The 57671-nt window shown below is 70.7% G+C and carries 38 protein-coding genes; 12 read left to right on the top strand and 26 right to left on the bottom strand.

Annotated features, from left to right (window positions below):
* Positions 1-47 precede the first annotated feature (47 nt).
* Together D7X96_RS17425 and D7X96_RS17420 are read left to right on the top strand one after the other, a co-directional pair.
* Positions 48-359, top strand: a complete 312-nt coding sequence (locus tag D7X96_RS17425) for a hypothetical protein (protein WP_120547898.1) — start codon at positions 48-50, stop codon at positions 357-359.
* Positions 360-418: 59 nt separating this feature from the next.
* Positions 419-1225 carry a ParA family protein gene (locus tag D7X96_RS17420; protein ID WP_121723801.1) on the top strand — a complete coding sequence of 269 codons (807 nt, stop codon included), beginning with the start codon at positions 419-421 and terminating at the stop codon, positions 1223-1225.
* A 54-nt stretch (positions 1226-1279) separates the two neighbouring features.
* On the opposite strand, the gene D7X96_RS17415 is transcribed toward D7X96_RS17420, so the two are convergent.
* The gene (locus D7X96_RS17415; RefSeq protein WP_120547900.1) at positions 1280-1960 is read right to left on the bottom strand and encodes a polyhydroxyalkanoate synthesis regulator DNA-binding domain-containing protein; all 681 of its coding nucleotides are present in this window, start codon (positions 1958-1960) and stop codon (positions 1280-1282) included.
* A gap of 168 nt (positions 1961-2128) precedes the next feature.
* Between D7X96_RS17415 and D7X96_RS17410 the strand changes: the two genes are divergently transcribed.
* Together D7X96_RS17410 and D7X96_RS17405 are read left to right on the top strand one after the other, a co-directional pair.
* Positions 2129-4246 (top strand): zinc-ribbon domain-containing protein, encoded by a 2118-nt coding sequence (locus D7X96_RS17410; RefSeq protein ID WP_121770239.1) that lies wholly within the window; start codon positions 2129-2131, stop codon positions 4244-4246.
* A 7-nt stretch (positions 4247-4253) separates the two neighbouring features.
* On the top strand, positions 4254-5045 hold the full coding sequence (locus D7X96_RS17405) for a hypothetical protein (RefSeq protein ID WP_120547902.1): 792 nt from the start codon (positions 4254-4256) through the stop codon (positions 5043-5045).
* Here the strand turns inward: D7X96_RS17405 and D7X96_RS17400 are convergent.
* Positions 5042-5263, bottom strand: a complete 222-nt coding sequence (locus D7X96_RS17400; protein WP_120547903.1) for a twin-arginine translocase TatA/TatE family subunit — start codon at positions 5261-5263, stop codon at positions 5042-5044. The genes D7X96_RS17405 and D7X96_RS17400 overlap by 4 nt on opposite strands.
* A 75-nt stretch (positions 5264-5338) precedes the next feature.
* Between D7X96_RS17400 and D7X96_RS17395 the strand changes: the two genes are divergently transcribed.
* Positions 5339-6055, top strand: coding sequence for a glycerophosphodiester phosphodiesterase (locus tag D7X96_RS17395; RefSeq protein ID WP_121770238.1), 717 nt, complete (start codon positions 5339-5341; stop codon positions 6053-6055).
* Here D7X96_RS17395 and D7X96_RS17390 read toward each other — a convergent pair whose 3' ends face one another.
* The 3 genes from D7X96_RS17390 to D7X96_RS17380 all read right to left on the bottom strand — a co-directional run bounded on the left by D7X96_RS17390 (position 6056) and on the right by D7X96_RS17380 (position 11406).
* Positions 6056-6964, bottom strand: coding sequence for a hypothetical protein (locus tag D7X96_RS17390; protein WP_120547905.1), 909 nt, complete (start codon positions 6962-6964; stop codon positions 6056-6058). It lies immediately after the preceding gene.
* A 175-nt stretch (positions 6965-7139) separates the two neighbouring features.
* On the bottom strand, positions 7140-10385 hold the full coding sequence (locus D7X96_RS17385; protein ID WP_121723806.1) for an MXAN_5808 family serine peptidase: 3246 nt from the start codon (positions 10383-10385) through the stop codon (positions 7140-7142).
* A 217-nt stretch (positions 10386-10602) separates the two neighbouring features.
* On the bottom strand, positions 10603-11406 hold the full coding sequence (locus D7X96_RS17380; RefSeq protein WP_120547907.1) for an EI24 domain-containing protein: 804 nt from the start codon (positions 11404-11406) through the stop codon (positions 10603-10605).
* Positions 11407-11465: 59 nt separating this feature from the next.
* On the opposite strand from D7X96_RS17380, the gene D7X96_RS17375 reads away from it, so the two are divergent.
* Positions 11466-12815 (top strand): glutamate--cysteine ligase, encoded by a 1350-nt coding sequence (locus D7X96_RS17375; protein WP_121770237.1) that lies wholly within the window; start codon positions 11466-11468, stop codon positions 12813-12815.
* 51 nt (positions 12816-12866) lie between these two features.
* Here D7X96_RS17375 and D7X96_RS17370 read toward each other — a convergent pair whose 3' ends face one another.
* From D7X96_RS17370 to D7X96_RS17335, 7 genes are all read right to left on the bottom strand, one after another.
* Positions 12867-13490 carry an outer membrane protein gene (locus D7X96_RS17370; RefSeq protein WP_120547909.1) on the bottom strand — a complete coding sequence of 208 codons (624 nt, stop codon included), beginning with the start codon at positions 13488-13490 and terminating at the stop codon, positions 12867-12869.
* Between the two features lie 105 nt (positions 13491-13595).
* On the bottom strand, positions 13596-17918 hold the full coding sequence (locus D7X96_RS40455) for a TIGR02266 family protein (protein WP_244219620.1): 4323 nt from the start codon (positions 17916-17918) through the stop codon (positions 13596-13598).
* Positions 17915-18583 carry a DUF4352 domain-containing protein gene (locus tag D7X96_RS17355; RefSeq protein ID WP_120547910.1) on the bottom strand — a complete coding sequence of 223 codons (669 nt, stop codon included), beginning with the start codon at positions 18581-18583 and terminating at the stop codon, positions 17915-17917. The genes D7X96_RS40455 and D7X96_RS17355 overlap by 4 nt, the downstream gene beginning before the upstream one ends.
* A complete protein-coding gene (alaS, locus tag D7X96_RS17350) occupies positions 18580-21273 on the bottom strand; it encodes an alanine--tRNA ligase (protein WP_121770236.1) in 2694 nt (897 codons plus the stop codon). The genes D7X96_RS17355 and alaS overlap by 4 nt, the downstream gene beginning before the upstream one ends.
* Before the next feature lie 156 nt (positions 21274-21429).
* Complete coding sequence (locus D7X96_RS17345; RefSeq protein WP_120547911.1) at positions 21430-22110, bottom strand: RNA ligase family protein; 681 nt, start codon at positions 22108-22110, stop codon at positions 21430-21432.
* Positions 22110-22634: a hypothetical protein gene (locus D7X96_RS17340; protein WP_208647328.1), complete on the bottom strand. Its 525-nt coding sequence runs from the start codon at positions 22632-22634 to the stop codon at positions 22110-22112. The genes D7X96_RS17345 and D7X96_RS17340 overlap by 1 nt, the downstream gene beginning before the upstream one ends.
* On the bottom strand, positions 22631-23983 hold the full coding sequence (locus D7X96_RS17335) for an AAA family ATPase (protein WP_121770235.1): 1353 nt from the start codon (positions 23981-23983) through the stop codon (positions 22631-22633). Before D7X96_RS17335 ends, D7X96_RS17340 begins: the two co-directional genes overlap by 4 nt.
* A 236-nt stretch (positions 23984-24219) precedes the next feature.
* Between D7X96_RS17335 and D7X96_RS17330 the strand changes: the two genes are divergently transcribed.
* Together D7X96_RS17330 and D7X96_RS17325 are read left to right on the top strand one after the other, a co-directional pair.
* The gene (locus D7X96_RS17330) at positions 24220-24849 is read left to right on the top strand and encodes a hypothetical protein (protein ID WP_121770234.1); all 630 of its coding nucleotides are present in this window, start codon (positions 24220-24222) and stop codon (positions 24847-24849) included.
* A 152-nt stretch (positions 24850-25001) separates the two neighbouring features.
* A complete protein-coding gene (locus D7X96_RS17325; protein WP_121770233.1) occupies positions 25002-25397 on the top strand; it encodes a hypothetical protein in 396 nt (131 codons plus the stop codon).
* Here D7X96_RS17325 and D7X96_RS17320 read toward each other — a convergent pair.
* Positions 25369-26739, bottom strand: coding sequence for an MEDS domain-containing protein (locus D7X96_RS17320; RefSeq protein ID WP_158626592.1), 1371 nt, complete (start codon positions 26737-26739; stop codon positions 25369-25371). The two genes, D7X96_RS17325 and D7X96_RS17320, sit on opposite strands and share 29 nt — an antisense overlap.
* A 250-nt stretch (positions 26740-26989) precedes the next feature.
* On the opposite strand from D7X96_RS17320, the gene D7X96_RS17315 reads away from it, so the two are divergent.
* The gene (locus tag D7X96_RS17315) at positions 26990-28048 is read left to right on the top strand and encodes an esterase/lipase family protein (RefSeq protein ID WP_120547914.1); all 1059 of its coding nucleotides are present in this window, start codon (positions 26990-26992) and stop codon (positions 28046-28048) included.
* Positions 28049-28528: 480 nt separating this feature from the next.
* On the opposite strand, the gene D7X96_RS42035 is transcribed toward D7X96_RS17315, so the two are convergent.
* Positions 28529-28801 (bottom strand): hypothetical protein, encoded by a 273-nt coding sequence (locus D7X96_RS42035; protein WP_502260782.1) that lies wholly within the window; start codon positions 28799-28801, stop codon positions 28529-28531.
* Positions 28802-29145: 344 nt separating this feature from the next.
* Between D7X96_RS42035 and D7X96_RS39590 the strand changes: the two genes are divergently transcribed.
* Positions 29146-29946, top strand: a complete 801-nt coding sequence (locus D7X96_RS39590; RefSeq protein ID WP_147468334.1) for a hypothetical protein — start codon at positions 29146-29148, stop codon at positions 29944-29946.
* Here D7X96_RS39590 and D7X96_RS17305 read toward each other — a convergent pair.
* The 9 genes from D7X96_RS17305 to D7X96_RS17260 all read right to left on the bottom strand — a co-directional run bounded on the left by D7X96_RS17305 (position 29933) and on the right by D7X96_RS17260 (position 51452).
* Positions 29933-30370, bottom strand: coding sequence for a serine O-acetyltransferase (locus tag D7X96_RS17305; protein WP_121770230.1), 438 nt, complete (start codon positions 30368-30370; stop codon positions 29933-29935). The two genes, D7X96_RS39590 and D7X96_RS17305, sit on opposite strands and share 14 nt — an antisense overlap.
* A complete protein-coding gene (locus D7X96_RS17300) occupies positions 30352-31545 on the bottom strand; it encodes a GNAT family N-acetyltransferase (protein ID WP_208647327.1) in 1194 nt (397 codons plus the stop codon). Before D7X96_RS17300 ends, D7X96_RS17305 begins: the two co-directional genes overlap by 19 nt.
* 35 nt (positions 31546-31580) lie before the next feature.
* Positions 31581-36191 carry a hypothetical protein gene (locus tag D7X96_RS17295; RefSeq protein WP_147468333.1) on the bottom strand — a complete coding sequence of 1537 codons (4611 nt, stop codon included), beginning with the start codon at positions 36189-36191 and terminating at the stop codon, positions 31581-31583.
* Positions 36192-36243: 52 nt separating this feature from the next.
* Entirely contained in the window at positions 36244-41238 is a 4995-nt protein-coding gene (locus D7X96_RS17290; protein ID WP_147468332.1) for a hypothetical protein, read from the bottom strand.
* Between the two features lie 6 nt (positions 41239-41244).
* A complete protein-coding gene (locus D7X96_RS17285) occupies positions 41245-42261 on the bottom strand; it encodes a hypothetical protein (protein WP_147468331.1) in 1017 nt (338 codons plus the stop codon).
* A gap of 35 nt (positions 42262-42296) precedes the next feature.
* On the bottom strand, positions 42297-44933 hold the full coding sequence (locus D7X96_RS39995; RefSeq protein WP_158626591.1) for a hypothetical protein: 2637 nt from the start codon (positions 44931-44933) through the stop codon (positions 42297-42299).
* A complete protein-coding gene (locus D7X96_RS41485) occupies positions 44930-48115 on the bottom strand; it encodes a poly-gamma-glutamate biosynthesis protein PgsC/CapC (RefSeq protein ID WP_121722180.1) in 3186 nt (1061 codons plus the stop codon). Before D7X96_RS41485 ends, D7X96_RS39995 begins: the two co-directional genes overlap by 4 nt.
* A 220-nt stretch (positions 48116-48335) precedes the next feature.
* On the bottom strand, positions 48336-49487 hold the full coding sequence (locus D7X96_RS17265) for a hypothetical protein (RefSeq protein WP_120547920.1): 1152 nt from the start codon (positions 49485-49487) through the stop codon (positions 48336-48338).
* Between the two features lie 198 nt (positions 49488-49685).
* Entirely contained in the window at positions 49686-51452 is a 1767-nt protein-coding gene (locus D7X96_RS17260; protein ID WP_120547921.1) for a S53 family peptidase, read from the bottom strand.
* Positions 51453-51623: 171 nt separating this feature from the next.
* Between D7X96_RS17260 and D7X96_RS17255 the strand changes: the two genes are divergently transcribed.
* Both D7X96_RS17255 and D7X96_RS17250 read left to right on the top strand, forming a co-directional pair.
* Positions 51624-52373 (top strand): HEAT repeat domain-containing protein, encoded by a 750-nt coding sequence (locus D7X96_RS17255; RefSeq protein ID WP_120547922.1) that lies wholly within the window; start codon positions 51624-51626, stop codon positions 52371-52373.
* Positions 52370-53107, top strand: coding sequence for a HAMP domain-containing protein (locus D7X96_RS17250; RefSeq protein WP_120547923.1), 738 nt, complete (start codon positions 52370-52372; stop codon positions 53105-53107). The genes D7X96_RS17255 and D7X96_RS17250 overlap by 4 nt, the downstream gene beginning before the upstream one ends.
* Before the next feature lie 19 nt (positions 53108-53126).
* Here the strand turns inward: D7X96_RS17250 and D7X96_RS17245 are convergent, their stop codons facing one another.
* From D7X96_RS17245 to D7X96_RS17235, 3 genes are all read right to left on the bottom strand, one after another.
* A complete protein-coding gene (locus tag D7X96_RS17245) occupies positions 53127-56057 on the bottom strand; it encodes a helicase C-terminal domain-containing protein (protein WP_121770226.1) in 2931 nt (976 codons plus the stop codon).
* Between the two features lie 57 nt (positions 56058-56114).
* On the bottom strand, positions 56115-56537 hold the full coding sequence (locus D7X96_RS17240; protein ID WP_120547925.1) for a cupredoxin domain-containing protein: 423 nt from the start codon (positions 56535-56537) through the stop codon (positions 56115-56117).
* A gap of 94 nt (positions 56538-56631) precedes the next feature.
* Positions 56632-57498, bottom strand: coding sequence for a hypothetical protein (locus D7X96_RS17235; RefSeq protein WP_279637396.1), 867 nt, complete (start codon positions 57496-57498; stop codon positions 56632-56634).
* Positions 57499-57671: the final 173 nt, after the last annotated feature.

Raw genomic sequence — 57671 nt, 5'->3', positions numbered from 1 at the left:
GCCAAGGTGCCTTTGCCGGGGGGCCGGACCTGAACGGTTCCAAGACCATGCTCAAGAACAACCCGGTGATGAAGAAGCTCGTGGAGACGGGCGAGGAGCGCGTGGGCAAGCTCGCGCAGCAGCTGCTCTCCAACGAGAAGTTCGTGGCGGCGGTGCAGACGCTGGTGTCCCGCTCGCTCGCGGCGAAGGGGACGCTGGACGCGGCGCTGCGCACGGCGCTGTCCGCCATGAACCTGCCGTCCACCGCGGACCTGGAGCAGCTGCGCTCCAAGGTGGACGACCTGGAGAGGCTGCTCTCGTCCGTCGAAAGCAAGGTGGACACGCTGGTGTCGAGCGCGTCCTCCAAGAAGAAGGGGTAGGGCGCGTCTTTCGCTTCCGTCTTTCGCTTCCGTCTTTCGCTTTCCTTGAGGAGGGAGCCATGCGGCGCATCGCGTTCATCAACGAGAAGGGCGGCACCTGCAAGACGACGCTCGCGGTGAACACCGCCGCGTGGCTCGCGCTGGAGCAGCGCCGCCGCGTGCTGCTGGTGGACCTGGACACGCAGGGCCACGCGGGCAAGTCCCTGGGCGTGGACGTGCGCACGCTGCCCCGGAACGTCTTCCACCTGCTCACCGACGCGGAGGTGTCCCTGTCCTCCGTGGTGCGACAGACGGGCGTGAGCGGGCTGGACGTGGTGCCCGCGTACAAGGAGATGGCGGAGTTCCCGGTGGTGGTGGCGCAGGACCCGCGCCGCGCGCACCGGCTGGCGGACCGCATGCGGGAGGCGGAGGCCGCGGGCTACGACCTGGTGCTGTTCGACGCGCCTCCGTCCATGGGGCTCACCACGCGCAACATCCTGGTGGCGGCGTCAGAGGTGGTGGTGCCGGTGGCGCTGACGTACCTGGCGCTGGACGGGTGCGCGGAGCTGGCGGAGACGGTGCGCCAGGTGGGCGAGGCGGAGGGGCGCCCGGATTTGCGCGTCACCAAGGTGGTGCCCACGCTGTACCGCAAGACGGCGCTGGCCACGGCCATCCTGGAGCGCCTGCGCGCGTACTTCCCCGACGCGCTCGCCGCCACGCCGCTGGGCTACAGCGTCAAGGTGGACGAGGCGCAGAGCCACGGGAAGACCATCTGGGAGTACGCACCCCAGAGCCCGGGGGCGCGGATGCTCGCGGCCATCGCGGCGGAGATCGACGGCGGGGCCCCTGCCGCGAAGCGGAAGCGGGCCCGGTCGAAGGTGGCCTGAAGCGCCAGGCGCCCGCTTCCTCACGGGCGCCGCGACGTCCAGGCCTGGGGGACTTCAGGACGCGCTGGTGTCCTTCTTGTCGCCCTTCTCCACGGCGTCGAGCTTCTTCTCCAGCTCCTCCAGCCGCTGCATGAGGGCCTGCATGTCGCGGCCCAGCGCGGGGAGGTTGCCGGTGAGGTTCTCCACGACCTGCTTCACGCGCTCGTCGATGCGGCGCTGGAAGTCCTCGAAGGCGCGCTGGCTGGCCTTGAGGAGCTCCGCCGGGTTGAGGCCCGCGGCGTTGCCCTCGGCCTGCGGCGCGGGCGTGGTGGTGGCGGCGGCTTCCGGAGCGGCGGCCTCCTGCGGGCTGCCGTCCTCGCGGCGCAGCAGCTTGTCCAGCCGCTGCTCGGCCTCCTCGCGGATGGAGGCGACGCGCGGCGAGACCTCCTTCTGGATGAACCCGGAGATGGACTCGCCGGGGTGGCGGATGATCTCCCGCAGCACCGACAGCGGCATCTGGTTCTTCTTCTTCTCCTCCTCGAAGATGATCTGCGCGAGGGTGACGGAGGTCAGGTCTTCCTTCGTGCGGTTGTCGACAATCCGCACCTCGGTGCCCTCCTTGATCATCGCGGCGATTTCATCGAGCGTGACGTACCGGCTCTCCACGGTGTCGTAGAGTTTCCGGTTCGTGTAGCGCTTGATGATCTTCGGCTCCTTGGAGTTGCTGGGAGCGTTTGCTTGCTCGGCCTCGCTCATGTCTGTCGTCTCCGACCCCGGCTGCGCCTTGGCATTTACTGGTTTACTTCTCGATTTCCAAAGGGGCGAACCTCGTATCAAAGGGGTTGGAAGCGAGCAAGTTACCCGGGTCCGACTCGCCGCCGTTGACGGGTGGGCCTATGCTTCGAGTCCCCCCGACCCGACCCCATGATCGTCCAGTGCGAACAGTGCCAGACGCGGTTCAAGATCCCCGACGAGAAGGTGACGGAAAAAGGGGTCAAGGTCCGCTGCACCAAATGCCAGAACACCTTTCGGGTCGCGCGTGAGCCCGCGCCGGCCCTGAGCGCCCCTCCGCCCGCTGGCCCTCCGGCCGGGCAGCCGGACCCGTTCCATGCGTTCGGAGAGGCCCCGGAGCCCACCGGAGAGGTCACCCGGCCCGGCCCCGCGTACTACGCGCCCGGCGCTCCCGCGGTGAAGTCCCAGGTCAACGCCTGGGGTGACGTGGACTTGGACATCGACGTGGATGCCTCGCCGGGCGCCGGCGCGCCGATGATGCCGTTCGACCCGCCCACGCCGTCCCCGGGCGTCGCGTCCCGGCGGCCCACGGCTCCGCTGGCGTCCCCCACGAACCTGGCGGGTCTGGACCTGGAGGATCCGTTCGCGGACTTCATGGCGGACGCCCCCGCACCGGGCGCTCCCGTGGCGGCTCCCCGGCCTGCCGTGGCGCCGCCTGCTCCGCCGGCTCCCCGTCCGGCGCCGCCGGGGGCCTTCGCGCCTCCCGCCGCCCGGGCCGCTCCTCCCGGGGCGTTCGCGGCGGGGCCCGGTGGCGCGCCCCGTCCGGCCGCCGTGGCTCCGGAGGCCGCAGTGGCGTCCAGGGGACCCGTTCCTCCCGGAGCGGTGGCTCCTCCGGCGCCTGGGGCCTTTCCGGCACGTGCTGCCATGCCTCCCGCCGCTCCGCCTGGAAGCGCGGGCCCGGCTCCGGTGCGTGCCGCCATGCCTCCCGCTCCGGCCGCTCCCTCGAGCGCGGCCCCGGCGCGTGCGGCCATGCCCCCGGCTCCTGCCACTCCGCCTGGAGGCGCGGCTCCGGGTCGTGCCGCCATGCCCGGGGCTCCCGGCGCCGCGCCGGGTATGGGCGCGGCTCCGGCGCGCACGGCTCCTCCTCCGGGACCTCGTGCCCCCGTGGCCTCACCGGGCCTTTCCGCCGCTGGTTCGACGGACCTCGCTCCGGATCCGCTCTTCGACTTCCCCATCGACGCGCCCGCGGCTCCGGACGCGGCGTCCCTTCGCCATGCCGCGAACGTCGCCGCGGCCCCCGCGCCGGGCGGTGCCTCTGCGGTGGGGCCGGTGACGCCCGCGCCGGGCTTCGCGTCCGAGGATCCGTTCGCCTCCATCGACATGGCCGCCGCTCCGCCCCAGGACCTGGCCGGTCCGCCCCCGGAGGACCTGGGGGCCGCCGCCGAGCCCATGGGCGACCTGTTCGACTTCTCCGGCGCGGGGGCTTCCGGCGAGGAGGGGATGACCGCCTCGGACACCGGCCGCGCCGCGCTCCTGGGCGACGTGACCGCGGAAGCAGGCGCCGAGGATGCCGGCGGCATCTCGCTGCTGAGCGACGTGCCGGCGTACGACGACGGCGATCCGTTCAAGATCACCACGCCCCGCCGCGAGGTGGTGGACCTGGCCCCTCTGCGCTCCGGGCCGGCCGTCACCGTGGCCAAGCCCTCCGCCCGCATCGAGGACGTGGGCATGCCCCAGCGCCGGCTGCCCGGCCGCGCGCGGAAGTTGACGGGGCTGGTCCTCAACCTCGCCATCGCCACCGTGCTGGTGGTGGCCCTGGGCGCGCTCGGCGCCGTGTACCTGCGCGAGGGCAGGGTGGACCCGTCCACGCTGTCCCCGGACCGCCTGCGCACGCTGGTGCTGCCCGCGTCCCGCCCGTTCGTCGCGAGCGACGTGTCCAACGGCCTCTACGAGACGCGCGATGGCCGCATGCTCTTCGTCGTGCGCGGCGAGGCGGAGAACCGCACCGGCGCCGCCGCGGCCGTGCGCGTGCGCGCCGCCCTGTTCGACGGCGACCAGCGGGTGCGCTCCACGGAAGGGCTCGCGGGCGCGCTGGCCACGCCGGAGGAGTTGCACGCCGTCACCACGCGCGAGGCCGCCACCGCGCTCCGCCAGCGCATGGACGCGGCGTCCCTGCCGGTGCCGCCGGGCGGCAAGGTGCCCTTCCTGGTGATGTTCCAGGAGTTCCCCGCGGACCTGAGCGGCTTCCGGCTGGAGGTGACGCTGGAGCCCGTTCCCTCCGAACCCACCGCGGACCGCACGGGAGGCTGAAGCCGCCATGCCGACGCTGGACGAGGCCCGGGTGCTCGCGCGCCACCTGCACGCCCTGGGCGGAGGCGCCACCGTGCGCCGCAAGGCCGCCGCGCGCGAATTGGCCCGCCGCGAGCCGTTCGACACGAACGAGCTCATTGGCCACCTGCTGACGCTGTCCCGCGCCGGACAGGCCCCCGCCACCTGCGTGCTGTCGGACTTCCTGGCCGCGCTGGATCAGGAGGCCGAGCACATCCCCCACGTGGAGGCGCTCCGGCGCATGGCCCACGTGCAGTCGCTGGAGGCGGTGGCGGACCTGTTCGCCCAGGGCCCCGCGCGCAAGGAGCTGGACGCGGACGCCGCCGCCCGCGCGGACGCGCAGGCCGCCAGCCAGTCGCTGGGCCACCTGAAGCAGCAGGCCCGCCTCACGCGCGACCCGGACGTGCTGTCGCGCCTGGCCACCGTCAGCAACCCGGCCGTGCTGCGCAACGTGCTGATCAACCCGCGCCTCACCGAGGACCTGGTGGTGCGCATCGCCGCTCGCAGGCCCGCGCGTCCGGAGCCGCTGGTGGAAATCTGGAAGTCGCCGCGCTGGTCCGTGCGCCACAAGGTGCGCCGCGCGCTGGCCTTCAACCCGTACCTGCCGCCGGAGGTGGGCGCGAAGCTGGTGCCGCTGCTCACCACCGCGGACCTGCGCGAGCTGGTGGACGACGCGGGGCTCCTGCCCGCGCTGAGGCAACAGGCCGCGCGGCTGCTGCTCGCGCCAGCGCCCGGAAGCCCGCCCGGACCGCTGGTGCTCCCGACCGGGGAGGAGTTCTAGGAGCGGTGGTCCTTGGAGCCTTCGGTGAAGTCCGCGTCGGTGCTGCCCCGGCGCGAGTGGGGCAGGTGCTTCACGTCCACCAGGTCCTCACCCTTTGAGGCCTTGCGGAACGAGTAGACGAACTTGCCCACCGCGTTGCCCAACTGCCCCATCCGGGCGGCCGAGAAGACCACCAGCAGGATGAAGCCGAGGATGATGAACTCGCCGAGGCCCAGCATGCGTTCGACACTGCAATAAACCCACCCGCGAGGCAAGTCGCGCCCGCGCCGGTTCCAGCGCACACTGTCGCGCCCATGCTCCTGCTCGCTCACCGTGGTGCCAGCGCCGACGCCCCCGAGAACACCCTGGAGGCCTTCGCGGAGGCCGTGCGCCAGGGCGCTGACGGCGTGGAGCTGGACGCCATGGTGTGCGGCTCCGGAGAGGTCGTCGTCTGCCACGACGAGCGCCTGGACCGCCTGGCGGGGCAGCCCTGGGAGGTGCGCACCACGCCCTGGTGGAAGCTCTCCCGCGCGGACGTGGGCTCGCCCCTGGGCTTCGCTCCGGCGCGCATCCCGCTGCTGGCGGAGGTGCTGGACGCGCTGCCTGCGCACTTCCTGGTCAACATCGAGCTGAAGTGCGACCGCTTCGACGACGGCGGCCTGGCGGCGGGCGTGGCGCGGCTGGTGCGCGAGCGGCAGCTGGCGGGCCGCGTGGTGGTGTCCAGCTTCAACCCGCTGTGCCTCTTCCGCCTGGCGGCGGTGGCGCCCACGCTGCGCCGGGGCTTCCTCATCGACCCGGACAAGCCCTGGGCGCTGCAGGCGTACGCGCTGAGCCCGCTGGTGTCGTCGCACTCGGTGCACCCCTTCCACGAGGCGTGCACGCAGGAGCGCGTGGCCGCGTGGCGGGAGGCGGGCCTGAGCGTGGCGGCGTGGACGGTGGACGACCCCCGGCGCGCCCGCGAGCTGCGCGAGGTGGGGGTGTCCTACCTCATCACCAACCGCCCGGGCCTCGTGCGCGAGGCCCTGCGCTGACTAGAAGTCCAGGCCCAGCGTGGTGTTGAAGGCGAAGACGGAGGGCAGGTCGCGGTTGCCGGCGCCCTCCTGGTCGAAGCTGCCCAGGTTGGTGAGCGAAATCTCCGCGCCCAGCTGCAGCACGCCGCCAATGAAGCGCGCGCCCGCGTAGAAGCGCGGGGTGAGGTTGTCGCCCGCGTTCACGCGCGAGTACGGCGCGGCGTTGGTCAGCGCGTCGCGTGAGTCGTTGCCCTGCGAGTCCGCCACGGTGCGGCTGGGGTCGAAGTCCAGCGTGCGCGTGGTGGCGCTGACGAAGTTCAGGTCCAGGCCGCCGTAGGGCGTCAGCGTCACCATGCCGCCCAGCGGGAACTGCTTGCCCACGCCGATGTCCAGGCCCGTGGTCGTCAGGTCCAGGTTGTGCGCGCCGAAGAGCTTCGTCACGTGCAGGCGCAGGCCCACGTCCGGCAGGTACGTGAAGCCCTCGTTGACGGCCCACTTCAGCTCGCCCGTGGCCGTCACCATGCTGCTCTTCTCAATCCAGCCCACGCGCCCGCCCAGCTCCAGCGAGAAGGGCAGGCCCTTGCGCACGTGCAGCGACGGCACCAGCACGGAGCCCGGCTGCTCCGCTTCCGTGGGCAGCTGCACGTCCTCCGGCAGCGACACCACGGACAACTCCGCGTTGAACGCGAAGCCCGAGTGGCCCGTGGTGCGCGGCGGCATCAGGTTCGCGGACGTCATCACCGCGCCGAACGTGCGCGCGAAGGCGCGGAAGTCCGCGCTGGCTTCGGCGAACTGCGTGTCGCTGATGACCGACGAGGAGCCACGGCGCTCGACGCCGAAGCGGGAAATCTTCAGGTCGTTGTCGTCCGCATGGGCCGCGGCCCCGGACAGCGCCGTCGCGAGCACCAGCCACCGACTGAACGTCCGCATGGGGGAATCACGCCTCCGGGACGCATGCCGGCCAAGCGGGCGCCCACCTGTCGCGGACCCTAAACCCGCCCTCGGTGAAGCGTCAACAAAACGGGCGGCCCTCCTCCAGGAAACGCCTGGAAGCGAGCCGCCCGTGGGTCAGGCGCTCCGGGGAGGGCCCCGGGGTTTCATTTCACTACTGGCGCGGCTTCACCGGCGTGGTGGCCGCGGCGGCGGGCGTCGTCACCTTCTGGGCCACCTCCGCCGGGCGGCGGCGGATGACCAGGGTGCGGCGGCTGGCGAACTCGCTGCTCTCACGGGCCACCACCAGCACGTTGTTGTTGCCCTCCTTGAGTGCGAAGTCGGAGGTGAACTTCAGCGTGTTGGGCTCACCGCCCTTGGGGTCCACGGCCTTGAAGTAGACCTTCTGGTCGTTGACCAGCACGTAGACGTCCAACAGGCCGTTGGGGTCCTTCACCGCGCCGGAGAGGGTGAACTTGTCGCCGTTCACCACCACGCCGCCGTGGGACGGGTCCACGTCCAGCTTGATCTCCGGAGGCTGGTGCGTCGTCGTGTACGCCACCGTCTTGGGCGCCGCGGCCTTGCCGGTCTTCACTTCCTTCGCGTCCTGGGTGCGGACGAAGGCGAAGCGGTCCTTCTCCAGCGCGACCTTGTAGAAGCCCTTGGTGGTGGCCTCCAGGGCCAGCGTGGCGCCCTGCGGCAGCTTTGCCACCGGCCGCGCGTCCGCGGTGGGGGCGGCGAACAGCTCCGCCTTGTCGTTGAGCTTCACCAGGCCCTTCTTCGCCTCCAGCGGGGCCACGGGGCCGTCCTTCACCGGCAGCTGGAGTTTCTCCAGGACGAACTCCTCCAGGGGCTCATCCAGGATGGCCAGCTTCAGCGGGAAGGTGTCGCCCTTGAAGCCCTTCTTCAGGGACACCTGGAAGCGCGCCGTCTTCGTCTCACCGGGCTTGATCTCCCCCAGTTTGAAGCGGCCCTTCTCGATGAAGATGTTCGCGTCGCCGCCGTTCTTGATCTGCGCGAACGAGTCCAGCGCCGGGCCCACGCCCGTGTTGGTGACGTCCATCACCACCGTGACGTCCTCGCCGCGCTGCACGACGCCGTCGCCGTTGCAGTCCGCGCAGTCATCCACCACCTGCCAGTTGAAGGCGAAGGTGGGGCGGGGCAGCTCCACGAAGGACAGCTCGGAGACGAGCGTGTCGCGCAGGGCGCCGTTGTCGTCGAACAGCTTCACCTTCACGTCGTCGCGGCGGCTGGTGAGGTCCTTGGGCAGGCGCACCTGCACCTTCCAGGACTTCTTCTCACCCGGGGCCAGCGCGCCGAAGAGGAACTCGCGGCGGTCGAGGAACGCGTTGTCGCTCTCCGTCCAGCCACGCACGCGCTTGAGCGGCTCGGTGCCCTTGTTCTCCACGTTGATGACCATGTCCAGCTGCTCGCCGGCCACAATCTTCGTGTCCGCGCCCGGGGAGAAGCTGGCGTCCAGCTGCACGTTCTTCGGCGTGGGGCCGGGGCTCCAGTCCAGGCCCAGCGCGGCGATGGCGCCGTTGATGCGCTGCTCCTCCTCGCTGCGCTTCTGCTCCACGAAGGCCTTGCCCTTGGCGAGCTGCTCGGCGCGCTTCACGGCCGGGACCTTCAGGACGAAGTCGCGGGCGAACTGGACCTCGAAGTCCTCCTTGATCTCCTCCTGGGACTCCGCGTCCAGCTGGTCGTCCAGGTCCTCGCCCTGGCCGGCCACGTCCACGTCCAGCAGCGGATCATTCTGGCCGTGCTCCTTCTTGGCGTCCTTGCCCGGCTTGGCGGCGACCTTCTCCTTGGGCTCTTCCTTCTTGGCGGCGGCCTGGGCGGCCTTCTCGTCCACCTTCAGGTACTTGAGGCTGGTGCCCGGCTTCTCGCGGTCCAGCACCTCCTCGCGCTTCTTGGCGATGGTGGCGGACTCCGGGTTGCCGAAGTGCTGATCCAGGTCCGCCTCGCCCATGGACTTGCGCGGCGCGAACACGTCCACCCGGTCCGCGGTGACGCGCGTGGGCACCAGCTGGATGTCCGGAACGATGCCCACTTCCTGGATGGAGATGTCACCCGGGGTGAGGTACTTCGCGATGGTCAGCTTGAGCGCGCTGTCGTCCGGGAAGTCGTAGAGCACCTGCACGCTGCCCTTGCCGAACGTCTGGCGCCCGATGATGACCGCGCGGTCCAGGTTCTTGAGCGCGCCCGCCACGATTTCAGAGGCGGAGGCGCTGCCCGCGTTCACCAGCACCGCGATGGGGTAGTTCTCCTCGCCGTCGGAGGGACGCGCGCGCTTCTCCTCGCGCAGCTTGTCGCTGAAGCCCACCGTCGCGACGATGGTGCCCTTGGACAGGAACGTGTCCGACACCTGGATGGCCTGCTCCAGGAGGCCGCCCGGGTTGCCGCGCAGGTCGAGCACCAGGCCCTTGAAGCCGCCCTTGGCCTCCGCCTGCTTGCGGATGTCCGCCAGCGCCGCCTCCAGGTCGCGCGTGGTGTTGCCCTGGAAGTTCTTCAGGCGCACGTAGCCCACGCCGCCCGCGAGCAGCTTGTGCTGCACGGACTCAATCGAAATCATGGCGCGCGCCACCGTCATGTTGCGCGGCTTGTCCCAGCCGTCGCGCTCCACGGTGATGGTGATGCGGCTGTCCACCGGGCCGCGCAGCTTGGACACGGCCTCGTTGAGGTCCATGTTGACGGTGGACTCCTCACCAATCTTCTTGATGCGGTCGTCCTTCTGGATGCCGGCGCGCGCCGCGGGCGTCTTGGGCAGCACCTTCACCACGGTGAGGTTGCCCTCCTTCATCTGGATGACGAAGCCCAGGCCGCCGAACTCACCCTTGGTGGACAGCTTCATCTCCCGGTACAGCTCCGGGCGCAGCAGCACCGAGTGGGGGTCCAGCGTGGAGAGCATGCCGTTGACGGCGGCGTACTCGATGTCGCGCGTCTCCTCGATGGGACGCATGTTCTTGGACAGGAAGTCGAACACGTCCTTCAGCGCGAAGGACATCTTCCACAGGGAGTCCACGTGGGAGATGTCGAACTCCTTCTGCTTGCCGTTGACGTTGACGTTGAGCTTGCCCGTCTCCGGGTTGCCGTCCACGAGCACGTCCGGAACGCTCTTCTCCACGTACTCCAGGGAGGCGATCATCATCTCCTTGGGCTTCACCCGCTTGGGGTCGACGTAGTTCTCCTTCACGTAGAGGATGACCTTCGTGAGGACGCGGAGACTGTTGAGGTCGTGAGGGGCCTTCTCACCCTTGCCTCCGGAGGACGGCAGCGCGCCGTCCCAGGAGTCCTGCCCCGCCTCCGCCGCTCCCACGGTGAGCGGGAGGGGGGCGCGGTCACTGCCTGCGAATGCCCAGGCCCCACACAGAACGGCGACGGCGGTGATGCGGCGGAAGATACGCGGCATGCGGTTCATCCCAGCTGGGGCACGAGAGGCGCCCCGGGTGATGCGTGAAAAGCCCTGTGAATCCGAACGGTTCGACGAGTGCCAAGGGACCTGGCAGCGGCCGGGCAAGCCTAATCACGGCTTCCTGGTGCTTCAAGGCGTGGCCTTGTCACTAGCGACCGAGAACGTCTGCCGCAGGCAATGCGTTCCCGAGCGGCCTGCATGTACGGACAGCCAGCCTCACCCTTTATTTCGCGGCTGCGTCTGGCGGTGGGGGCAGGTCCCCGGTCTCCCGCAGGGCCCGGTAGAGGAGGGTGCCCCCGACGATGGCCAGGGGGAGGAAGAAGGTGTTGAGGATGGGAACCCACAGGAGCAGGTAGACGCCCGCGCCGAAGCCCAGGCAGAGGGCCCGGCGCTCGCGCACCATGCGGCGCACCTGGGCGAAGGGGTACAGGTGGCGCGTCATGGGCGTGGCCAGGTGCTCCGCCGCCATCCAGAGCATGGTCCACACGCTGGCCAGCACGGTGAACGCCACGCTGCCCAGGCCCGGGATGAGGTTCAAAGGCAGGAGCACGGCCAGCCCCAGGAGGAGCAGCGCCATCCGGGCGAGCGTGTGCAACAGCCCTGTCGTCATGCCCCGCAGGAAGGAGGCGGGGGAGAGCACGGCGTCCGCTCCCGCACACTCGGCCTCGGTGGCCTCCGACAGCGGATCCTGCAGCGGCGTCAGCAGGAGGGGCGGCACCACGTTGGCGCCCACCACCCAGGCGACGAGCGAGCCCAGCACCAGCGCGAGGGTCCAGCCGGCCTGGCCGTACCAGGACTCGGGCCGGGCCCACACGGACTCCAGCAGGCCGGGGGCGTAGCGGTAGAGCAGCACGGCCAGCCCCACCAGGGTGATGGCGGTGAGGACCGCGCACAGGCTGGAGAGGAGGAGGAGGCGGCGCGAGCGGACGATGAGTCCGAAGGCCTTTCCGAGCACCCCCACGCCCTGGAGGAAATCCGACAGACGGGGCCGGGGAGACAGGGCAGGGACAGGGGATGCAGGAGGCATGGGGGCGGGGTGCTCAAATGAGGGCAAGGGAGGCGGGCCCCGTTATATAGGGCGCCCACATGTCCCTCGACCTCAAGCGCGTGGCCTCCGAGCCCCTCACTTCCGCCGCTCCCCTGGTGGAAGAGCTTCGCAAGGCGGAGAAGCCCCGGACCGAGCATCGGCTCGGGCTGGAGCACGAGAAGTTCATCTATCCGGTGGGGTCCGCCCAGCCCCCGGCCTACGAGGGACCGAACGGAATCGGAGCCCTGCTGGAGCGCATCGCCCCGGGCGGCTACGACCGCTTCCGGGAGACGCCCGAGTCGCCCGTCATCGCGCTGCAGCGTGGCATGGCGGCCATCTCCCTGGAGCCGGGCGGCCAGTTCGAGCTGTCCGGAAGCCCCTTCCGCACGGCGCGCGAGGCGCACCAGGAGAACCTGGCGCACCTGGAGGAGACGAAGGCGGCGGCGTCCAGCCTGGGCCTGCGGCTGGTGGCGCTGGGCTACCGGCCGGTGGGGACGCCAGGGCCTGGGGGCGTGGACATGCCCTGGATGCCCAAGACGCGCTACCAGGTGATGCGCCGCACGCTGCCGGAGCGGGGCCGGCTGGCGCTGAACATGATGCTGATGACGTCCACCGGGCAGGTGTCGCTGGACTGGGCGGATGAAGCGGACTGCGTGCGCAAGACGGTGACGGTGGCGCGCCTGACGCCGCTCCTGGTGGCGCTGTACGCCAACAGCCCGCTGTTGGAGGGCAAGCCCTCCGGCTACATGTCCTTCCGCAGCCGGGTCTGGGAAGAGGTGGACCCCACGCGCTGCGGCTACCTGCCGTCCTGGTTCGACGGCTCGTTCTCCTACAAGGCCTACGTGGACTGGGCGCTGGACGCGCCGCTCCTGTTCCTGCGCCGCGATGGCGAGTACCGCCACCCGAAGCTCACCTTCCGTCAGCTCATGAAGGAGGGCTACGAGGGCAAGCCGCCGGACATGGGGGACTGGACGGACCACCTGTCCACGCTCTTCCCCGAGGTGCGGCTCAAGAAGGTGCTGGAGGTGCGCGGCGCGGACTGTGCCAGCGCGGCCATGACGGGGGCCCTGGGCGCCCTGTGGCGCGGCATCCTCTACGACGCGCAGGCGCTGTCGGAGGCGGAGCTCTTGCTGCCGCGGCTCACCTTCACGGAGCACCTGGCGTTCCACGACACCGCGCGCCGCGAGGGCCTGGCCGGGAAGCTGGGGCCGCACGCGCTGCACCAGCTGGCCGCGGAGATGGTGTCCATCGCGAAGCGCGGGCTGCAGCGGTTGGATCCGGAAGACGCGCCGCTGCTGGCGCCGCTGGAGGCGGTGGCGGCTTCGGGCCGGTCCCCGGCGCAGGCGGTGCTGGATGCGTGGAGGGAAGATCCGCGTCCGGAAGTGCTGATGTCGCGCTTCGAGCTGTGAGGCGGTGACGCCGCGTCCGCGGTGGTGTGCCGCGGACGCGGAAAGAGGACGCTAGAAGCGGCCGCCCACGGTGAGGTTGCCGTTGAAGAGGCTGCCCTTCGCGTCATCGTTGGTGCCGGGGACCTCGAACAGCTCCTCGCCACCGACGAGTCGGTAGGTGGCGCGCACGCCCGCGGACAGGTGGCCCATGCGGTATTCGATGCCCGCGGCCAGGGGCATCTCCGTCTGCCAGTCATTGTTGTAGACGTCCTGCGAGCCCGAGGACGCGTGCAGGTAGCTCAGGCCCAGGCCCACGCCCACGAAGGGGTGCCACTTGTGGTCGACGACGGGGCCCAGCTTGCCCAGCAGCGTGCCGTTGTTGCGCCAGATGTGGTTGCCGCCGAGGACGCGGGCGTCATCGATGGGGATGCTCTGGCCCTCGTAGCCGGCCTCCACGCCGATGTACTTCCACGGCTGGGCGTTGGCGGTGATGTTGAACAGCGCGCCCACGCCCGTCTCATCGCCCAGGTCGCCGGTGAAGCCGCCCAGGCCCACGCCCACGTCCAGGCCGCCCATGGCGTCCTCTTCGCTGAAGCTGAGCTTGCGTGACACCTCGGTCGCGTCCACCGCGAAGGCCGGCCCCGCCACGCACGTGCCGGCCACCACCAGTCCTGCCACCATTGAAGTCCGTCTCATGACCAGGTTCCTCCCGCTTGAAGTGTGGGACCTGGAATGGAAGCTGGGACGGCGGGGCCCGACAGCGCACCTGCCCGCGCGGTGGAGCCAGGGGACCGGGGGCCTCTAGCGCCGGCCGAAGAGCTTCTTCAAACCGGAAAGCAGGCCGCTCGGCCGGGCTTCCGGTTCGGAGTGGAAGGGCGAGCGGGCGATGATGGCATCGCGGGAGGCGTCATCCAGGTCCTCCGTCGCGAGCGTCACCGGCTGCCGCTTCGCGCCGGGCAGGGTGGCGCTGAAGGCGATGGTGCCGTCGGTGGACAGCTCCAGGTGCACCTCCACCTCGCCGGGGCGCTCCACGGTGAGGGTGAGGGCGCCCAGCCATTCGTTCTCCACGGCGGTGGCGGCGGTGCCCTGGAAGAAGGCGAGCGACAGCGGACCGGGGGCGGTGACGGGGATGACCAGCGTCTTGGCGGTGGGCAGGCGGGTGTTGCGCTCCAGCACGCGGCGGAAGGTGCCGGCGTCCTCGGCGACTCCGATGGGAGAGGTGAGGACTTCGGACACGCTGGCGGCGGGCTTGCCCGTCTCCGACAGCAGGAGCGCGTGGCCGAGCAGCGCGGCGCCGCGCACCACGGCGGTGCGGGCGTCCACGTCGTCGTCGCGCACGGGCACGCCCAGGCTCTCCTCCAGGCGGCGGCGCACGAGCGGAGAGCGGGACTGGCCGCCCACGAGGAGCACGGCGTCCAGGCCTTGAGTGGACAGGGCGTTGGACTCCAGCACCTCGCGGGTGACGGAGACGACGCGCTGGGCGAGGTCCGCGGTCAGGGCCTCCACGCGCTCGCGGTCGAGCCTGGGGCCGGGGCCGGTGGGCAGGGTGACGTCCACGGCGTCCCGCGAGGACAGGGACTCCTTGGTGGCTTCGGCGAGGGTGCGCAGGGGGCCCCAGTCGAGCGGGTGTTCCGGGCGCGGGTGGCCCTGTTCGGCGAGGTCGCTGACGAGCGCCTCGGCGATGCGGCCATCGAAGTCCATGCCGCCCAGGGTGGGGTCGCCGCCGGTGGTGACGACCTCCAGGTCATCGCCGGTGACCTGCACGACGCAGACCTCCAGGCCGCCGCCGCCCAGGTCCACGACGAGGACGCGCTTGCGCGCCAGGCCCCGGCCGTGGGCGTACGCGAGCGCCGCGGCGGCGCTGTTGGTGAGGACGCGGGGCACGTCCAGTCCGGCCATGGTGGCGGCTTCGCGAAGGGCGGCGCGCTGGCGTTCAGTGAAGTGGGACGGCGCGCAGAGGACGGCGCGCGTCACCTTGCGGCCCAGGTGCGTGGTGGCCGCGTGGTGCAGCTCGCGCAGCAGCATCGCGGTGAGGAGGGTGGGGGCGACGAACCGGTCACCGATCTCCACGCCCGCGTCGCCGTGCCGGTCGGTGGCGACGGAGAAGGGGAGCTGCGGGGAGAGCCAGCGCAGGTTGGGGGAGCGGGCGCGCACGCCGAGCAGGCGCTTGAGGCCGGCGGTGGCACGGCGGGGAGCGCGGGCGGCTTCGACGAGGGCGGCGGTGCCGACGAGGAGTGCTCCCCCGGCGTCCACCGCGATGACGGAGGGAAGGCCCGTGCCGTCGGTGCCGGGGATGGGGATGGGCGTGGCGACGCCGTCAATGAACGCGGCGACGCGAGCGTGCGAGGTGCCCACGTCGATGCCGAGCACGACCTCCGCCGCCGCGGGAGGCGCAGCGGGCACGGCGGGAGCCATGTCGAAGAGCGTGCGGCGTCGGCTGCGCGCGGAGGCGGCGCTGCTCTGCGTGTCCGGGGGCGGAGGTGCTGCTTCGTCGGTGCGTGAAGGCTGCGGCGAGCCCGTGCTGACGGGCGCTGTGGCTTCGTTGGGCCGCTCGGCGGAGATTGGGTTCGAGCCCGTGCTGACGGGCGCGGCTTCGCTGGCGCGCGGGGATTCTGTCGCGGCCGGTGCGGGAGGCTGCGGCTGTTCCGAAGCCGTGTTGATGGGCGCAGCGGTGTCGCCAGCGCGCGGAGACTCAGTCGCGGCCGTTGCGGAGGGACGCACCTGTTCCGAAGCCGTGTCGCCAGCGCGCGGGGATTCAGTCGCGGCCGATGTGGATGGCTGAGGCGAGCCCGTGCTGCCAAGCGCGGCGGTGTCGAACTCGCGCGGGGATTCAGTCGCGGCCGATGCGGAAGGACGCACCTGTTCCGAGGCCGTGCCGGCGAGCGCGGCTTCGTTGGAACGCGGGGATTCGGTCGCGGCGGATGCGGATGGCTGCGGCTGTTCCTTCGCTGAGGTGGCTTCGCTGGAGCGCGAAGACTCTGTCGCGGCCGATGCGGAAGGACGCGTTTGTTCCACCTCCGTGCTGATGGGGGCGGTCGAAGGCTGAGGCAAGTCCGCGCTGGTGTCACTGGCGCGCGAGGAGTCTGTCGCGGCCAATGCGGAGGGCTGCGGCTGCTCCTGTGCGGAGGTGGCATCGCTGGCCCGCGTGGGCTCTGTCGCGGCCGATGCCTGGGGAGGCGGTTGTCCCGAAGCCGCGCTGATGGGCGTGGTGGCTTCAATGGACGATGCCTGCTGCGGCTCGGCCCGCGCAGGTGATGGTTCCGAAGTCGAGCGGACCGAACCGGCAGCTTCGGTGGCGCCAGGCTGGGGGTCTTCGTCCGAAGCGGCCGGTGACGAGGAGTCCTGCGCGGAAACCTGGAGGGACGTCGATTCCTCGACGGGCGACTCGGTTCCGGAAGCGAGCGTGTCCGAGGAGTCCAGGTCCGGCGGAGTGGAACCCGTTGGAGCCGGAGTCTCTTCGGTCGTCACCGTGGCCAGTGCTGCCGTGGATGCGGACCGCGTCTCTTCATGGGCTTCCGCATCCAGAGCCGAAGCGGGTGCTTCGTCTTGCCCGGGTGCTTGGACGGGCGCCGGTTCAGGTGAAGAAGGGGCGGAGGACCCAACGAGCGCCGTCCACGCATCTTCGGTCGGCAGTTCGACCACGACGACCGTCGATGCGTCCTCTTCCTCTGGAGCCGCGGAGACGGGCGCCCGGTCTGGAGGAGCATCCGCCGATGTCGTGACGGCTTGCGCGTCGTCAACGGGCTCCGTGGTGCCGACAGCCTGCTCAAGCGCAGCGCTGAACGGATCCACGTCCTCGGATTTCGTGCTGAGTGCGCTCGGAAGGGAGTCCGGGTCGATGCCCCATGCACGAAGGCGGTCGGCCTCCCTCTGGCTCGACGTCGCGACGGATTCGGGAAGAGGTGCCTCTTCCACGGCATCGGAACCCGAAGCATCCGCTGAAGAGAAGTCCTCCGGCTGCGGCGTCGTCTGGGAAAGGTCTTCTCCGGCGCCGGAGTCCGGCACCGCTGACGCGAGCGTTGCCTCCGGTTGCGTCGCATGGGCCTCCGATGCGAACGAGGGACCGGGTTCCGCGGGCGCGGGAGCCTCATCCGGCTCCATGCTGAGGTCGACGTCGAATGACGGAGCCGCGTCAGTCTGCGTCTCGCCAGACGCCGAGGCTGCTTCAACGCGTGCTGCTTCCGCTTCGCCTATCGCGGATGCGGAGCTCCACTCTGAATGCGTGGCTCCGAGCACGGCGTTCGGGTCAAACGCATCCACTGACGCGGGCGTGAACGCTTCGCCCGCACTGCCGTCATCAGCCTCGGACGCAGTCGATGCGCCCTCGGAAGCCTCGACTCGCGGAGGCTCCGTGGCCCACCCGGCTTCAACCGGGGGCGGCATCACGGCCGCGAAGGTGCCAGAAGCGGCGGGAGTCCGTTCCGTGGCCGGGGCCTCACCCGGCGCAGGAGGCCTCGGCTGGACCGTGAACATCTCCTGCGTCGCCCGTTGTTCGTCCACACCGACCGGAGGCTTCCGAGGCGTCCTCGGGAAGTCCACCGTCGGAAGTGGCGCGAGCTCTTCTTCCTCTTCCGCCGCGTGCTCCGGAAACAGCGACACCGGCTCATCCGGTTCCGCCAGGTCCGGCGGCGCTTCCACGACAGGCAGCTTCACCGCCGGCAACGTCATGGACGCTTTCGGCGTCCTCGCCTCCTCGCGGGAGACCTCCGGCACGGGCACCGGGGTGACAGGCCGTGCCGCCGGCGTCCGGCGCACCAACCCTGGCGGCAACGGCGCGGCAGGTGAAACCACCGGCGCCACCGTCCCACTCCGCCTCGCGACGATGCGATCGATGAGCGCCTTGCTCGCGGCGTCCAGCCTGGTGAAGCGCACCGTCATGCCCGTGCGCGCACTGCCCGCGTCCGGCTGTGCCTTGAGCACCACGCCTTCACCGCGCAACAGCCGCGTGCCGTCCGCGAGGACGAACTCGAACGCCAGCCCCGTGCCCTCGGGCTTGAGCGCGCGCGTGGCCACGAACACCCCACCGCGCCCCACGTTCGAGCCATACCGCTCGATGAACTCCTCCTCCCCTGTGTACGGGAGTCGGATGCGCAGGGGGAGGAGCTTGGGGGCCGGCCCGGTCATCGCAAGGGGATCCGCACGTCCCCGCCGGAGCCCTGCACCACGAGCGCCAGCCCATCGTCCTGCACCGCGTCCGGCGGCACCTCGAACAGCAGCACCACTTCCGTGCGCTGCTCGGGCGCCCACGTGGTGGGCAGGGGACGCGTGCCGGCCACCGCCTGCGCGTCACGCGCCAGCGGATACGTCTGCCCCTTCGCGTCCGTCACCTTCGCGCCATCCAACGTCAGCGGCGCGGGCGCTCCGCCCACGTTCTGGGTGATGAGCTCCACGCGCAGGAACAGGTCCTCCGTCGTGAGCCCCAGCCCCACCTTGCCGGAGCCGCCCTTCACCGAGTGCGACGTCTCCAGCCCCGTGACCTTGAACGCCACCGTGTCCACGTGCACGGTGTCGTTGTGCTCGGGCAGCCGCAGCTTGCGCGGCCCGCTGTCGCCCATGCCCGCCGCCAGGCCCGCGAGCTTCGACTCCTCGGGCTCCTGCTGGGGCGGCGCCGGACGCGTGGCCGGCGCTCCGCCCTGCTTCACCCGGTCCGCCTCCGCGCGCAGCTTCTGCAGCGTGCGCGCGTCGGCTTCCTGGCCGCCTTCGGACGTGGAGGTCTCCTTCGAGCAGCCCCCCAGGAGGAGGGCCGCCGTCAGGAACGCCAGGGTGCGGGATGAAGCGCGGGGACTCACGCCGGGCTCGCGCCCTTCACCAGCTCGAAGAGCTTCTCGAGCGCCACGGGCAGCTTGTCCGCGTCCGGGCCACCGGCCTGCGCCATGTCCGGCTTGCCGCCGCCCTTGCCGCCCACTTCCTTGGCCATCTCGCGCACCAGGTTGCCCGCGCTGATGCCCTTGGCGACGAGGTCCTTCGTGGCCGCCACCAGGATGACGGCGCGGCCGTCCTTCTCACCGCCAATGGCGATGATGCCGGAGCCGATGCGGTCGCGCAGCTGATCCGCCATGCCGCGGAACACCTTGTCGTCCGCGGGGTCCACGCGCGTGGCCAGCACCTTCATGCCGTTGACCTCGCGCGCCTGGTCCATGAGGTCCTTCTGCGAGGCCGACTGGGCCTTCACCGAGACCTCCTCCACCTTGCGCTCCAGCTCCTTCACGCGCTTCTGGGTGGCCTCGACGCGGGTGGCGGCCTCCTTGGGGTTGGTGCGCAGCAGCGCCGCGACCTTCTTGAGCTCGTGCTCCTGCTCGCGGACGAACTGGAGCGCGCCCACGCCCGTCACGGCCACGATGCGCCGCACGCCGGAAGCCACGCCGCTCTCACTGGTGACCTTGAACAGGCCGATGTCGCCGCTGCGCTTCACGTGCGTGCCGCCGCAGAGCTCCGTGGACTCCGGGTGCACGGTGACGACGCGCACGGTCTCGCCGTACTTCTCACCGAACATGGCCACGGCGCCGGACTTCTTCGCGTCGTCGATGTTCATGACGCGCGTCTGCGCATCCGCGTTGTCGCGCACCCAGGTGTTGACCAGGTCCTCCACCTGCTCCAGTTGCTCCTGGGTGGCGGGGGAGAAGTGGGAGAAGTCGAAGCGCAGGAAGTCCGGCGCGACGACGGAGCCCGCCTGCTTCACGTGCTCGCCGAGCACGCGCTTGAGCGCCTTGTGGAGCAGGTGCGTGGCGGAGTGGTTCGCGCGGATGGACTTGCGGCGCTCCACGTCCACGGACGTCTGCACCATGTCGCCGACCTTCAGCGTGCCTTCCTTCACCTCCACGCTGTGGACGATGAGGCCCTGCACCGGGCGCTGCGCGTCCTTCACCTGCGCCACGGTCTTGCCGCCGTGCGCGACGATGCGGCCCGTGTCGCCCAGCTGGCCGCCGGACTCGCCGTAGAAGGGCGTGCGGTCCAGCACCACGTCCACCGTGGCGCCCGCGGAGACCTGCGGCACCTCCACGCCGTCCTGCACCAGCGCGATGACGCTGCCTTCGCCCTCGTGGCCCTCGCCCTCGTAGCCGAGGAACTGGGTGGGAGCGGTGCGCGACAGCACGGTCTGGAAGACCTCCGTGGTGGACTTCTTCTCGCCGTGGAAGTCCTGGCTGGCAGCCTCCTTCTCCTGGAGCACCTTGAAGCCCTCCAGGTCCACGTCGTAGCCGCGCTCACGCGCGATGATCTGCGTGAGGTCCCAGGGGAAACCGTAGGTGCCGTGCAGCAGGTAGACGACGTCGCCGGAGATCATCTTGCCGCCGGAGGCCTGGAGCTTGGCCAGCTCCTCGTCCATCAGCTTGAGGCCGCGGTCGAGCGTGCGGCGGAATCCCTCTTCCTCGTGCTTGGCGACCTCAAGGATGAAGGTGCGGCCGTCGCGCAGCTCGGGGAACGCGTCGCCCATGAGCTCGATGACGCGGTCCACGACCTTGAAGAAGAAGGGCTCCTTGATGCCCAGCTGCTGATCCCCGTGGCGGATGGCCCGGCGCATGATGCGGCGCAGGACGTAGCCGCGCGCCACGTTGGAGGGCTGGACGCCGTCGGCCACGAGGAACGCGGTGGCGCGGGCGTGGTCGGCGACCACGCGCTGGGACGCGCCGGTCTCCTGCGTGTAGGGCTTGCCGCACAGCTGGCTGACGGTGGCGAGGATGCCCTGGAACAGGTCGGTGTCGTAGTTGGAGCGCTTGCCCTGGACGACGGACGCGATGCGCTCCAGGCCGGCGCCGGTGTCGATGGACGGCTTGGGGAGCGGGATGAGCGGCGCGTCCTTCTCCTTGCGCTCGAACTGCATGAACACGAGGTTCCAGATTTCGAGCCACCGGTCGCAATCACACGCGACGCCCTGGCACTTCTTGCCCGCGGCCTCTTCGACACAGGGGATGTCGTCGCCCTGGTGGTAGTGGATTTCGGAACAGGGGCCGCACGGGCCGGTGTCGCCCATGGCCCAGAAGTTGTCCTTGTAGCCGAGCTTCAGGATGCGGTCGCGGGACACGCCCTGCTTCGCCCACAGCTCGAAGGCCTCTTCATCCCAGGGGATGTTGTTCTCGCCGTTGAACACGGTGACGGCGAGCCGGTCGATGGCCAGGCCGAGCCGCTTCGTCACGAACTCCCAGGCGAACGCGATGGCGTCGGCCTTGAAGTAGTCGCCGAAGGAGAAGTTGCCGAGCATCTCGAAGAACGTGTGGTGGCGCGCGGTGTAGCCCACGTTGTCGAGGTCGTTGTGCTTGCCGCCGGCGCGCACGCACTTCTGCGAGGTGGTGGCGCGGCGGTAGTCGCGCTGCTCGCGGCCGGTGAAGACGTCCTTGAACTGGACCATGCCGGCGTTGGTGAACAGCAGGGTCTGGTCGCCAACGGGCACCAGCGAAGAGGAGGCCACACGGCGGTGGGCGCGCTCCTCGAAGAACTGGAGGAACGCCTCGCGGATCTGGGAGGCGGTGAGGGCGGAAGGCATGGTGTGGGTATATGCCACAAGAGGGCCGGGCGCAGCAGTTCCTGGACGGGTCATCCCCTGTGGGACGGGGCATGTAGGCAGGGCTGACGACCGGGGGGCAGGGGAGCGGACAGGGGCCCGGCCAGGCCAGCCCCTCCGCCACCGCCCCTCGCCATGTCAGCGCCCAGCCAAGGCGTTTCGCTCCATGGGGCGCGAGGACCAGTGCTCCTCGATGGCCTGGACGAACTCGGGGCGGACGATTTTCGCGCGCGCGAGCAGGAAGTCACCCTCATCACGGCGGAGGTAGAGGCCCTCCATGGGCGCATGAGTGAGGCGCGAAGGACCGAGCAGGTTCACCACGTCGTCCGCCGTGAGATGCGCGCGCGCGACGATGGGCACAGCCGCGAGGCCGAGCGAGGCCACGAGGGCGTCTCGTCTCAGGGCGGACCAGAATCGCCCGGCCCGCTTGTCGTAGACGTCGAAGGCGAGGAACCAGTCGGGCAAGGCGTCGTAGTGCACGCTGTGGACCGCGAAGCACCATTCGCCAAAGAGCATCAGGTGTTGGCCCAGTGCCTCGACAAGCTGCTGGCGCCTCGTCTCCAGCCAGGGCCACAACGGCTGGAACTGGGGGGATGCTCCGGGACCGAGGTAGGCGCCGCGGTTCTGGGCTCGCAGCTCGCCGCCAGGGCCTATGGAGATGCCAAGGTTCGCCCCGTCTACCTTTTCCTCGATGAGGACCTCGCCATCGAGGAACTCGCGTGCTTCAGGTGGAGAGAGCACCTTGTCATGGCGTACCGGCCTGGCGGAGAGCCAGGCGAGGTGCGGGGTGTGGGGGAACTTGAAGAAGTCGTCAGCCATCACTCCCCACCCTTGCGCTCGTGGAGTTCCTCGATGTCCCTTGGGCAGAGAAAGTGGACGCGGACCCCACAGCGCTCGAACTCTCTCCGCAGCCCCCACCATTTGCTGTCCGTTGCCTGCAGGATGGGCGGTCGCTCCTCGTGGGCACAGCTCGCCGCGACGAACTTGCGGTCCGCCGGATCGAAGCCGGCAAGCGCTTCGTCGCGGGGAAACTCCTCGAAGTCGCGGGAATCGTCCTGGCGTGGCGTCAGCGAGACCCGGGCGCAGCGAGCCGGATTGGCCTGATGGGTCAGGACCCACTTGAGGAATCGGTCTCCCACTCCTGGTTGGCCCGTAGAAGACAGCTTGTGCTTGTACTCGTTGATGATGCGCCAGTCGTCATCAAGAACGATGCGTCCGCTCTGGGTTACTGCGTTGATCGCCCGGACACAGGCCTGAACGCACGCAGGGCTGACCGTGTTCGCATTGTTGGCGGTGAGCGGCACATTGGTGTCGACGACGAATAGCGCAGGGGACGCGTTCATTGCGGGTCCTGCTCCTGCTGGCGCTTCATCGCCGCCTCGGTCATCGCGACGAGGTCGCCCATGTCATCGCCGAAGAAGTCTTTCGGCCAATTGATGATGTTGCCGTATTCGTCAAGCTTCAGCTTCTCGATGCGTGAGCCATCAGGCCCGGGTGAGCAGAAGTAGAGTGCGGTCTCCTCCGGCCGCAGTTTCCCTTCCGCGATACGCCGCTGGATCCGGCGCAAGAGGTGCTCGGAGTGGCTCTCGATGAGCAGTTGGATGTTTCGAGGCTGCCCATCCTCACTGGCGTGAATCGCATCAATGAAAACGTCCGCGAGCTCCGTCTGTGCCTTTGGATGAAGGTGGAGCTCGGGCTGCTCGAAGAGCAGCGTGGAGCCGGGCTCGGTGTAGAAACACTGAAGCAATACAGGCATGACCTGGGACACACCGAACCCGACGTCCGGCAGACGAACCGCCATCGGGCTGCCAGGCGTGCGAACAAAGACTTCGTATTCTTTGCGATGAGGGGCGATGGGCCGCACCTCGAAGGAGTCCAGCAGGCCCATGCTGACCAGCCTCTCCGCGATCAACTGCGCGAAAGGACGGGCAGGGTGGCCCTCCACCTGGATTGAGCGCTCATTCGAAGCCAGAAGCGCTGCAACCGCGAGGCTGCCGTCATCGCCTACGCTCTCGGGGGCCTCACCCGACCAGAGATAGGTTCGATGCGGAGGTTGTCGCAGTGGCCCCAGATACTGGATTGCGTCCAGCTGGTCTTCGAGCTCGAGCGCAAGGCTGTCCAGGTCGCCGAGGAATTTGTAGTGGGCTTCGGCTTCATGGGGGAACCCGTAGAAATGAATGGGGGCTGAAAGCGCCTCCCTCGCGGTTCCTGCCCTGTCGAACCCAACGTTCTCCAGAAGCAGTTCGTACCCGGGTCCATGAGTGCGTCTGGCCATGCCGATGCCCTGCGTGGACTGGAGTGTCTTCAGCCTGTAGATGAGCTGCTTGACCTCGATCCGGGTGGACTGTGCGTCTTCCTGGCCAATCAAGGCCTCGAAGGAGACTGTGTCCACCTCTCCTTTCTCCTGCGTCCTCACACCCCACTCCATGTTGAAGCGGAGGAGCGCGGCAGGATCCTGGCGAAAGAGTATTTCCGGAAAGGTCCCCATATCCACAGGAGTGTTTTCGTCGCCCAGGTTGAGCACCCGCTTCCGGTCTCGCGACTGTGCTGTCTGCTGCAGCAGGAGGAGGAATTGCTGGATGCTCGTCTTCCCCGAGCTGTTCGTCCCGAAGAACATCGTGAGCGGCGCGAGCTGGATGTCGCCCGTGTCCTTCCACGCCTTGAAGTTCTGGAGGTGGAGCTTCTTGAACATGCCTCCGGTTCTAGCTCACTCCTGCTTCTTCCGGGCGCTGCTGCACCCAGGACCCTTCACCACCGCATCCGCCCGGCAGCGCCGCCTGGAGCGCGAGTCGGAGCAGTCACTGGACGGGTCATTCCCTGCGGGAGGGCAGGGGGACTCCTTGCAACGCTTGGTAGACCACGTCCCGGTTGCGGTAGAATGGCCTCGGCCCCCATGCGAACGAGCGGTTGGATTCGCCGGGCCTCTGAATGCGTATCGATCGCAGGAGCTTCTGGTTCCTGGATGCTGTCGTTGAGTACGGGGAGAATCTGGCGGTCCTGGCGAGCCCGGGCATCGAACTCACCCTCAATCGCCGCACCCACGGGTTGGAAGCGAGGGAGCTGGCGCCCATATTGGCCTCCCTGTGCGAAGCCGGGCTCATCCGGGTGAAGCACATGGAAACAGACGCTCTCGCCCGGACGCTCCCGGAGATTGAAAGCGCGTTCGCGATGAGCTCGTGCAAGCCGGGGCGCTATTCGGGCTTCTGGTACAACCTGACGCCCGAGGGCGGAGCCGTGTGGGAGTCGCTGACCCGGCCGGATTGGAGCCGCTACTGCACGGGCGCGTGGGAACCGGGGCAGAGCTGTCTCGAGGCCGGGAGTCGTGAGCGCCTGGAGGAGGAACTCACCTGGCAAGCCGCGGACCCCTGGAGTGTGCGGGTGCCTGGGAGCGAGGTGTGGACGGTCGTGCGACCCTGGGATGCCACCTACTGGAAGACGCTGCCCGTGGGATTCGAGGTTCGCTATCAACGGATCGACAAGAAATACCTCGCCTGCGACCTCCGGCCTGAGCCTCGTGTTGCGCCGCCGCGTCCCTGGTATGAAAACCCAGCGTTCTGACGGGGCTCGCCAATCCGCGCGGGCTCTATGCTTGCGGGGTCAGCACCGGGTCAGGAGTTCGCACGCGTCATTGCGGCATCGGCGCGGACGGCGCCATCCTGCTGGAGGAGCAGTTCGCGAATGGAGCCGTCCAACGCACCTGACGAGGAACGATGACCCATTTCCTGAACATCGACCTGGAGCTCCGCGGCACCACCGGCGTTCGCGAGCTGGTCCAGGCGTTGGAGCCATCCATGCTCGTCCTCCGGGTGACGGACACCGAGGCCAGCCTGGAGCACCGCGAGCAGCCGCAGTCCGTGGAGGAGGGACTGCACTGGCTGGTTCAGGTGGTCGAGAACCTTCCAGCGGAGGCTCGCAGGCATTGGGATGCTTGCGAGGCCCGGACGATGGACGTGGGGATCCAGGCCGATTCGCAGCCGCTGGCGACGCTGTTCCCGGTCTCCCGCGATGCCATGGCCGCGCTGCTGCGGATTGGGGCGGAGCTGCTGTTCACGGTCTACGCCCCAATCACAGACAGGCCTACGCGCTTCGATGGGAAGGGAGCGTGACCTTGAAGGTCGTTCCTTCTCCCGGCTTGCTGAACAGCTCGATGCTCCCGCCGTGCGCGTCCACGATGCTCCGGACGATCCACAGCCCCAGCCCGAAACCTCCGGCGTGGGACTTCGGCGACAGCTGCACGAACCGCTCGAAGACGCGCTGCTGCGATTCCTTCGGGATGCCCGGCCCGCCGTCACTCACGACCAGGGTGGCGCTGCCCTCGCTGGCGTGCACCGACAGCTTCACGTCGGTGCCGGGGGCGTACTTGATGGCGTTGGACAGCAGGTTCGTCACCAGCTGCTCCAGGCGCATCCGGTCCCAGTGGCCCACGACCGCGCTGTCCGCTTGGACGCGCAGCCGGCAGCCGGCGCGCTGAAGCCCTTCCGCGAAGTCCTCGCTCACGCTTCGCGCCATCTCCGCCAGGTCCATGGGCTCCGGCTCGATGGGCAACGGGTCGTCCGACAGCGAGGCCCGGGACACATCGAGCATCGTGTTGATGAGGTTCTCCAGGCGCCCGCATTGCTCCTTGACCCGCAGGAGCTTGGGCGCCGCCTGGTCGGGCGTCAGCGTGCCCCGGTGGTTGGCGCGCAGCAGCGTCTCCACGTAGAGCTGGAGCGAGGTGATGGGCGTCTTCAGCTCGTGCGACGCCACGGAGAGGAACTCCTCGCGCATCCGGAGCGCGTGCTGGAGCTCCGCCGTCCGCTCGCGCACGCGCTGCTCCAGCTCGGTGTTGAGCTTGTGCAGCTCCGCCTTCGCGCTCTTCATCGACGCGCTCTCAATCAGCTCCCACTCGCCCGCCTGACGGATGAGCGCGAACTGGTGGTTGCGGACCACCTCGAGCACGTCCATCGGGCCGCACCGGTCCAGGCAGTAGCTGCACATCCCGATGATGTTGTGGCTCCTGAAGGTGTCGGAGACGCGGGCTTCGTAATCGACGAAGCCGGACCAGTCCTTCCGCTCCAGCCAGTAGGTGTTCCCCGTCAGGCGCAGCCCCGCGTACCCCTGCGCGAGCGCTCGTCCGTGGCGGTCCACCCAGCCCTGGAGCACCTCGTCAGCGCTCTTGCCGCCGGACTGCATGTACCAGTCGCGATGGTCGATGATTTCAATCTGGCCCCGCGATATCCGCTGATCCAGGTCGGGCACGGCGTTGCGCAGCATCGTCCGGGCGTCCTGGGCGCCGAACGGCGCGGACGTCACCCACAGGCAGTGCTCGTTGTTCTCCAGGCCCGCCTTGAAATAGGGGACCAGCGAGTCCACGAGGTCATCCCGGTCGCCGTAGAACTGGCAGAAGTGGGAGCCCCAGGGCAGGTCCCCCACCGCGGGAATGCCACTGGGACGCAGGGGGAGGTTCATGGGGCTTGGTACCTTGTGCATGGGGCCACAACAACAACGCGACTGCATGAATCCGTTCAGCGCTGAACAGTAAGCCCGGCCAGCGTGCAGGCAGCACCGCTGGGAGTCAGGACCGCCGCGCTGCGCCACGCGCCCGGAGTCTCGGCTTCTCACGGCTTGAAACAGGGCACGCAACTCCCAGCGTCATTTGCCGACAATGTAGGCAAGCCTCTCCACTGCTCAACTCGGCTCCCCCTTCCGAGGTCCCCTCATGGTCCAGGTCACGCGTCCCACCAGCCTCACGCCGTCCACGCAGACGCGGGTTGCTCCGGAGGCTCCTGCCCGGGCGACGGGGCCTCAGGGCTTCAACGCCATCGTGAAGGGGGACAGCTTCACGTCGGGTGCGCGTGTCGGGGCGCAGCAGGTCAATGCCCTGCGCATTCCGCTCCCCTGGCCTGGCAAGGGCGAGGCGGACAAGATCGGCTGGATCCAGAAGGCGTATCCGCCGGCGAAGGACTCCACCGCGGAGTTCATGAAGATCAACCAGGCCGTGCGCGCGGGCCAGAACGTGATGCCGCCCGAGGCCAAGGACTGCGTGTTCCTGGCGGTGGGCGGCCTGCTGTCGGAAGCGGCGCCCAAGCAGGTCTACTTCGACAAGAACCTGGACGCGCTCGAAGCGCAGGGCCTGCAGGTGGGCCGCGTTCCCGTCGACACGGACATGGGCGTGGAGCACAACGCGGCCATCGTCCGTCAGGCGGTGCTGGAGGCCTCCAAGAACGGCAAGCAGGTGGTGCTCATTGGCCACAGCAAGGGTGGCCTGGACTCCGCGGCGGCGCTGTCGATGTACCCGGAGATTCAGGAGCACGTGCGCGCCCTGGTCACCATCCAGTCGCCGTACGGCGGCTCGCCCATGGCGCAGGACCTGCTGGACAACCCGCTGGTGCGCTACGGCGTGGGCGGCGCGGTCGAGGCGCTGGGAGGCAGCATCCAGGCCGGTGAGGACCTGACGTACGACTCGCGCAAGGCGTTCCTGGCGAAGCACCCGATGCCCGAGGGCATCCCCACCGTGAGCATGGCCTCCACCACGGCGAACCCCACGTCGCCGCTGTTCCTGATGGAGGAGTACATGCAGCAGCGCTACGGCGTGAAGTCAGACGGCCTGGTGCTGCCGCAGGACGCGTTCATCCCCGGCTCCAAGTCCGTGACGCTGTCCGGGCTGGATCACCTGGACTCCACTGGCACGACGCTCAACCCGTTCAAGCCCTACCAGCCCGAGGACCTGACGCTCTCGCTGGTCGCGATGGCGCTGAAGATGCCCAAGGGCAGCTGAGCCTGACTGCAGGGATTCATGGCCGGTTCCAGGTGGAGCGTGATTGCTGTGCCCATCGCCCTGTTTCTGGGCGCGCTGGGCACATGGCTGACGACAGGCTCCTACGGCGAATGCGAGCTTGATCAGGACTGCCACGGGGTCGGGCAGTACTGCATGGCATGGCCTCGCGGAACATCGCCGGGTGCCGAGCCATCCTGGAGGCGTCGCCAGTCCTATCGGAGCTGCGAGACCTTGTGTTCGCCTCAAGCGGTCACGTGTCCCGAGGGCTTGGCGTGTGTCGCCTCCGCGCATGGTGAGCCGAGCATCTGCCGGCCGTAGTGGATGGGCCGTACAGCTCACGTCCCCGTGGGCGGCGCCTGCCGCATCAGCCCTCATCAAGGATCTTCCCTGTCACCTGAGTAGGTCGCCAGAAGTTCCTGACCGAGTTGGGACTACTCCACCAATTGTAGCCGCTGCATCCGTCTTGGAACCTTGGGCGACCTACTCGATGGGGTTGCTGGAACGCCGGTGCGTCCCTTTGAAGTGCACGCCTCCCAGGCAATTCTCAGAGTCGCCCCGCGTCAGGTGCTCGACGTGGTCGGCCGGTCCCTCAGGCACACGCTGCTTGTGGACACGAACAGCCCCATGGCAGTGCCTGCATCGAATGCCCCCCTTGACCGGCGTGCTGCCGAGAGAGCTGACCGGCACCGTGGTCCACTCCATCGTCTTCACGCCATTCCGTTTGAAGGGGCGCTTCACATCGCACTCGTACATCCGACTCATTGCTGCCTCTCACGCTCATTAATGTCGATGCGGCAGACATCCTCTTAGCTCACCCTCCCGGTGAGTACCGAGGAAGGCCCGCTCCAGTTCGTCTTGGAACCTTGGGCTACCTACTTAGGCGCAAGGCGCCATGTCCCGGCTGCGTGGCGTGGGCGTCAGTCGTGGAGCCTCCCTCCAAAGAGTGATTGTCAGCGGATGGCAGGCGGCTCAAATGTAGGGGCTGTCGTTCGAGGCAGGTTGCTGTGTCGTGTGCTTGTAAAGATGCTTCTTAAACGCCGGGAATTGATTTTGGTGAGTTTCCTCCAGGGTGCGGCTCTTCCTATGGGGAGTGAATCGTGGCTGATATTGATAAGCTTGTTGGGGCCCCTGTAGTCGCCATCTGGCATCGTACCTTGGCTTGGGCTGTGGATGAGCTGGCCAAGCTGGAGCGTAACCAAGTCATGGGACTGAAGGTCCGCTCTGGGGAACACCTGGCGGCAATTCTGACCACGGCTTTCCTTCGTATTGCACCGGTTCAAATTGACACTCGAGGTGGGGTCGATTTGTTGTTCCGAATACCGGAGGGAAGGCCAGGGTCAAAGGTCATTTCCCCAGGGATTCGGACGGCAGCCTTTGAAGTCAAATCCGCAAGAGGACGATTCCGCGAGTTCGAAAGCGAGCTCAATCGGATTCATGGTGCGGGAAGATCGGCAATTGGCCGGAATTTGAAGCTGCGGACTCAGAGTGCGCATGAAATCTTAACGAATTCACGTGACTTGTTGGAGTCGGCTCAAGCGAGCTTGATAGCGAAGATTGCTGCTTCCAGTGAGACGTCCAGGAATATCTTCCTGGTGGTCCATCCCTTTGATGCGCTTGCGGTTGACATTCAGCATCCAGTGCTCGGGCCTGTTCTTCCTGACCTGGGCTACCTGTGCGAGGTCGACAGCGTCTGGGTTTTGTGGGCACCTGATCGCCTGGCGATGTGGTCCACCAAAGAGCAGGGATGGATTGATCTCTTATTCGGAGGAATGAACGAGGACGATGAAATCTCTGACCTGCCTCCCCTGCAGGATGCAGAGGTGCGTTTTCTCAACGCCCGTGGGGATAAGGATGGTTCCCCCTATCTGTTCAAGATTTCTACCGCTAAGTCCCCGTAGGCGGTGCCTTCTGCTTCAGCTCCCGCGCGGGAATGCCCGCCACGGTGGCTCCTGGCGCCACGTCCTCCATCACGAGGGCGTTGGCGCCAATCTTCGCTCCGTCTCCAATCACCACCGGACCCAGCACCTGCGCGCCCACGCCGATGTAGACGTCGCGGCCCACTCGCGGGACTCCGTCGACTCCGGGCAGGGGCTCCAGGCTCACGTTCTGGGAGATGAAGCTGCGCTCTCCAATCTCCACGCCCGGCGCGATGATGACCCCGATGCCTCCGTAGCCCAGCTCCACCGTGGGGTGGAGCACCGCCTTCGTGTCCACGTGGCTGTTGTGGATCCGGTCACCCAACGTGGCCACCACGTTCGCGAGCCTCGGGTGCGCCTGGAGCCGCTTCGCGGCCCGGTAGAACGTCAGCGCCGTCGGACCCATCTGCCCACCATCCTTTTCGCCACTGGAGCCCAGCGGAACTTCGACCGCTGCAACGTCTGCCCCATCCACGTGTCCCGATAGATGAACAGCCAGTGGTGCTGTCGTACCTGAGTTGTCCACTCGCGCTTGTAGGGGGCGTCGTCCCCCAGCAAGTCCAGCTCGCCCAAGCCCCTCCCAATGCAGTCCTGGATCAGGCTCTCCGTCAAGAGATGCCCCGGGCTCACCTCCGACAACGTCTCGTCGTAGCCCGGCTTCATCGCCAGATATCGGCCGCCGTACTCCAGCCCGTACTGGAAGGCGATGGGCCTTGAGTCCAGTCGCAGGAAATACAATCCCAGCCAGCCGCGCTCCGCCGCCGTGCGCGCGAGCCCCGTGTAGAAGCCGCGCCGGTGCACCGCCTGCGCGATGGCCGTGCCCTCCCGCGCTTTCCAGCCGCTCTGCTCCAGGGCGAAGGCCTCCTCCACCTTCGACCCCAGGCCCTCCACTTCGGCCACGCGCTCCACCTCCACGCGGCCCTTCTCCTCCAGGCGCCTGCGCCTCCTGCGCAGCGGCTTCGCGTTGCTGCGACCCTTCGTCCACGCCGCCACCGTGGAGGGCAGTAGCAAGTACGGCGAGCGCGCGCTCGGCCACGCGCCGCAGGGCATCCCCGCGCCCTTCGCCGCGCTCAGCAGCTCCCACGCCGCGCCGCCCTCTGGCACATCCGACAACCGCAGCACGTCCCAGCTGGGGTCGCCCATCAGATGCGACAGGAAGGCCACCGCGGCGCGCCGGGGCTCGTCGGCAATCAGGTCGAAGCGGCACGAGTGCTTGTTCGTCAGCGACGACAGCTGCCGCACCGGCACGCCGTACTGGTGGCCCTGCTCCTCCTGGAGCCCCAGCACCGCCACCAGCACGCCCAGCGCGTTCCTCGCCGTGAGGATGCGTAAGGCAGCACCGGGCGCGAAGTGCTCCACCCAGCAGCGCACGAACTCGTGCCGGTAGAACACCTGGTCGTCCACGCGCTTCACCAGCGCGTTCCACTCGGCCTCCAGGGCATCGAAGGCCGCGAGGCTCCGGACCTCCTCCACGCACAGGGGCTCCACGCGCCCGCGCGACACCGGCTCCACCGCGTTGGGGCGGGGGAGGGTGAGAACGCGGCCCCCGAGCACCGCGTCCGTGATGGGACTCTCCTCCATGAACATCGCTCCTCGGGTTTCTGGCTCGGAGGGACTCAGGACAGCGGCTCGCCGGCGTCATCCGCCGCTTCGGGCCCCAGCATGTCCGGTCCCTGCTTCTTCAAGGGCTCGTCGCGCAGCAGCACGGGCCCCTCCACCTTCGTCAGTGCGTGGGTGTCCATGGGTACGTGGTGCACCTGCACCGGGACCTTGGTGCTGGGGAGCTCCGCCGTCGTCTTGAACACCGCATCCGCGCTCGCGGGCATTGCCGGCGTGGGCGCCTCCACCCCCGGCACCGGCGCCGTCCGCTTCGGCTGCTTCTTGAGGCCGCGGAAGAGCCAGCCGCCCTTCTGGCGCTCGTACAGCTTGCGCGTCTCCACCGCCGCCCGCGCGTGCGACACGCGGCCCGTCTCCAGGTCCTCCAGCAACATCTCGCTCAGCCGGCGGCGCGTCACGCTGTCCAGGTAGTCGAAGACCTTCTCCAGCTTGCGCACCACCACCTGCGTGGTGCCGCCCGCCGCCGTGTGCGTCAGCGCCGAAATCTTCAGCTCGTGCCGCGCCCGCGCGCGCTCCGCCAGCTTGCGCAGCCGGTCCGCTTCATCCGGCGACGCGGCCTTGCTCACCAGCCCCGGCAGCACCGTGCGCGCCAGCCCCGCGTCCACGAAGCCCGAGTCCTCGAACGTCTCCAGCGACTCCAGCGCCCGCCGCCGCGCCTCCACCGACGTGCCCTCCAGCGCCTTCAGCGCCGTCGTCACCCGGTCCAGGGCCATCCAGCGGTACACCCAGTCCAGGCCCGTGCCCTTGATGTTCTGCGCGCCCATGATGCTCACCTGCATCCCGGGAGCCACCGCGCGGGCGCACGCGTCCACCACCTGGTCGCCCGTCGCCTGCGAGTCGGACACCGGCACCAGCTGCTCCAGCATCATCGCCCGGTAGGCGTCGCGGAACTTCGCGTGGAACGCCTTCACGCGTCCCTGCGCGTCCGCCTCACCCCGGGGCAGGAGCGCCTTCAGCCGCGCGTGCACCGCCATGCGCGCCAGCAGGTAGAGCGCGTGCTCGCGCACCTCGTCCTTCGTCGCGGCCGTCAGCACCTCCGGCAGCGGCGAAGGCTGCGCGCGCGACACGGGCGACAGCGCCTCGTCGATGAGCGGGCCCACCTCGCGCTCCAGCGCGCGGCGGACCTTCTCCACGCCCACCTCGTCGTCGCCGCCCTCCAGCGCCTTGCCCACCGCTGTCGTCAGCGCCAGCGTGGCCGTGGCCTGGAGTCCCGCGCCGGCTGCGTACCGCTCCAGCCGGTCCATGAAGGTCGCCATCGTGGGACGCGGCACCTTCAGCTTCGCCAGCTCCTTCGCGAGCCGTGCCTCCGCGCGGGCCTGTCCCTCGGGGCTGGAGACCTCCTCCGCCGCGACGACCTCCGTGCTGAGCAGGTGCCGGTCCAGCGCGTCACGCACGTACTTCTGCAGGCCCTCCAGGTTCGTGCCGATGAGCACGTGCCGGTCCGCGGGCGCGTCCTCCACCATGATGCGCGCGAAGACCTCCGAGCGCGACACGCGGTCCCAGCGGTTGTTGATGACCGTGATGACCGCGCGCTCCGGGTTCGCGTCCGGGTCCACGTCTCCCAGGCCCGTGCGGATCCAGTTGTTCATGAAGCCCGTGCGCTCGTTCGCCGAGTGCCCGTTGATGAACTGGAGCTGCCGCCCGCGCACCTTCGCTGGCGGGAAGACCTTCAACACGCCGATCTCCGGCTGCACGTGCTCGGCCATCAGCGCCAGCGCGTACGGCCGCGACACGCCCAGCTGCTCCGCCAGCGTCGCCACCAGCGCCATGTTGCGCGGGTGCTCGCGGTAGGGGAACAGGGCCAGGAACTCCTCGGGAATCAGCTCCGCCTCCCACCACGCGCTGTGCAAGAGCGTGGTGTCCTTCTCCTTCGCCGCCTGCTTGAAGAGCGGCAGGAAGTGGTCCTCCGTCGTCACCACCCGGCCGCCCCTGGGCATGAAGTTGGTGATGACGGACGCGACGTTGATGCCCGCCGGACCCTGGATGTCCTCGTGGTCTGGATAGGCGTTGGTCAGCGTGGCGAAGTCGTCCTTCATCCAGTCGTTCTGCAAGAGCTCGACGAAGTTCGGCTGCAGCGCCATGCACTCCCAGAGGAAGACCTCCGTGCCCAGGCGCGCGCCCAGCTCCACCATGTCCTTCTGCTCCCAGATGGTGGCCTTGTCGTAGGGGCGGAAGATGAAGAACTCGGACGGCCCGGCGCCCGGGGCGCTGTGCACGAACATCGCCTCGGAGCCCGTCGTCTTCGCGAAGACCTCGAAGCCCATGCCGGAGAAGAGCGCCGCCTTCAGGCGCTCCGTGCCGGACTTGCCGCGCGTGCCCCAGCCGCCGATGACGAGCGGAATCTTCTCCCGGGACTTCCGCACGCTCTGGCGCTTCACGTACGTGTCGCCCAGGAAGATGGAGAAGAGCGCCGCGGTGAAGAGGCCCAGCGCCGCGATGCCGTTGCCTCCCATCCCCAGGAAGTAGCCCTCGTTCTCCATGATGCGCTCGGTGAGGAGCGCCAGGAATCCGCTCTGCAGGCCCAGCACCGCGGGCGTGTGCAGCGTGGACGGGGGCTTCGGCGCGGCCTCCGGCTCGTGGAAGAGCGTGGCCAGCGGCGCGGGGACCTGCTTGTTCTGTCCGTACGGCGTGAAGCGCACCTGGACGCCCAGCTCGCGCTCCACCTGCTCCACGAAGCGGCGGCGCTCGCGGGGCTCTTCACCGCCCAGCGAGTCCAGCCGCAGCGACGCGAGCTTGCGGTAGTCCTTGGACACCTTCAGGCGGTTCGTCAGCCGGCGCAGGCGCGAGGCGGGCGGCACCAGCACCGTCTCGCCGTGGCTGCTGAACAGGTGCACCTTGCCGTCCTTCGACAGCGGAATGTCCAGCAGGTCGTCCACCGTGGGCAGGTGACGGCCCCAGCTGCCCTGGCTCGCGACGTGGACGCGCTCGCCAGGGACCAGCGTCTCCGTGATTTCGTCCAGGTGGCCCGGGTGCGCGCGCAGCGTGCCGGACATGACGCGGCCGGTGGTGTGCAGGAACGCCTGGCGCTTGTTCGGCGCGGGGCGGCCCAGCTCGTGCCACATGCGCCACAGGCGGCGCTCGTGACGGTCGCCGTGCCACAGCGTCAGCGTCTTGTCCGTGCGCTCCGCGTACAGGCCGTGCCCGTCCTGCGACAGGTCCGCGAGGATGGCGCCCAGCCACGCGGGGCCCTCCGGCATCGGCGGCAGGTTCTCCGGCGCGGGCTGCAGCGGGATGCGCGTGCGGCTGCCCGGGCGGAGCTTGGAGACGCGGCCGGCGAGGAACGCCGTCCACGCCTGACGCACCGGATCCTTCACCCGGCGCAGCACCTGCGCGGCGGCCGCGGCGGCCTCCACCACCGGGCCCGAGGCTCCCGGCTGCGTCGCCAGTGATTCCACCGCGTCCAGCAGCGCCGCGTGCGCGGGGCCGAGGCCCGAGGCGCCCAGCGCTTCAGCCAATGCGGCGGCACGTTCACACGACACGCGCAGCACGAGCGGCGCGGTGTCACGGCCGAGCACGTCCACCAGCACCTGGAGGGCAGGGCCCTTCACCTTCGGCGCGGCCAGCGCCGCGTCCACCGCGGCCAGCACGGCGGCGGTGCGCACGCGCGGGCTCGGCTCTGAAAGCGTCTGTCCCGCGACGGCCGGCACCTGCTCCAGGCCGGCCAGACGGCGCAGCAGCGGCTGTCCGTCCGGGCGCTGCGCGATGAGGGCGCACAGGCCCATGCGCACGTACTCGCTGGGGTCGTTGTGCGCGACCTCCGTGAGCAGCGGCATGCGGTGCTCTTCCGACAGCAGCGGCGCGCACTGCTCCAGCACCTGGCGGCGGAAGAGGAAGTCCTTGTCCGAGGGGGCCTTCGCGCGCAGTCGCATGCGCAGCAGGGCCAGGCCTTCGAGCACGTCCACGGTGAGCAGCGCGCGCAGGGCCTCCGCCTGGAAGAACGGGCTCACGTCCTCCTGGCCCGCGAGGCTCGTCAGCGTGGGGCCCACTTCAGGCAGCGACGCGGCGACGCCCGGCACCGTCTGCGCGAGCTGCCGGAAGGCCTCCAGCGCGGCGAAGCGGTTCTGCGCCCGGGGCGCGTCCACGGCGCGGTCCAACAGCTGCCTCGCCAGCGGCACGGCGGCGGGTTGCAGCTCCTGCGCGGAGGCCGTGGCCAGCACGCCCGTCAGCGCGCGCAGCGCCGTTTCTTCTTCGATCAGCAGCTTGTGGCGGCGCTTCTCCTGCCGCTCGCGCAGGGCGTCGAAGCCCATCCACCGGTCCAGGGCGCGCAGGTCCTCCTTGCGGTCCTTGCGGTCCTTCACCGTGGCCTTGAGGTGATCCACCAGCACCTGGCGGCGCGCGGCGTCGTCCAGCGCCTCGTTGTGCTGACGGGTGAACTGGACGATCTCCGTGTGGATCGCCGCCAGCTCCGTCTCCAGGGCCTCCAGCGCGACTCCCAGCCATGGGGCCAGTCCCTCCAGGCCGGCGGGGCGGGGGCAGGTCTCCACCAGCCGCTGGGCCAGGACCTCCACCGAGGCCCCGCGCACGCGACGGTGCAGCGGGGGCAGGGCTTCCAGCAGTTGGGACTCGAGAGATTCGTTCGCCAGGTGCATGTCGCGGCCAGAGCTATTCATTGCTTGAGAAACCTGCCCGGCCCCCCCAGGCGCCCGTTCGGATCACGACAGCTCAGGGCTGCAAACGTCGTTCATCCAGCAGCTCCTCGAATTCCTCCTCGGTGGGCGTGACGTCCTGCAACCCACGTCCACCTGTCCAATCCCACCGCGCTCCGAGTGAAAACATGTTCTGCATCCCGTACGGGCCGGAGAGGAACGCGCGGTCTTCCGCGAAGAGCATCAGGCGGTTGCCGCCCTTGCCCATCCACACGTTCCAATCCAGGCGGCCCGACACGCGGTGGCGCAGGTACGCGGTGGCGCGGTGATCATCCTGGAAGCGCTGCGAAGCGCCGTAGCCCAGCTCCACGCGCGTGCCCTGGAGCCTGCCGCCCAGGAGCGCCGCCCAGCTGGCGTAGGCGCCCGCGTTGTCCACCGTGTAGAGGTTGGCGTTGCTCACTGCGGACATGCCCACCGTGGCCACGTGGTCCTGGAAGGGCTGCCAGCGCAGGGACAGCCGGGGCGACAGGCGCCGCGGGTGGTCCTTGCCGTAGAGCCAGTAGACGTTCTGGTCGTAGCGCGTGGCGTCCACCGCGCTGCCGCCCTGCATGGACTCCAGCGTCAGGCCCAGGCCGGGGATGAGGCCCACGTCCGGGGACAGGCGCAGGTAGCGGTCCGCCGCGATGCGGCCTCTCGCGCTCCAGCGCATGGCGCCGTCGATGGTCTGCGAGAACACGGAGCCCTGCATGGACAGGCGCAGGTCGCCAGGCAGCTGGTTCACGTAGCCCGCCACGGTGCCGCCGAGCACGGCGGTCTGGTTGAGCGGGTAGCGCGCCTCGGGCGTGAAGCGCAGCCACGCGCGGCCCGGGGACAGCTCACGGCGCAGGGAGAGGCGGACCTCCAGGCCCGTCTGGAGCGGGCGGTTGAGCAGCTCGCCTTCCTCCACGTCCTCGCTGCGGTAGCCCATCTCCGCGGACACCATGCCCAGGCCGGTGGTGCGCGCCTCGGGCGGCATGCCGTCCGGCAGGAGCGCCAGGCTGGGCGGCAGCGCGGGCCAGGGCAGCGGCTCAAGGCCCGTGGTGCCCTGGGCCCACGACGGGGCCGCGAGCGCGCTCGGATCCGAGGCGACACCCAGTTGCACCTGCACCAGGGCTTCACCGTTGGGCGACTCCAGGCTCACGCGGTGCGGACCGCGCGAGGGGAGCAGCAGCCACGTCTCGCCCATGCGGCCCAGCGGCTGGGACGCGCCCTGGAGGCCGGGGTCGGCGTCCTCGGGCAGGCCCAGGTGCATGAGCGGACCTTCCTCCGCGCTGGAGCCGCCCGTGCCGTCACCGGAGGGCAGGGGCGTGCTGCGCAGGAGCAGCTCTCGGCCCGCGGACGGGGACAGGGCGGTGGCGCGCACGCGCAGGGCGGTGGGGCCCAGCACGGTCATCACCACCGGCGCGCCGGGGCGGCTGCGCAGGAGGGACAGGGGCTGCGGGGCGGCCATGACGCGGGCGTTGGCGGTGGCCTCCTCGGAGTCCACGAAGCGCACGAGGCCGGTCTGCTGCGTGTCGGCGCGCGCCATCACGACCTCGACCTGGTGGCGGCCGGGGACGTCCAGGCGCGTGCCCAGGATGGCGGTCTCGCCCTCGGCGACCTGGAGCTCGCGCACCACGCGGCCGTCCACGCGGAGCGCGAAGGCGCAGGTGCCGGCGGCGTCCACGCCCGGACGCGGGGTGGTGCCGCAGAGGACCTCCGCGCCCAGGGGCCGGGGCTGCTTCACCACCAGGCTCATGACGCGCGAGGCACCGGCGGGAAGGAGCTTCGCTTCGGACAGCTTCCACGGCGGCGCGAGCAGCGCCTTGCGCACGGCCATGGCGACGTCCTCGTCCTCCGTGCCGGCCTCCGACGTGGCGACGAGCGAACCGGCGGTCTCCTCCGCGTCGCGCAGGCCTTCCCAGCGAGTCCAGCGGCCCGCGACGAAGCGCATGCGGCGCACGTCCGGGTGGTCGGCCCAGGCCTGGAGCTGGCTCGCGAGCGCCGCGCCCAGGGGCGCACCGCCGTCCTTCCAGGCCTGCGGCGAGTCCTGCAGGCGCTCCAGCATGCCCAGGGCTTCCAGGCCCACCTGCGGCAGGCCCGTCTCGCGGTACAGCGCGGCCATGGCCAGCGCACCCGCCGCGTCCTCGCCGGAGGCGGACAGCAACCGGGCGCGCAGGTAGCGGCCCGTAAGGCTCTTGTCGCCCGACAGTGCCGCGAGCGCCGCGTCCGTCTGGCCCGCGCGGACCTGCGCACTCGTGGCCGCGAGCTTCGTGCTGTCCTCGTGCAGCGCAGGGAACGCGGGGGACACCAGCGTGGGCTGCGTGATGGCTTGCGTGAAGCGCACGGTGCGTGGGGCCGCCTGCGACAGGCGGTCCATCAGCGCGAGCAGACGCCGCTGCTGCTCCGGCGTCAGCTTCGCCTGCGCGTCCAGCAGCCGGCCCACGTCCGCGCGAGCGAAGCCATCCTCCTGCAACGACGACAGCAGCTCGGCGCGCGCGAGGCGCGGCTCAATCTCTCCAGGCTGCGCGCGCAGCGTGCGGGAGAACGCCTGAAGCGTCTCGTACGCAGTTCCCGCCTGCGGCTGCCGCGGCGGGGCAGGGGACTCCTCGGGCGTGGCCACTTCGGCACGGCGCACCGCCAGCGAGACGGCGAGCTGCGCCTTCGGATCCTCGGGCTCGAACCAGACCTCGCGCGCCTGCGCGGGCAGCGTCACCACCGCGGACACCGGCGCGGACGACGTGCCCTTCGCACCCTCCAGCGCGACGTGGCGCTGGCTGGCCGCGCCCGGCATCAACACCAGCCGGCGCGGATGGCCCACGTCGGTGTTCATGCGCACCACGATGGGCTTGCCGGCTTCCGCGTTCAGCGGCCGGAACTGCACGCGCACCGGCGAGGGCAGCTTCGCGTCCGGCACCCGGAAGCGCACCGCCTTCTTGTCCACCTTCACCGGCCACTGCGAGCGCACGTAGCCCACTTCGCCCGGCGTCCCTTGCGCCTGCGCGGGCGCGAGCGACAGGAACGCGCGCGTGCCCTCCGCGCCCTCCAGCTTCAGGGCGTGCTCACCCGGAGGCAGGGCAATCTCCACCGGCTCCACCGCCGACAGCGGCAGCAGCGGGAACGCGTTGCTGCCCACGCGCAGCACCGGGTTCGCCTTCGCGCCCGGCGGCGTCATCACGTAGGCGCGCAGCAGCGTCGGCGCCTCGGCGAGCCCCTTGGCCTGCACGCGCGTGGTGCCTCCCACGGCGAGCGGCCACAGCGCGCTGCCCGTCATCGACGCGTCGGCCTCCATGCCCTGGAGGTCCAGCCACTGCGAGGCCTTCACCTCGGTTCCATCTTCACGAGGCGCGGGCGTCACCTGCGACCAGCGGCTCGCGCGCCACCACGCGGCGCGATAGCTCCGGCGGATGTCCTCCGACAGCGGCTCCGCGCGCCACGCCAGCTCCAGCGCGGCCAGCTCGCGGCTGCGCAGCGGGTCGCCCAGCGGCAGGCGGGCCACCAGCTCCGACGCCTCGGCGGTGAGGAAGCCCGCGTCCGGCAGCGCGGGCGCGGTGCCCAGCAGCGCGTGCGCGACGTCCGGCTTGTTGTCGTCCAGCAGCTTCTTCGCGGTGAGCAGCCGCAGGTGCCACGCGAGCGGCGACGCATCCGCGCCCTTCAGCGACTCCACCGCCACGTCCGTGTCGCCATCCGCCAGGGCCGCCATCGCGGTCAGCAGCGGCGACAGGCCTTCCGTCTTGATGCGGCCGTACGTCCCGCGCGCCAGGTCCGGCATCAACGCCACCAGCCGCTGACGCAGCAGGGAAGGCCGGGCGGCGGGGTCCTGCTTCACCACCTCCCACGCCTTCTCCGCCAGCTCCGTCCAGTGCGTCTGGTGCGACAGCGCCTCGGACAGCGTGGGCCGGCGCGTGGCGACGCGCGCACGCAGCATGGGCGCGGGGCCCTTCCAGCTCACGCGGTAGTTGTGCTTGCCCGGAGGCAGCGCCACGCGCATCTCCTCCACGATGCCCACGCGCTCCCCCGACGCGAGCATCCGCGCGGTGCGCCCATCCGGCAGCGCGGCACCTTCAGGCGCCTCCGCCCACGCGGGCTGCGGCGTCAGCTGCGCGTGCGCGAGCACCCCGCCCACGCCGTACACCTCCACCGACGGCGCCTCGGCGGGCGCGCCGTTGCCCATCACCGTGCGCGCCTCCAGCGAGAAGACGCCCGGGCCTTCCAGCTCCAGCGCCCAGACCGAGCCCTTCACCTCCGGGCGGACCCAGGGCGCGTCCATTCCCTCCAGCACCACCTCCGTGCCGGTGGGACGCGGGCGCTCCACGCGCACCGCCTGGCCGTAGAGCGGCGACACCAGCGCCCACTCGCGCAGCGCCGCGGCCTTGCGCCAGTCGCGCACCGCGGTGCGGAAGGCCGAGGTCGCGGGCTCGTCCTTCACGAGCTCCGCCTCCAGCGCCGCGTCCACGTCCAGGCGCGCGCGCGTGGCCGCGTCGAACGCCAGCGCCGGGCGCGGACCCTTGCCGTCCACCCACTTGAGCAGCGCGTCCCGCATCCGCTCCTCGGTGCGAGCCGTGGACGTGTGCGTGGGGCGCTCCACCACGATGCGGGCGTTCTTCGTCGCCGTGACCCACCAGATGCTGCCGGCGCCCATGGGCTCCGCCAGGTACCAGCGGCCCGGGCGCTCCGGCACGCCCTCTTCCTCCACGCGCAGCTCGGGCGCGTCGTCGCCGTCCGACAGCGGCACGCGGGTGAAGCGCAGCGCTCCGGCCGGGCCGGTGACGCGCACCACGTCCAGCGGGCCCAGCCACACGGCCGCGCCCTTCTGGGACGTCACATCGATGGCGCCCGTCACCTGCGGCACGCCGGACGGCACATAGGGGGCGTGGCCCCGGAGGTCCTCGAGCGCCACCGGACCGCGGACGGCGCGAGGCTGCCAGGTCATGCCCTCCTCGCTGCGGGCGATGACGGACGGCTGCGAGACGGCGGGCTGCGCGATGACGGGCAGCGCCGCGAGCGCTCCCACGAGCAGGGTGTAACGGGCGCGGCGTCGAACAGGAAACATCGGCGCTCAGTCCTCCAAGGGTGCGAACAGAATCTGGGCCAGCCGGTCCAGACGCGCCGGGCTCGCCAGCGCTTTGCGCGTACGGGATGACATTTCCAGGTGCAGGAAGCGGGCGAGCGGGTAGGCCTGGAGCAGCCGGGCCTGCGCGTTCTGTGTTCCACCGAGCACCTGCACCCCGTCCGGGAACAGCTTCACTCCGGGACCCATCACGTCCTCCAGGGGTGAAGACACCTTCCGGGCCCACATCCCGGGCTTGCGCGTGCCGTCGCTCACCACCGCCGCCAGCGTCTCCGTGCGGCCCTTCTGGACCTTGGACTCGCCGAAGCCATGCAGCTGCACCACGCGGAGGGCGGGCAGCTGGCGCGCGGCCAGGTCCGTCACGGTCTGGAAGAGGTGCTCCGGGTTGTGCGCGACGTCGGCCGGGTGCTCCGGGTCCTCGGGCGTCTCACCGGGCGTGCCCTTGTAGCGGTGCGCGGTGGCGGTCATGAACAGGCGCGGCGCGTGGCCCTCCGGCGGGCAGGAGAAGAGGCTGGCGCCGATGTCCTCCGTGCCGATGTCGAAGTACGGGTGCGGCACCTGCACCACGTCGTGGGAAGCCTCCCCCGTGCGGATCACATACGCGCCCGCGCCGTGGTAGCCGTCCGGCCGTTCACGCAGGACCCAGAAGGTGTCGCGAGGCGTGGTCCACGTCTCCAGGAAGAAGCCCACGGACGCGGCCACGTTCGTCAGCTCCGGCGGCACGTCCTTCTGCTTCGGCGCGGCGGCGAGCAGCGCGGGCAAGAGCTTCGAGAACGCGGCCCGCTCCTCCAGCGTGGTGGGGTGGAACGTCACGGCGTCCACGCGAGGCCACAGCCCGGAGAAGCGCGCGTCCACGCGGCACCCGGAATGCTCGGGCACGTTCACGGATGGATCCTCCTGGGGCACGCGCTCCTGCCGCGGTGACGGCCTTGGCGCTGCCTTCGCGGTCGTCTGCGCGTGGGCGCTCACGGAGGCGCCCAGCACGGACACGACTCCCGCTGCCACCAGCGGGCGCCACGACCCGGTCCTCTCGAGGAACCTCACAACATGTCCTCGTCCGGCTGCCAGCCACCCCGGTTCCACATGCGCGGCGCGGTGTCCTCCACCGCCTGGCCGAACATGAAGAACCGCGCCCACATGGGGCCCGTGCCCAGCGCCTGGATGCGCACGGTGTGCACGCCCGGCGCGATGTCCTCGCCCAGCGTCACCGGCACGGTGCGCGCGTACCACTTCACGCCCGGACGGCCCACCGGCATGGCCGGGTCGCGCTCGGAGGCCGGCAGCACCACCGTGCGCTCGGCGCGCGTGACGTGCGGCACCAGCACGCTGGCGCGGCGCACGGGATTGCCTCCATCCACCGTCACGGACAGCTGGGGCTCCGTCGCGCCCTCCGCCACCGGCGTGTAGACGACCACGTTGAGGGTGACGGCGCCCGGACCCGTCTTGCGCACCGGCACGCGCAGGCCGCCCTGGCCCACCGGATACACCGTGCGCGAGCGCAGGCCGCTGCCCGCCGCCGGAGGCCGGTTGAGCAGCGCCGTCAGCCCCGGCGCCGAGGAGCGCAGCAGCACCTCATGCTCCCCCGGCGGCAGCGGCGGCAACAGCTCCCGAGCCCGCGTGGAGCGCACGGTGAAGCGGTGCAGCGGCTCGCCATCGAGCAGCACCTCCACCTCGTTGCCCAGCGCCGCCGCGTCCTTCAGCGACAGGCGCACCTCCGGACGGGTGGGCGTGCGCGCGTCGAAGCGGGCCCGCACCGCGCGGCCCGGCTCCAGCACCGTGGACAGCGCCTTCACCATGTCCACCGTGTCCGCCTGCGCGGACTCCAGCACCTCCACCACCGCGGGCGAGCCATGGGGACGCACCACCACCGCGTCCCCCGTCGGCGGAAGCGACTCCTCCACCGGACCCACGGGCTCCAGGCGCACCTGGCTCAGCAGCTCCAGCCGGGCGCCCCCCTGCAGCAGCGCGCTCAGGTTCGCAGGACGCATGGGGTGCCACGCGCGCGAATCCACGGGCGCGTTGCGCCAGCGCACGCCGGTCAGCGCGTCGCTCGTGTACGGCACGGACGCCACGATGGGCTGGCCGCTCGACAGGAAGCTGTAGAGCTGCACGATGGTCGCGCGCGGCGCCTCCACGCGCAGCTTGCGCGCGCCCATGGGCAGGAACACCCGGGCGCTCGCCGGACCCGACACCCACGCCGGCAGATCCGTGACTTCACCGGAGCCGGCCGAACCCGCGTCATCCGCCGCCTTCGCCACGGTCGTGCAGGGCAGGGCGCCGCCCGGCAGCGGCACCAGCGCCGCGCTCTCGAACGGCGCGGGCTCCGGCGTCGCGTCCAGCGCGGCCTGTCCCAGCGGCTGGCCCTGCGCGTCCAGCACCGTGAGGCTCAGGTGCAGCGGCTCCCGCGAGGGCGCGCGGTCCAGCGAGCGCGCGTCGATGCGCACCAGCCGCCCCACCGCGTCCATGCGCGGATCGATGTCCAGCTCCAGCACCGGGCACGCCGGGCCGGTGGCGAACGCCTCCGTGCGGCGCAGGTCCGGCAGGAAGGCCACGCGGCCCTCCGACGCGACGCCCGGCTGGGGGCGCGACTCGGCGGGCAGGAGCCACGACTCGAACGGGCCCTCCACCGTGTAGCGCAGGTCCTCCTGGCCGTCGTTGCGCACCATCACCGTGTGCACGCCCGCGGGCAGCTCCAGCGGATGCGACATGGGAGACCCCGCCACGGGGCCCGGCAGCTCCATGGTGTGCGCAGTGCCGTCCGCGGACAGCGTCTGCACCGTCACGGGGCCGTGCGGCTGCGCCTTCGCGTCCGTCGCGTCGCTCCACAGCCACAGCACCGGCTTCGCGGGCCCGGTGACGTTGAGGGCCACGGCGCGGCCCGCGCCCAGGCGCTCCTGCACGGACTCGGTGGCCTCCACCAGCGGCAGCCGGTAGGCGGTGCGGTAGACGGGCTCAATCTGGTAGTCGGTGCCCGCCTCGCCCTCGGCGTTCAGGCGCTCCCAGTGCTCCTCCGCCAGCCAGCGGCGCGTGTCGGGGGAGAGCTTCTCGAAGGGCTCGAAGGTGGCGCGGCCGGCGCGCACCTCCGCGCGGGCCTGGGCCAGCTTCTGCGACGCGAGCAAGGGCAGCGTGCGGTGCGCGCGGACGTAGACGCGCGCCAGCAGCGTGTCGCTGGGGCTCGCGGGCCGCAGGTACAGCACGGCGTAGTCCGGCCGCTCCTTGGGCAGGCGCAGCACGAACTCGCGCTCGTCCGTCACCTGCTGAGCCGCGTGCGTGGTGAAGGCGCTCTCCTCCAGGAACGTGCCGTCCTCCTGCGGCTGGCCCTTGCTCTGGCGCGTGCGCGTGAAGATGGAGCGCTCCAGGAGGACGCCGTCCGGACCGCGCAGGATGGCCTTGAGGCCGTACTGGTACTGCTTCTCCGGCGCGTAGGGCGTGCCGTCCGGAAGCAGCTCGTGCGTGACGATGAGCAGCTCCTCCGCTTCCGCGGGGACGCGCACGCGCATCTCCCGGCCCGGCTCCAGGCGGTAGAAGATGAGGCGCTCGGCGTTGACGAACTTCGCGTCGCGCCGCGCGGTGGGCGTGTCGGTGTTGCCCAGCACGGCGAAGCTGGCGCCCCAGATGAGGGCCAGGCCCACCATCAGGCCAAGGAGCGCCACGAGGGCGCGGCTGCGGGTCTTCATCGACGGGCCTCTTCGCGGGAGACTTCCCCGGTCAACACCACCGGACGGCGGTGCCGCAGCGCCAGGTCCACCGTGCTCGCGAGCTGCGCGTCACCCGCGGTCAGCTCCGCGCGCTTCGCCGGCGACGGGTGCTGCTGAAGGAAATAGACGGCGCGCAGCACCTGCTTGCCCTGCCGCGCTTCCACCAGGAGGAAGGGCAGGCCGTATTCGGCGCTGAAGCCGGACTTCACCACTCGCGTCACGTTGCCCACGCGCTTCGTCTGCGCCAGCGCGCGCAGGTCATGCACGTTCTGCTGCGCCACGTAGCGCTCCGCGCTGGCGGTCAGCTCCGCGAAGTGCTCCTTCAGCGCGCTGGACACCGGCTGCGTCGGCGCCACCAGCCGGTCCGCCAGCAACGCGCGCTCGGGAGACTCGCGCGGCTCCTCGGGCAAGAGGCCCGTGATGGCCAGCTCCTCCGCCACCAGCCGGGGGCCCACGAAGGCGCCGCGCAGCGGCTCGGACAGCCACAGCGTGGCCAGCCGCGCACCGCCAAACGTGCGGGAGAAGACCTGCTGCGGGCTCGCGTCGTTGAGGCCCGTCAGCTCCGGAGAGCCGTCGTGGTAGCGCACGCGCTGCCCCAGCCAGCCCAGCGGGCCCTCCCGCGACAACAGCTTCTCCAGGTCCGCCGGACGCTGCGCCGGGGTGAGCACCGGGCTGCCCACGTCCACCAGCACGTCCGCTTCCACGGAGGGCCGGCCGGAGAAGCCGCGCAGGTGCAGCACCCAGCCCTGCTCCTTCGGCAGCGCGCGGTGCACCGCCTGGTGGAACGCCTGGAAGCTCGTGCGCAGCTCACCGAAGGTGGCAGGGTGGGGCAGGTCTCCGGACGCGGTGGCGAACACCAGCGCGGTGGAGCGCGACTCGTGCCACAGCTCCGCGGCCACCGGCAGCGTGCCCGCCTCACGGGCCGGAGACGGCACCTCCAGCGCCAGCGGCGAGCCGCCCGGACGCACCAGCAGCCCCGCGCCCAGCCGGCCCGGCGTGCCTTCCGCGTCCGTCACCCACCAGCAACCGTTCGCGCCCGCGCACTCCGTCACCGGGTGCACGCGCAGGCCCAGCAGCGCCGCCATGGCGCCCGCCCAGCGCGGACGCAGCGCCAGCGGCACGTCCGCCATCCCGCCGCCCAGCAGCGGCGACGCCACCTGCTGCTCCAGCACCAGCAGCTCCGCGTCCGAAGGCCGCACCGCCGGCACGCGCGCCACCTCCGGCGTCACCATCAGCGTCCCCAGCGCCTCGCGCTCCGTCATCGGCGCGGCCAGCGGCTGCGCGTGCTCCAGCACCAGCGAGGCCAGGTCCGCGGCGCCCGCGCGCAGCACGCTCACGCGCGCCTCGCCCCAGGTGTCACCGGGCTCCGGCGGCGGCTCGGCCGTCACCTTCGCGCCCGGCCACAGCAGGTCCAGGCCCTGCGGCGCCTTGCCGTCCGGCGTGTGCAGCACCACCTGGCCCGGCTTGAGTGAAGGATCCACGCGCAGCTGCACGCGCTCCCGTGACGACAGCGCGTCGTGCGCCTGGCGCAGCGGCGTCTCCGACTGCGACAGCGCGTCACCCAGCACCAGGCCCGCGCGGTGGGAATCCACGCCGCTGACGATGACGGCGCGGCAGTGCACGCGCTCGCACAGGAGCGCGGCGGCCTCGGCGCTCGGCGCCTCCGTCAGGGGACGCGGCACCTCCAGCACAGGGCCCTGCGCGCCGGGCACGAGCAGCGACGTGTCCCAGCCCGCCTTGCCAACGCCCTCCACGCGCTCCACCAGCGCATAGCGCGCGGGCGCGCCGTCCTGCTTCGGCAGCTCGCGCAGCTCCAGCCCCAGCGCCACCGCCTGCGTCTTCAGCGCGGTGAAGCCCTCCGCGCGGCCCGACTCCAGCCACGCGTCCAGCCCGTTCCACAGCCCGTTGTACGCGCGCAGGTCGCCGTGCTTCAGCCGCAGGGACTGGCCGCCCACGTCGCTTTCGCGCGCCGTGGCGCGGCCCATCACCATCAGACCCAGCGGAGACTGGTCCAGGCCCAGGCCGGGCACGTGCTCGCGCGGCGCCTCCGCGGTGAGCGCGGTGGCCGGACGCGGTTCGATGAGCGACAGCCCGAAGCCCGCGAGGCTGCCAATGAGGAAGCCCGCCAGCGACGTGTGCAGCGTGGGCAGCAGCACGCGCGCAATCACCTGCTTCTGCAGCATCTTCACCGCCAGCAGCGTGGGCACCAGGTAGCCGAAGCCGAAGAGGTCCGTGACCTTGAGGCCGGGGATGCGGCCGCCCATGGCCCAGCCGATGCCCCACTTCACGAGGAAGCCCAGACAGAAGACGAGCACCGTCTTGCGCGGGCCCTCCAGGTTGAGCGTGCGAAGCCCCGGCACGGACAGCACCGCCTTCGCGGCCACCACCAGGAGCAGCACCTCCGCCAGGGTGGCCACGAGCTTCAGGGGCTCCAGCCACGTGAGCGCCAGCAGCGCGGGCACGAGGATGCCGTTGAAGTCCCAGCCGTACTTGAGGTTGAAGCGCGCGGCGAGGAACGCCGTCGTCAGCAGGATGATGTAGGCCTTGGGGCTGGACAGGAAGTCCTGCGCCACGTCCTCGTACATCAGCTCCAGGCTGGAGAAGGACAGGTTGGTGCCGGGCAGCAGCACGAAGCGGAGGATGACGTACGTCAGCGCCACCGGCACGAACACCTGCCAGAGGCCCCGGCGCAGCTTCAGCTTCCAGAAGGCGTTCGCGGTGAGCGGCACCAGCACCAGGCCGATGCTGTGCAGGCTGCGGTCGACGATGAAGGACGTCCCCCACCGCTCGTCCATCCAGTGCCCCAGCACGGGCAAGAGCCACGTCTCGCTGACCGCGCGCACCACCACGCTGGCGAGCACCACGGCGAAGAAGCGATCCCGGCCGAAGAACTCACTCCAGGCGCCCGTGCGGGACAGTCCACTGGAGAACGCCAGCGCCAGGCCGTAGGTGAGCAGCGACTCGGCGACGACGGTGCAGCCCGCCTCGGGGTGGATGACGAACACCGAGGCCAGGTAGCCGGGGACGACAAGGCCCACGAAGACCCACCCCAGCGTCTCCGTCAGGAGCGCCAGGATGAGCACGCCCACGAGCACCGCCACCAGAATGGAGGTGTCGAGGGAGTAGGCCGGAAAGAGTGTCAGGGTCGAAAGGAGCGCCATGGTGGCCGCTCGAATCTAGGGAGGCTCCCGGACCCGACCAGGGTTGCCTCTCTCGCCTGCCGAGAAGCGTCCGCTGTCCAACCGAAAATTCGAGCCTCCAGTGTCACTGAATGCCCGGCCGCGGACAGTGGACCTGGACCCTGGGACGGATCAGCCCGCCTGCTTCACATGAGGCGAAGCAGGTTGGCACGGCAGGTGAGGACGTCGTCCACGCGACACTTCACGGGCAGTCTTGCGCGGCCACCGCCTGGCAGCCCAGGCCGGAGCCGGCGAGCGTGCAGGGCACGGTGTCCGCGAGCGCCTGCATGACGGCCCTGGACGACGCGCCGGTGCCGCGCAGCGTGGCGGACTGCTCCAGGTGGATGAAGCGGTCCGTGGCGGCGGGGGCCTCCGAGTAGCAGGCGTCCGCGGCGCCGTTGTCGATGCGGCCCTGCACGTTGCTGGTGCCGCACAGCGTCCGGTGCTTGCCCGAGTCCTCCGCCGAGTTGCAGGAGAAGGCCTTCTTCGTGCCGGCCAGATGGGTGTTGAGCGCGTCGCGCAGGCGGTTGGAGAGCGCCTCCGGGCGCGGCGTCCCGGTGCCGTCGCTCACCACGGCGGCCTCGGGGCCGTCACCCGCGTCCATGCCGTGGATGCTGGCGGCGATGGCGTCCGGGTACGTGTCGCGCAGCGCGCGGTGCGCGGCGGTGAAGAAGTTGTTGCCGTAGTGCGCGGTGTCGGAGATGCGCAGGCCCTTCGTGCCGCACACGCTGGTGGAGCCGCTGCACGGGCTGGCCGTGGTGACGGCGCAGCGGTTGCTGCCGGTAATCAGCAGCGCGCGCGCGCCCAGCGTCACCAGCTGCGAGGCCGTCTGACGCAGCGTGCCCTCATCAGAGTCAGCGTGAGGCGCCTCCAGCCACAGGTTGCGCGCGGGGAACAGGTTGATGATGAACGTGCCGCCGCCGCGCGGCAGCAGGCCCTGCTCGCGCACCACCAGCCACCCGCCGCCCGAGTCATTGCGGAAGGTGGACACGCCGTAGCCCAGCTTCGCCAGGTCCTGCACCACCTGCGGGTTGGGCCCTTCAGTGAGCAGCGTGCGGAACGCGCCTTCGAACGCCGCGAGCTCCGTGCCGCCCGGCTCCTTGAAGCCGCCGCTGTTGGGCGGGGTGATGGGGGCCGTCAGCAGCCACGTCGCCAGGTTGCCCGTCAGGCTGGTCAGCGAGGTGAGGGGCGCGCACACGCTCGCGGAGGGAGCAGGCGCGCTGACGACCGGCGGCTCGGCCGCGGGCGTCTCCGTGTCTGGCGCCTGCGTCACCTCTTCCACGACAGGCGTGGTGGGAGAGGTGGGCGCCTGCGAGACGGTCCCCGGAGAGGACGTGGAGGGAGACTCCGCCACGGCGGTGCTCGTTCCGGCGCCAGCATTGCTGCAAGCGGCTGCGACGAGCAGGAGGCAGGAAAGGGATGCGCGCAGGGAGGACGAGGACATGGTCCTGTCCCGAACAGCATGCCCTGCGCATGCATTCGCATCCCGTCAACTCGGGATGACAACCGGAGCGGCGCCCGCACGCCCGTCCGCTCTATGTCGCCTGCCCGCTCAAGGCAGGGTCCGCAAGAGGCCCTCCGCGTCGGGTGCGCCCCAGCCGGTGGGGATGTCCCAGCCCGGTCCGGCTTCGTACTGCTTGTCGGTGACCCCCTGGGTGACGTCGCGGAACGTCTTCTGGACGTTCGGCAGCGTGTAGAGCTGCGAGTTGAGCCAGCCCACCGGCGGCTTCGCCACCTCCGAGCGCGCGCCGTTCACCACCGCCATGAGCCCCGCGAAGATGGGCGAAGCGAACGACGTGCCGGTGTTGGGCGTGGTGACGCCCAGCCACGTGTACCAGTAGCCCGTGTCCGCGTTGAGCGCGACGTCCACCACCGCGCGCTTGGCGGGCATGGGGACCAGGCCCTTCTGCCACTCCGGCGTGGCGAAGGTGCGGGTGATGCCGGAGCCCGAGTAGTACCAGGCCGTCTCACCCGTCACCGTCATGCCGTTCATCTTCAGCTGCGTGCCGCCCACGGCGGTGACGTAGGGGCTGTTGCCCGGGACGTCCACGCCCGCGGAGTCACCGCTCGCGGCGGCGACGGTGATGCCCAGCGCGGCGGCCATGGCGCTCGCGTGGCTGTAGGCCTCGTGCACCGCGCGCGGCTCGGAGTCCTCGCGGTGGGCGAAGGACGTGGTGATGACGCTCACCTCGCCCCGGCCAATGGCCTCGTTGTACGTGTAGAGCATGGACGTGTTGCGCGCGTCCGGGCCCATGTAGACCAGCACCTCCGCCTTGGGCGCCATCGCCGCGGCCCACTCCACGTCCAGCGTGCCCTCGCGGTAGCGCGTGACGGGCGGCTCCATGGTCTGGATGATTTTGGGGTCCTCGCGCTCGATGCCCCACATCTTCCAGAAGGCGCGCACGTCCTTCCAACGGAAGCTGGCGCCAATCACCACGCCCAGCTTCGTGCCCTGGCCCCGGTGGCCCTGCTCATAGAGCGAGTCCACGTTGTACGCGCGCGCCACCTGCTGCGGCGTGAGGCCCCGGCTGACGGGGTTGGGCGGCTCCGTGGACGGCTGGCCGAACTCGCCGGGCAGCGTGCCCGTCTCCGCCGGCAGGTCCAGGGCCACGACGGCGTGGATGCGCTGCTGCACGAACGCGGGCGCCTTGACGCCCTCCGTGAGGCCGTAGACGTCGTGCGGATCATTGCCGCCCTGGGGCGACTTGCGCTCCAGGACGATGAGCTTCACGCCGAACGCCTTGTTGAACTGGCCCACCGTCCCCACGAACTGCACCAGCAGGCGGTTGGTGGCGACGAAGTTCACCTGCATGCCCTCGGACTTCAGCCAGTCCGTGACAATCTTGACGTCCTTCTCCAGCGGGGCGTGCTTCGCCATCCACTCGGCCTGCGTCATGTACTGACGGAAGCGCTGGCTGTCCGGCTTGTAGATGTCCGCGATGCGCTGCTCGAGCCCGGCCTCGTCGCGAAGCGGGAACGACACGAGCCCGCGGATGAGGTCCGTCTCCGGCGCCTCGCCCTTGTCCGTGTAGACGCCTGGCAGAGGCCCTGGGACGCCGTCCGTCGTCGGGACGGGCGTCGGATCCAACACCTCCGCCTCCGGGTCGGGCGGCGGAGGCTCCACCACCTCTGGCTCCGGCGGCGGCCTGCCGGGGGGTGGCTGCGAGGTTTCGGAGTCGGGAAGGGTGGGCGAGGACTCCACGGGCGTGGGCCCGGGAGGTCGCGGCTTGCCCACCGACGTGAGGCGGTCCGAGTCACGGCAGCCGCCCAACCACCCCGCCAGCAGAAGAACACCCGTCAGGATGACTCCGCGCTTCATCGCTCCCCCAGCCCGCGGTGACCCGCCTCGGGTCCGCCGCACCCCAGCCGTCCTCCCCCCTGGAGGACGTCGCCCACTGTGCGCATCCAAGCTGGGCGCGATTGCCCTCAGAGGCAACTGTCATGGACAGGTAAATCGCGGCTACACTGTTGGCACTTCTTTGCCCATCCCATGCGGCTGCCGACAGCACTCCTGCTCTTCTTCTTCCTGCTGCCGGTCACTGCACTGGCGCAGGGGGACACGCGCATCACCTTCCTGGGGCGTCAGCTGGAGAAGGGGAGGGATCCGCGTGCGCGCTCACAAGCCGCGCTCGTCCTCGGCGCCACCGAGGATCCCGAAGCGGTGACGCCCCTGTGCGGCGGCCTCAAGGACCCGAGCGAGCTGGTGCGCGCGGCGGTGGCCAAGGGGCTGGGCGCGCTCCTGGAACCGAAGGGGCTCGACTGCCTCCAGGCGGTGCAGGGCGAGGCGGACGCCACGGTGCAGGCGGCGGTGGCGGAGTCCATCAAGGCCATCAAGGCGTACCAGGCGCGCCGGCCGCGCTTCTACCTGTCGCTGGACGCGCTCAAGGACAAGACGGGCAGCGTGCCCGCGGACCTGGTGAAGGTGACGGAGGCGCGGCTTCGCTCCAAGCTGGTGCGGCGGGGCGCGCAGATGGCGCCGGAGAAGGAGTCCAAGGCCGCGGCGAAGGGCGCGCTCAAGAAGCTGGGCGTGCACGGCTACCGCATCACCGCGGAGATCCAGAAGACGGACAGTGGAGGCCTGCGCCTGGCGCTCCTGTGCATGACGTACCCGGAGCAGTCCCTGATGGGACAGGTGGAAGTGAACGCCGCGGGGGCTCCGCCCGCGGACCTGCTGAAGGCCCTGATCCCCAAAGCCATCGAGGAAGCCGCCGCGACCTTCGACTGGAGCAGCGAGACATGACGACGACCACGGCCCAGGCCCCGACGACGAAGCGCCGCTGGCGCAACTTCCTGCTGGACGCGCCCTTCCAGCTGAAGCTCACCGCGTACATCGTCGGCGTGTCGCTGGTGATGGCGGCGCTCCTGGGCATCTTCCTGGTGCGCGCGGCGAACTCGCTGATGCACGAGACGGCGACGGCGGTGGACGCCCGCTCCGCCGCGGCGGAGGTGAGCCGCGAGCTGTCCGGGGCCACGCTCTCCAACGAGCTGATGGCGCACATGAACGACCCGGCGTTCGAGAAGCAGTTCCGGGAGCAGGCGCAGGCCATCGACGCCAAGTACGAGGCGGAGCGCTCGGCCATCGTCGCGCAGCGCGCGGAGCTGGAGCGTCACCAGCACCTGACGTGGTGGGTGCTGGGCGGCTGCCTGCTGACCTTCATCGTCGTGGTGGCGCTGGCGACCATCGTGGTGACGCACCGGCTGGCGGGCCCGCTCTTCCGCATCAAGCGCATGATGCGGGAAGTGGCCGAGGGCCGCCTGCATCCGCCGCAGCACGGCCTGCGCGAAGGCGACGAGCTGCAGGACGTCTTCGAGGCCGCGCGGGACATGACGCAGCGGCTGCGCGCGCAGCAGACCGAGGACGCGCGAGCGCTGTCGGAGGCCCTGGCCCAGGCGAAGTCGAACGGCGCCACGGGGGCCTGGGTGGACGAGCTGAGCGCCCTGGAGGCGCGCTACCGCGAGCGGCTGGCACGGTAGGGCAGGGCGGGCCGGGGGCTCACACCCGCGCGGTGTCCGCGGTGAGCCCCATCTGCAGCAGCTCCGAGTGCAGCATCAGCCGCGCCTGCGCCCACGGCAGCGCGACGACGCGGTAGCCCGCCAGCGCCTGGAGCAGCAGCGGCCGGTAGCTCGCGTGTCCGGGATCGGCGATGACGACGATGCCCCGGTCCGTGGTGGAGCGGATGAGCCGCCCGACGCCCTGGCGCATGAGCAGCAACGCGCGGGGCAGCCGGTACTGGAGGAAGCCCAGGTACTCGTTGCCCGCCTTCGCCAGCGGCTCCTCGCGCGCGGCCACCAGCGGCCGTGACGCCGGCTCCAGGGGCAGCTTGTCGATGAAGACACACCCCACGCCGCGCCCGGGGATGTCCACGCCCTGCCAGAAGCTCTTGGTGCCCAGCAGCACCGTGCCGGTGTCGCGCTCCTGCCGCGCCGCCAGCGAACGGCCGTGCCCGCGAGACTGGCGCAGCACCTCGATGCCGTGCGGCTCCAGCCGCGCCTGCACCTCGCGCGACACGCGCTCCAGCCGCCGCGTGGACGCGAACAGGCCCAGCACCCGGCCGCCCATCACCTGTGCCAGGCCGGAGATGCGCCCGGAGGCCCAGTCGATGAACGGCTCCTCGTGCGCGCGAGGCGCGTCCGTCACCAGCACCACCAGCGCCTGCTGTCCCAGGTGGAACGGCGAGGGCGCGCGCAACAGCGGCGGCCTCAGCCCCAGCCGCTTCAGCACGAAGGGCACGCCGTCCCCGGTGCCCAGCGTGGCGGACGCCATCACCAGCGCGCGCTTGTTCGCGGCGAAGTCCTTCGCCACGGACTCGGACACGTCCACCGGCTGCGCGCCCACGCTCCAGCGCCCCTTGCGAGGCTCCGCCCGCGCCGCGTAGCAGCGCTTCGCGTCCGGCTCCCCGGCCAGCTCCCCGGCCAGCACCGACAGCTCGCCCAGCTCCGTGGTGGCGCCGGCCAGCTCGCGCTCCAGCGACGGCTGCTTCACCGCCAGCTCCGGCAGCGCCGCCAGGACGCGCACGGACAGGAGCGTGTGCACCCGCTGCAGCGCCGTGCGCACCGCCACCAGCCCCTCGCGCACGGGCTCCCAGGCGGGCAGGGCGCGCACCGCGTCCGTCACCCGCAGCTCCGGCGCATAGGCCGCGTCGTCCGCGTCCTCACCGGGCATCGCGGACGCGGGCTCGCACAGGGCCGTCACCTGTTCGCCCAGCCCGCGCGCCTCCTGGAGCAGCGCGCGCAGGGCGTCGTCCACCTCGGACATCAGCACGCGGGACTCGTCCCGGCGCGTGGCCGCGAGCGCGCGGCGCAATTCCGCGAAGAGGCCCCGGCGTCCGTCGCGTCCGTGCAGCCGCTCCGTGAGGCGCAGGAAGGCCAGGTCGGACAGCTCCACCGTGAGCGCGGTGGTGGCCACGTCCTCCAGCTCGTGCGCCTCGTCCAGCACCAGGTGGTCCAGGCGCCCGTAGCGCGCGGGCCACGCGAACGCGAGCGACTGGTTGATGACCAGCACGTCCGCCTCGCGCGCCTGCGCCACCGCCGAGTGGTAGAAGCACTTGTGGTGATGCGGGCACCGCTCGCCCAGCGTCGTCGCCGCCTCGGAGCGCACCGCCGGCACCAGCCCGTGCATCCCCGGGAAGCGCTCTCGGAACCAGTGGCTCAGCCGGTCCAGGTCCCCGTCCACGCTGCGGCGCATGTACGCGCGCACGTAGGCCCGGGGCGCGCGTGCTGAGTGGTTCATCCCCGGCTCCACGCGCGTGGCCTCCAGCGCGCGGCGGCGGCACAGGTAGTTCGTCTGCCCCTTGAGCAGCGCGTAGCCGAACGCGCCGCCCGTGGCCTGGTGCAGCCGGGGCAGGTCCTTCTCCAGCAGCTGGTCCTGGAGCGTCTTCGTGTGCGGCGCCACGCCCACCTTCAGCCCGTTGCGCGCCGCGAACAGCGCCGCGGGCGTGAGGTACGCCAGCGACTTGCCCGTGCCCGTGCCGGCCTCCACCGCCACCTGACCGCCGTCCGACAGCGTGCGCGCCACCGCCTGCGCCATCTCCAGCTGCGCGGGCCGGGACAGGAAATTGCCGCCCCGCTCCAGCGCGCCGCCGGGCCCCAGGATTTTCGCCACCTCGTCCGGACGCACCGGCAGCGGCGTCGCGTCCAGCTCGGGCTCCGGAGGGGGCCTGCCGCCATGGGCGCGCTTGCGCTCCGGCCGCGCGCGCAGGAAGCCGCCCGTCGTCTCCAGGCTCAGCGGCACCGGTGAGGCCCGGCACGCCTCCCACAGCCGCGACAGCAGCTCCAGGAGCGGCCGCGCCTCCGCGTCCATCGCCAGGTCGCGAGCGTCCTCGCCGGACAGGGCGTCCAGGAGCGGCGTGGGCCCCAGCGCCGCGCGGGCCCGGGGGTCCAGGGCGGCCAGCAGGTCCGCGACATCCTCCGCGCGCCCGTCGCGCACGCAGCCATCCAGCGCGTGCACCAGCACCGCGTGCACCGCCACGCAGTCATGCAGCGCGCGGTGCGGCTGCTGCGAGCCCAGCTTCGCCCACCGCATCAGCGACTCCAGCGAGTGGCTGGGCAGCTCCGGGTGCAGGTAGTGCATGAGCTCGCACGAGTCGAGCACCGGCACGCCGCCGAGCACGTCCGGGAGGAAGCCCTTCTCGAACGGGGCGTTGTGCGCCACCACCGTCCAACCCTTGAGCCTTTCGCGCAGCTGGGCGCGCTCCGCGTCGAAGCGGGGCTGTCCGGAGAGCTGCGCGTCGGAGAGGCCGGTGAGCCGGCGGATGGTGAGGTTCAGCGGGCGGGACGCCGAATACAGCCGGGAGAAGCGGTCCACCTCCCGGCCGTGCTCGAAGAAGAGGCACCCGACTTCAATCACCTCGTCCACGCGGGGGTCGAGCCCCGTCGTTTCGAGGTCCAGGAAGACGTGCCGGGTGAAGAGCTCCGAGCTGCCCATGCAGGGCAACCAGACTACCCGCCCGGGCGGACATCGCCAGTTAACGGGCGCCCGGACTCAATCCACGACGAACGTGCCGGCGATCATCTTCCCCATCGCGCAGCCGTACCTCAGCGTCCCGGACTGGTTCGGCGTGAAGGCAATCTCCACCGGCGTGTTCAGCGGCAGCTTCGTGTCAATCTTGTACTCGTCCATCACCAGCTCGGTGGCGCACGTCACGTCCGTCTTGCGCGTCACCACCAGCTTCACCGGCTCGCCCTTCTTGAGCTGCACCGGCGAGGGCTCATAGCCCTTCTCCGTCACGGCCAGCTCCACCACGTGCACGCCGTTCTCCCGCCGCCCCACCTCCTGCGCGGCGGGCGCGTCCGGCTCCTTCGCGGAGGACTCCTTGGTGCACGCCTGCTGCGACGCCCCCGCGAGGACCGCCGCCGCGGTGAGCGCGAGCCAGGGCTTGATGATGCGGGAGAAGAAGGGGCGCATGGGTGGGGTCTCCTTGTGGGAGGCGAGGAAGGAAAAAGGCGGCCCGCCCGTGAAGGCGAGGGCCGCCCGGAAGTAACGGCACCGCGAGCGGCTTTCAGCTCTCGGCGTCGGGCTTCGGCTCGTCCGCGTCGTCGGAGGCGTCCTCGGCCGGGGCCGGGGGCGCCTCGAAGCGCAGGAGCGCGTGCAGCGGGATGAACAACTCGTGCCCGGGCTCACCCAGCAGCACGTCGAAGCGGCCCACGCGCAACAGCGGCGCCTCCACGGTGATGCCGTTGCGCAGCACCAGCTTCACCGTCTGCCCGATGTGCGGCAGGAACGGCCGCGGGTCCGAGTAGGGCCGCTTGTCCGGCTGCCGGGCCACCTGCGCCGGCTTCTGCGTGAGCTTCGCGTCGCGCTCCAGGTTCGGCATCAGCCGCTCCCAGTCACCCCTGCGCGCGATGAGCACCACCTGGAGCTTCTCCAGCCGGCCCGTGCGCTCGAAGGTGAAGGCGATGGCCTCCTCCGCCAGCAGCGTGTCCAGCAGCGACCGCTCCGCCAGCACCACGGACAGCTCGGTCTTCTGCTCGATGAAGGCGCCCAGGAAGTCCGCGACGAGCGCGTTGTCCACCTGGCCGCGCGCCTGCTTGATGGCCGCCTTGCGCTGGCTGCGCTCCTTGCGCGCCATGAACTCCTGCACGGTGAGGCCGCTCTGCAGGATGCCGAAGGCGTCGCCCAGCGACAGGCCCGGCGTCTGGCCCATCAGCTCGTAGACCTGGTCGAAGCGCTTCGCCTCCTCGGCGTGCAGCTTGCGCCAGATGCGCGCCTTCATCTTCCCTTCCAGCTCACCCTTGGCGATGCGCGCGGGCACGTGCTCGCGCGTGGCCAGCGCCTGGATCTGCTCCGGCGTGGGCGGCGGACGCGGCGTGCTGGGGCGCGGACCGAAGCGGCCCGGAGGCCCACCCGAGCGCGGCGGTCCACCCATCCCTGGACCCCGGGGCGGCGGACGCGAGGCAGCGCCCGGCGTGAAGCCCGGCGCTGTTGGACTGGCCGGCCGGGGCGGCGCGGAGGGGGCCGCCGTCGCGGGGACCGCCGTGCCCGCCGGGCTTGCGGCCGGGCGGGGCGCGGGGACGGATGGCGCCACGGGCGTCGCGGGCC

It is taken from the genome of Corallococcus interemptor (genome assembly GCF_003668875.1).
GTDB lineage: Bacteria > Myxococcota > Myxococcia > Myxococcales > Myxococcaceae > Corallococcus > Corallococcus interemptor.
Note: the sequence above shows the minus strand (reverse complement) of the source record. Positions and strands in the feature narration are given on the sequence as shown.

Bases quoted from the DNA above. Each gene is read 5' to 3' on its own strand.
- D7X96_RS17425 (WP_120547898.1), top strand. From the start codon at position 48: ATGCTCAAGAACAACCCGGTGATGAAGAAGCTCGTGGAGACGGGCGAG.
- D7X96_RS17420 (WP_121723801.1), top strand. From the start codon at position 419: ATGCGGCGCATCGCGTTCATCAACGAGAAGGGCGGCACCTGCAAGACG.
- D7X96_RS17415 (WP_120547900.1), bottom strand. From the start codon at position 1,960: ATGAGCGAGGCCGAGCAAGCAAACGCTCCCAGCAACTCCAAGGAGCCG.
- D7X96_RS17410 (WP_121770239.1), top strand. From the start codon at position 2,129: ATGATCGTCCAGTGCGAACAGTGCCAGACGCGGTTCAAGATCCCCGAC.
- D7X96_RS17405 (WP_120547902.1), top strand. From the start codon at position 4,254: ATGCCGACGCTGGACGAGGCCCGGGTGCTCGCGCGCCACCTGCACGCC.
- D7X96_RS17400 (WP_120547903.1), bottom strand. From the start codon at position 5,263: ATGCTGGGCCTCGGCGAGTTCATCATCCTCGGCTTCATCCTGCTGGTG.
- D7X96_RS17395 (WP_121770238.1), top strand. From the start codon at position 5,339: ATGCTCCTGCTCGCTCACCGTGGTGCCAGCGCCGACGCCCCCGAGAAC.
- D7X96_RS17390 (WP_120547905.1), bottom strand. From the start codon at position 6,964: ATGCGGACGTTCAGTCGGTGGCTGGTGCTCGCGACGGCGCTGTCCGGG.
- D7X96_RS17385 (WP_121723806.1), bottom strand. From the start codon at position 10,385: ATGAACCGCATGCCGCGTATCTTCCGCCGCATCACCGCCGTCGCCGTT.
- D7X96_RS17380 (WP_120547907.1), bottom strand. From the start codon at position 11,406: ATGCCTCCTGCATCCCCTGTCCCTGCCCTGTCTCCCCGGCCCCGTCTG.
- D7X96_RS17375 (WP_121770237.1), top strand. From the start codon at position 11,466: ATGTCCCTCGACCTCAAGCGCGTGGCCTCCGAGCCCCTCACTTCCGCC.
- D7X96_RS17370 (WP_120547909.1), bottom strand. From the start codon at position 13,490: ATGAGACGGACTTCAATGGTGGCAGGACTGGTGGTGGCCGGCACGTGC.
- D7X96_RS40455 (WP_244219620.1), bottom strand. From the start codon at position 17,918: ATGACCGGGCCGGCCCCCAAGCTCCTCCCCCTGCGCATCCGACTCCCG.
- alaS (WP_121770236.1), bottom strand. From the start codon at position 21,273: ATGCCTTCCGCCCTCACCGCCTCCCAGATCCGCGAGGCGTTCCTCCAG.
- D7X96_RS17345 (WP_120547911.1), bottom strand. From the start codon at position 22,110: ATGGCTGACGACTTCTTCAAGTTCCCCCACACCCCGCACCTCGCCTGG.
- D7X96_RS17340 (WP_208647328.1), bottom strand. From the start codon at position 22,634: ATGAACGCGTCCCCTGCGCTATTCGTCGTCGACACCAATGTGCCGCTC.
- D7X96_RS17335 (WP_121770235.1), bottom strand. From the start codon at position 23,983: ATGTTCAAGAAGCTCCACCTCCAGAACTTCAAGGCGTGGAAGGACACG.
- D7X96_RS17330 (WP_121770234.1), top strand. From the start codon at position 24,220: ATGCGTATCGATCGCAGGAGCTTCTGGTTCCTGGATGCTGTCGTTGAG.
- D7X96_RS17325 (WP_121770233.1), top strand. From the start codon at position 25,002: ATGACCCATTTCCTGAACATCGACCTGGAGCTCCGCGGCACCACCGGC.
- D7X96_RS17320 (WP_158626592.1), bottom strand. From the start codon at position 26,739: ATGAACCTCCCCCTGCGTCCCAGTGGCATTCCCGCGGTGGGGGACCTG.
- D7X96_RS17315 (WP_120547914.1), top strand. From the start codon at position 26,990: ATGGTCCAGGTCACGCGTCCCACCAGCCTCACGCCGTCCACGCAGACG.
- D7X96_RS42035 (WP_502260782.1), bottom strand. From the start codon at position 28,801: ATGTACGAGTGCGATGTGAAGCGCCCCTTCAAACGGAATGGCGTGAAG.
- D7X96_RS17305 (WP_121770230.1), bottom strand. From the start codon at position 30,370: ATGGGTCCGACGGCGCTGACGTTCTACCGGGCCGCGAAGCGGCTCCAG.
- D7X96_RS17300 (WP_208647327.1), bottom strand. From the start codon at position 31,545: ATGGAGGAGAGTCCCATCACGGACGCGGTGCTCGGGGGCCGCGTTCTC.
- D7X96_RS17295 (WP_147468333.1), bottom strand. From the start codon at position 36,191: ATGAATAGCTCTGGCCGCGACATGCACCTGGCGAACGAATCTCTCGAG.
- D7X96_RS17290 (WP_147468332.1), bottom strand. From the start codon at position 41,238: ATGTTTCCTGTTCGACGCCGCGCCCGTTACACCCTGCTCGTGGGAGCG.
- D7X96_RS39995 (WP_158626591.1), bottom strand. From the start codon at position 44,933: ATGAAGACCCGCAGCCGCGCCCTCGTGGCGCTCCTTGGCCTGATGGTG.
- D7X96_RS41485 (WP_121722180.1), bottom strand. From the start codon at position 48,115: ATGGCGCTCCTTTCGACCCTGACACTCTTTCCGGCCTACTCCCTCGAC.
- D7X96_RS17260 (WP_120547921.1), bottom strand. From the start codon at position 51,452: ATGAAGCGCGGAGTCATCCTGACGGGTGTTCTTCTGCTGGCGGGGTGG.
- D7X96_RS17255 (WP_120547922.1), top strand. From the start codon at position 51,624: ATGCGGCTGCCGACAGCACTCCTGCTCTTCTTCTTCCTGCTGCCGGTC.
- D7X96_RS17250 (WP_120547923.1), top strand. From the start codon at position 52,370: ATGACGACGACCACGGCCCAGGCCCCGACGACGAAGCGCCGCTGGCGC.
- D7X96_RS17245 (WP_121770226.1), bottom strand. From the start codon at position 56,057: ATGGGCAGCTCGGAGCTCTTCACCCGGCACGTCTTCCTGGACCTCGAA.
- D7X96_RS17240 (WP_120547925.1), bottom strand. From the start codon at position 56,537: ATGCGCCCCTTCTTCTCCCGCATCATCAAGCCCTGGCTCGCGCTCACC.
- D7X96_RS17235 (WP_279637396.1), bottom strand. From the start codon at position 57,498: ATGGGTGGACCGCCGCGCTCGGGTGGGCCTCCGGGCCGCTTCGGTCCG.